Source organism: Sporosarcina sp. NCCP-2222 (assembly GCF_023168145.1).
Lineage (GTDB): Bacteria > Bacillota > Bacilli > Bacillales_A > Planococcaceae > Sporosarcina.
Genome location: NZ_BQYK01000008.1, coordinates 7,302 through 64,972 on the forward strand (window position 1 = coordinate 7,302; position 57,671 = coordinate 64,972).

General features: G+C 44.3%; 59 protein-coding genes, 1 pseudogene and 1 riboswitch (1 of these 61 only partly in view). Of the genes and pseudogenes, 24 read left to right on the forward strand and 36 right to left on the reverse strand.

Annotated features, from left to right (window positions below; genetic code table 11):
• The 9 genes from NCCP2222_RS15840 to mutY form a co-directional block, all read right to left on the reverse strand.
• On the reverse strand, positions 1 to 392 hold a 392-nt coding region (locus NCCP2222_RS15840), incomplete at its 3' end, for an ABC transporter permease (RefSeq protein WP_375709199.1).
• A gap of 18 nt (positions 393 to 410) precedes the next feature.
• The gene (locus NCCP2222_RS15845) at positions 411 to 1,415 is read right to left on the reverse strand and encodes an ABC transporter permease (protein ID WP_248513305.1); all 1,005 of its coding nucleotides are present in this window, start codon (positions 1,413 to 1,415) and stop codon (positions 411 to 413) included.
• A gap of 105 nt (positions 1,416 to 1,520) precedes the next feature.
• Positions 1,521 to 3,125 (reverse strand): ABC transporter substrate-binding protein, encoded by a 1,605-nt coding sequence (locus tag NCCP2222_RS15850; protein WP_248513307.1) that lies wholly within the window; start codon positions 3,123 to 3,125, stop codon positions 1,521 to 1,523.
• The gene (locus tag NCCP2222_RS15855; RefSeq protein WP_248513309.1) at positions 3,122 to 4,135 is read right to left on the reverse strand and encodes an ABC transporter ATP-binding protein; all 1,014 of its coding nucleotides are present in this window, start codon (positions 4,133 to 4,135) and stop codon (positions 3,122 to 3,124) included. The genes NCCP2222_RS15850 and NCCP2222_RS15855 overlap by 4 nt, the downstream gene beginning before the upstream one ends.
• A complete protein-coding gene (locus NCCP2222_RS15860; RefSeq protein WP_248513311.1) occupies positions 4,107 to 5,129 on the reverse strand; it encodes an ABC transporter ATP-binding protein in 1,023 nt (340 codons plus the stop codon). The genes NCCP2222_RS15855 and NCCP2222_RS15860 overlap by 29 nt, the downstream gene beginning before the upstream one ends.
• A 140-nt stretch (positions 5,130 to 5,269) precedes the next feature.
• Positions 5,270 to 7,015 carry an ABC transporter ATP-binding protein gene (locus tag NCCP2222_RS15865; protein WP_248513313.1) on the reverse strand — a complete coding sequence of 582 codons (1,746 nt, stop codon included), beginning with the start codon at positions 7,013 to 7,015 and terminating at the stop codon, positions 5,270 to 5,272.
• Between the two features lie 61 nt (positions 7,016 to 7,076).
• Positions 7,077 to 7,619 (reverse strand): nucleoside tri-diphosphate phosphatase, encoded by a 543-nt coding sequence (gene ntdP, locus NCCP2222_RS15870; protein ID WP_238079388.1) that lies wholly within the window; start codon positions 7,617 to 7,619, stop codon positions 7,077 to 7,079.
• Between the two features lie 180 nt (positions 7,620 to 7,799).
• Positions 7,800 to 8,207, reverse strand: coding sequence for a gamma-type small acid-soluble spore protein (locus NCCP2222_RS15875; protein WP_282570718.1), 408 nt, complete (start codon positions 8,205 to 8,207; stop codon positions 7,800 to 7,802).
• A 65-nt stretch (positions 8,208 to 8,272) separates the two neighbouring features.
• A complete protein-coding gene (gene mutY, locus NCCP2222_RS15880; RefSeq protein ID WP_248513539.1) occupies positions 8,273 to 9,331 on the reverse strand; it encodes an A/G-specific adenine glycosylase in 1,059 nt (352 codons plus the stop codon).
• Positions 9,332 to 9,430: 99 nt separating this feature from the next.
• Here mutY and NCCP2222_RS15885 point away from each other — a divergent pair, with 99 nt between their 5' ends.
• Positions 9,431 to 10,414, forward strand: coding sequence for a metal-dependent hydrolase (locus NCCP2222_RS15885; RefSeq protein WP_248513315.1), 984 nt, complete (start codon positions 9,431 to 9,433; stop codon positions 10,412 to 10,414).
• Positions 10,415 to 10,452: 38 nt separating this feature from the next.
• Here NCCP2222_RS15885 and NCCP2222_RS15890 read toward each other — a convergent pair whose 3' ends face one another.
• Positions 10,453 to 10,785 (reverse strand): YfhH family protein, encoded by a 333-nt coding sequence (locus NCCP2222_RS15890; RefSeq protein ID WP_248513317.1) that lies wholly within the window; start codon positions 10,783 to 10,785, stop codon positions 10,453 to 10,455.
• Complete coding sequence (recX, locus tag NCCP2222_RS15895; protein ID WP_248513319.1) at positions 10,763 to 11,587, reverse strand: recombination regulator RecX; 825 nt, start codon at positions 11,585 to 11,587, stop codon at positions 10,763 to 10,765. The genes NCCP2222_RS15890 and recX overlap by 23 nt, the downstream gene beginning before the upstream one ends.
• A gap of 87 nt (positions 11,588 to 11,674) precedes the next feature.
• On the opposite strand from recX, the gene NCCP2222_RS15900 reads away from it, so the two are divergent.
• Complete coding sequence (locus NCCP2222_RS15900) at positions 11,675 to 12,574, forward strand: TIGR01777 family oxidoreductase (RefSeq protein ID WP_248513320.1); 900 nt, start codon at positions 11,675 to 11,677, stop codon at positions 12,572 to 12,574.
• A 103-nt stretch (positions 12,575 to 12,677) separates the two neighbouring features.
• Positions 12,678 to 13,478 carry a delta-lactam-biosynthetic de-N-acetylase gene (gene pdaA / locus NCCP2222_RS15905; protein ID WP_248513321.1) on the forward strand — a complete coding sequence of 267 codons (801 nt, stop codon included), beginning with the start codon at positions 12,678 to 12,680 and terminating at the stop codon, positions 13,476 to 13,478.
• Between the two features lie 288 nt (positions 13,479 to 13,766).
• On the opposite strand, the gene NCCP2222_RS15910 is transcribed toward pdaA, so the two are convergent.
• On the reverse strand, positions 13,767 to 14,036 hold the full coding sequence (locus NCCP2222_RS15910; protein WP_248513322.1) for a hypothetical protein: 270 nt from the start codon (positions 14,034 to 14,036) through the stop codon (positions 13,767 to 13,769).
• A 34-nt stretch (positions 14,037 to 14,070) separates the two neighbouring features.
• A complete protein-coding gene (locus tag NCCP2222_RS15915) occupies positions 14,071 to 15,252 on the reverse strand; it encodes an MFS transporter (protein WP_248513323.1) in 1,182 nt (393 codons plus the stop codon).
• Positions 15,253 to 15,317: 65 nt separating this feature from the next.
• On the opposite strand from NCCP2222_RS15915, the gene NCCP2222_RS15920 reads away from it, so the two are divergent.
• On the forward strand, positions 15,318 to 15,704 hold the full coding sequence (locus NCCP2222_RS15920; protein WP_248513324.1) for an OsmC family protein: 387 nt from the start codon (positions 15,318 to 15,320) through the stop codon (positions 15,702 to 15,704).
• A 330-nt stretch (positions 15,705 to 16,034) separates the two neighbouring features.
• Here NCCP2222_RS15920 and NCCP2222_RS15925 read toward each other — a convergent pair whose 3' ends face one another.
• Positions 16,035 to 16,217, reverse strand: a complete 183-nt coding sequence (locus NCCP2222_RS15925) for a hypothetical protein (protein WP_248513325.1) — start codon at positions 16,215 to 16,217, stop codon at positions 16,035 to 16,037.
• Between the two features lie 87 nt (positions 16,218 to 16,304).
• Between NCCP2222_RS15925 and NCCP2222_RS15930 the strand changes: the two genes are divergently transcribed.
• The 3 genes from NCCP2222_RS15930 (at position 16,305) to NCCP2222_RS15940 (ending at position 20,191) form a co-directional block, all read left to right on the forward strand.
• The gene (locus NCCP2222_RS15930) at positions 16,305 to 16,481 is read left to right on the forward strand and encodes an SE1561 family protein (protein WP_238079396.1); all 177 of its coding nucleotides are present in this window, start codon (positions 16,305 to 16,307) and stop codon (positions 16,479 to 16,481) included.
• 20 nt (positions 16,482 to 16,501) lie between these two features.
• Positions 16,502 to 18,037: a fumarate hydratase gene (locus tag NCCP2222_RS15935; protein ID WP_282570719.1), complete on the forward strand. Its 1,536-nt coding sequence runs from the start codon at positions 16,502 to 16,504 to the stop codon at positions 18,035 to 18,037.
• A 243-nt stretch (positions 18,038 to 18,280) separates the two neighbouring features.
• Positions 18,281 to 20,191, forward strand: coding sequence for a heavy metal translocating P-type ATPase (locus NCCP2222_RS15940; protein WP_248513327.1), 1,911 nt, complete (start codon positions 18,281 to 18,283; stop codon positions 20,189 to 20,191).
• Positions 20,192 to 20,237: 46 nt separating this feature from the next.
• Here the strand turns inward: NCCP2222_RS15940 and NCCP2222_RS15945 are convergent, their stop codons facing one another.
• Both NCCP2222_RS15945 and NCCP2222_RS15950 read right to left on the reverse strand, forming a co-directional pair.
• Positions 20,238 to 21,227 (reverse strand): YihY/virulence factor BrkB family protein, encoded by a 990-nt coding sequence (locus tag NCCP2222_RS15945; protein WP_375709200.1) that lies wholly within the window; start codon positions 21,225 to 21,227, stop codon positions 20,238 to 20,240.
• Positions 21,228 to 21,253: 26 nt separating this feature from the next.
• Positions 21,254 to 21,625: a YtxH domain-containing protein gene (locus NCCP2222_RS15950; protein WP_248513329.1), complete on the reverse strand. Its 372-nt coding sequence runs from the start codon at positions 21,623 to 21,625 to the stop codon at positions 21,254 to 21,256.
• Between the two features lie 256 nt (positions 21,626 to 21,881).
• Here NCCP2222_RS15950 and NCCP2222_RS15955 point away from each other — a divergent pair, with 256 nt between their 5' ends.
• Both NCCP2222_RS15955 and NCCP2222_RS15960 read left to right on the forward strand, forming a co-directional pair.
• Complete coding sequence (locus NCCP2222_RS15955) at positions 21,882 to 23,267, forward strand: alanine/glycine:cation symporter family protein (RefSeq protein WP_248513331.1); 1,386 nt, start codon at positions 21,882 to 21,884, stop codon at positions 23,265 to 23,267.
• Positions 23,268 to 23,308: 41 nt separating this feature from the next.
• The gene (locus NCCP2222_RS15960) at positions 23,309 to 23,530 is read left to right on the forward strand and encodes a DUF1128 domain-containing protein (RefSeq protein WP_207963085.1); all 222 of its coding nucleotides are present in this window, start codon (positions 23,309 to 23,311) and stop codon (positions 23,528 to 23,530) included.
• Positions 23,531 to 23,629: 99 nt separating this feature from the next.
• On the opposite strand, the gene motB is transcribed toward NCCP2222_RS15960, so the two are convergent.
• Together motB and motA are read right to left on the reverse strand one after the other, a co-directional pair.
• Positions 23,630 to 24,391: a flagellar motor protein MotB gene (motB, locus tag NCCP2222_RS15965; protein WP_248513333.1), complete on the reverse strand. Its 762-nt coding sequence runs from the start codon at positions 24,389 to 24,391 to the stop codon at positions 23,630 to 23,632.
• Positions 24,375 to 25,190, reverse strand: a complete 816-nt coding sequence (gene motA / locus NCCP2222_RS15970; protein WP_248513335.1) for a flagellar motor stator protein MotA — start codon at positions 25,188 to 25,190, stop codon at positions 24,375 to 24,377. Before motA ends, motB begins: the two co-directional genes overlap by 17 nt.
• A 188-nt stretch (positions 25,191 to 25,378) precedes the next feature.
• Here motA and NCCP2222_RS15975 point away from each other — a divergent pair, with 188 nt between their 5' ends.
• The 3 genes from NCCP2222_RS15975 (at position 25,379) to NCCP2222_RS15985 (ending at position 27,492) form a co-directional block, all read left to right on the forward strand.
• Entirely contained in the window at positions 25,379 to 26,611 is a 1,233-nt protein-coding gene (locus NCCP2222_RS15975) for an aminopeptidase (RefSeq protein ID WP_248513337.1), read from the forward strand.
• Positions 26,612 to 26,712: 101 nt separating this feature from the next.
• On the forward strand, positions 26,713 to 26,850 hold the full coding sequence (locus NCCP2222_RS15980) for a hypothetical protein (RefSeq protein WP_238079403.1): 138 nt from the start codon (positions 26,713 to 26,715) through the stop codon (positions 26,848 to 26,850).
• A 66-nt stretch (positions 26,851 to 26,916) separates the two neighbouring features.
• On the forward strand, positions 26,917 to 27,492 hold the full coding sequence (locus tag NCCP2222_RS15985; RefSeq protein ID WP_248513338.1) for a beta-class carbonic anhydrase: 576 nt from the start codon (positions 26,917 to 26,919) through the stop codon (positions 27,490 to 27,492).
• A gap of 96 nt (positions 27,493 to 27,588) precedes the next feature.
• Here NCCP2222_RS15985 and NCCP2222_RS15990 read toward each other — a convergent pair whose 3' ends face one another.
• Entirely contained in the window at positions 27,589 to 28,134 is a 546-nt protein-coding gene (locus NCCP2222_RS15990; RefSeq protein ID WP_248513340.1) for a GNAT family N-acetyltransferase, read from the reverse strand.
• Between the two features lie 7 nt (positions 28,135 to 28,141).
• Positions 28,142 to 29,944 (reverse strand): M3 family oligoendopeptidase, encoded by a 1,803-nt coding sequence (locus NCCP2222_RS15995; RefSeq protein WP_375709201.1) that lies wholly within the window; start codon positions 29,942 to 29,944, stop codon positions 28,142 to 28,144.
• Positions 29,945 to 30,105: 161 nt separating this feature from the next.
• Between NCCP2222_RS15995 and NCCP2222_RS16000 the strand changes: the two genes are divergently transcribed.
• The gene (locus tag NCCP2222_RS16000; RefSeq protein WP_248513344.1) at positions 30,106 to 30,819 is read left to right on the forward strand and encodes a tryptophan-rich sensory protein; all 714 of its coding nucleotides are present in this window, start codon (positions 30,106 to 30,108) and stop codon (positions 30,817 to 30,819) included.
• Positions 30,820 to 30,857: 38 nt separating this feature from the next.
• Here the strand turns inward: NCCP2222_RS16000 and thiT are convergent, their stop codons facing one another.
• The gene (thiT, locus tag NCCP2222_RS16005) at positions 30,858 to 31,415 is read right to left on the reverse strand and encodes an energy-coupled thiamine transporter ThiT (protein WP_248513345.1); all 558 of its coding nucleotides are present in this window, start codon (positions 31,413 to 31,415) and stop codon (positions 30,858 to 30,860) included.
• A gap of 83 nt (positions 31,416 to 31,498) precedes the next feature.
• Positions 31,499 to 31,599: riboswitch (TPP riboswitch) on the reverse strand.
• 102 nt (positions 31,600 to 31,701) lie between these two features.
• Here thiT and NCCP2222_RS16010 point away from each other — a divergent pair.
• Together NCCP2222_RS16010 and map are read left to right on the forward strand one after the other, a co-directional pair.
• Positions 31,702 to 32,043, forward strand: coding sequence for a magnetosome magnetite crystal formation protein family (locus tag NCCP2222_RS16010; RefSeq protein ID WP_248513346.1), 342 nt, complete (start codon positions 31,702 to 31,704; stop codon positions 32,041 to 32,043).
• Between the two features lie 108 nt (positions 32,044 to 32,151).
• Positions 32,152 to 32,898 carry a type I methionyl aminopeptidase gene (gene map, locus NCCP2222_RS16015; RefSeq protein ID WP_248513542.1) on the forward strand — a complete coding sequence of 249 codons (747 nt, stop codon included), beginning with the start codon at positions 32,152 to 32,154 and terminating at the stop codon, positions 32,896 to 32,898.
• A 533-nt stretch (positions 32,899 to 33,431) separates the two neighbouring features.
• On the opposite strand, the gene NCCP2222_RS16020 is transcribed toward map, so the two are convergent.
• From NCCP2222_RS16020 to NCCP2222_RS16030, 3 genes are read right to left on the reverse strand one after another with little or no spacing between them, the layout of a single operon-like run.
• Complete coding sequence (locus NCCP2222_RS16020; protein WP_248513347.1) at positions 33,432 to 34,616, reverse strand: DEAD/DEAH box helicase; 1,185 nt, start codon at positions 34,614 to 34,616, stop codon at positions 33,432 to 33,434.
• A gap of 59 nt (positions 34,617 to 34,675) precedes the next feature.
• Positions 34,676 to 36,163, reverse strand: coding sequence for an amidase family protein (locus NCCP2222_RS16025; RefSeq protein WP_248513348.1), 1,488 nt, complete (start codon positions 36,161 to 36,163; stop codon positions 34,676 to 34,678).
• A gap of 22 nt (positions 36,164 to 36,185) precedes the next feature.
• Positions 36,186 to 36,341: a Fur-regulated basic protein FbpA gene (locus NCCP2222_RS16030; RefSeq protein WP_248513349.1), complete on the reverse strand. Its 156-nt coding sequence runs from the start codon at positions 36,339 to 36,341 to the stop codon at positions 36,186 to 36,188.
• 190 nt (positions 36,342 to 36,531) lie between these two features.
• Here NCCP2222_RS16030 and NCCP2222_RS16035 point away from each other — a divergent pair, with 190 nt between their 5' ends.
• Complete coding sequence (locus NCCP2222_RS16035) at positions 36,532 to 38,265, forward strand: methyl-accepting chemotaxis protein (protein ID WP_248513350.1); 1,734 nt, start codon at positions 36,532 to 36,534, stop codon at positions 38,263 to 38,265.
• 43 nt (positions 38,266 to 38,308) lie between these two features.
• Here the strand turns inward: NCCP2222_RS16035 and NCCP2222_RS16040 are convergent, their stop codons facing one another.
• The 8 genes and pseudogenes from NCCP2222_RS16040 to NCCP2222_RS16075 form a co-directional block, all read right to left on the reverse strand.
• Positions 38,309 to 39,523 carry a carboxylate--amine ligase gene (locus tag NCCP2222_RS16040; RefSeq protein WP_248513351.1) on the reverse strand — a complete coding sequence of 405 codons (1,215 nt, stop codon included), beginning with the start codon at positions 39,521 to 39,523 and terminating at the stop codon, positions 38,309 to 38,311.
• 126 nt (positions 39,524 to 39,649) lie between these two features.
• Positions 39,650 to 40,360, reverse strand: a complete 711-nt coding sequence (locus tag NCCP2222_RS16045; protein ID WP_248513352.1) for an RluA family pseudouridine synthase — start codon at positions 40,358 to 40,360, stop codon at positions 39,650 to 39,652.
• Between the two features lie 153 nt (positions 40,361 to 40,513).
• Positions 40,514 to 40,978: a hypothetical protein gene (locus NCCP2222_RS16050; protein WP_248513353.1), complete on the reverse strand. Its 465-nt coding sequence runs from the start codon at positions 40,976 to 40,978 to the stop codon at positions 40,514 to 40,516.
• Positions 40,979 to 41,007: 29 nt separating this feature from the next.
• Positions 41,008 to 41,481, reverse strand: a pseudogene (locus NCCP2222_RS16055) (low molecular weight protein-tyrosine-phosphatase).
• Between the two features lie 108 nt (positions 41,482 to 41,589).
• The gene (locus NCCP2222_RS16060) at positions 41,590 to 42,951 is read right to left on the reverse strand and encodes an S-layer homology domain-containing protein (protein WP_248513354.1); all 1,362 of its coding nucleotides are present in this window, start codon (positions 42,949 to 42,951) and stop codon (positions 41,590 to 41,592) included.
• Positions 42,952 to 43,842: 891 nt separating this feature from the next.
• Complete coding sequence (locus NCCP2222_RS16065) at positions 43,843 to 44,013, reverse strand: hypothetical protein (RefSeq protein WP_248513355.1); 171 nt, start codon at positions 44,011 to 44,013, stop codon at positions 43,843 to 43,845.
• A 127-nt stretch (positions 44,014 to 44,140) separates the two neighbouring features.
• Complete coding sequence (locus NCCP2222_RS16070; RefSeq protein WP_248513356.1) at positions 44,141 to 44,974, reverse strand: glycerophosphodiester phosphodiesterase; 834 nt, start codon at positions 44,972 to 44,974, stop codon at positions 44,141 to 44,143.
• A gap of 155 nt (positions 44,975 to 45,129) precedes the next feature.
• Entirely contained in the window at positions 45,130 to 46,026 is an 897-nt protein-coding gene (locus NCCP2222_RS16075) for an STAS domain-containing protein (RefSeq protein ID WP_248513357.1), read from the reverse strand.
• Positions 46,027 to 46,180: 154 nt separating this feature from the next.
• Here NCCP2222_RS16075 and NCCP2222_RS16080 point away from each other — a divergent pair, with 154 nt between their 5' ends.
• Complete coding sequence (locus NCCP2222_RS16080; RefSeq protein ID WP_248513359.1) at positions 46,181 to 46,306, forward strand: hypothetical protein; 126 nt, start codon at positions 46,181 to 46,183, stop codon at positions 46,304 to 46,306.
• A 43-nt stretch (positions 46,307 to 46,349) separates the two neighbouring features.
• Here the strand turns inward: NCCP2222_RS16080 and NCCP2222_RS20760 are convergent, their stop codons facing one another.
• On the reverse strand, positions 46,350 to 47,135 hold the full coding sequence (locus NCCP2222_RS20760; RefSeq protein WP_282570720.1) for a 3D domain-containing protein: 786 nt from the start codon (positions 47,133 to 47,135) through the stop codon (positions 46,350 to 46,352).
• Between the two features lie 736 nt (positions 47,136 to 47,871).
• On the opposite strand from NCCP2222_RS20760, the gene speD reads away from it, so the two are divergent.
• From speD to nspC, 6 genes are read left to right on the forward strand one after another with little or no spacing between them, the layout of a single operon-like run.
• A complete protein-coding gene (speD, locus tag NCCP2222_RS16095) occupies positions 47,872 to 48,693 on the forward strand; it encodes an adenosylmethionine decarboxylase (RefSeq protein ID WP_248513361.1) in 822 nt (273 codons plus the stop codon).
• Positions 48,694 to 48,708: 15 nt separating this feature from the next.
• Positions 48,709 to 50,169 carry an aminotransferase class I/II-fold pyridoxal phosphate-dependent enzyme gene (locus NCCP2222_RS16100; RefSeq protein ID WP_248513362.1) on the forward strand — a complete coding sequence of 487 codons (1,461 nt, stop codon included), beginning with the start codon at positions 48,709 to 48,711 and terminating at the stop codon, positions 50,167 to 50,169.
• Complete coding sequence (gene speE / locus NCCP2222_RS16105) at positions 50,166 to 51,017, forward strand: polyamine aminopropyltransferase (protein WP_248513364.1); 852 nt, start codon at positions 50,166 to 50,168, stop codon at positions 51,015 to 51,017. Before NCCP2222_RS16100 ends, speE begins: the two co-directional genes overlap by 4 nt.
• A complete protein-coding gene (gene speB, locus NCCP2222_RS16110) occupies positions 51,007 to 51,867 on the forward strand; it encodes an agmatinase (RefSeq protein WP_248513365.1) in 861 nt (286 codons plus the stop codon). The genes speE and speB overlap by 11 nt, the downstream gene beginning before the upstream one ends.
• 18 nt (positions 51,868 to 51,885) lie before the next feature.
• Positions 51,886 to 53,085 carry a saccharopine dehydrogenase family protein gene (locus tag NCCP2222_RS16115; protein ID WP_248513366.1) on the forward strand — a complete coding sequence of 400 codons (1,200 nt, stop codon included), beginning with the start codon at positions 51,886 to 51,888 and terminating at the stop codon, positions 53,083 to 53,085.
• Between the two features lie 17 nt (positions 53,086 to 53,102).
• Positions 53,103 to 54,245, forward strand: coding sequence for a carboxynorspermidine decarboxylase (gene nspC / locus NCCP2222_RS16120; RefSeq protein ID WP_248513367.1), 1,143 nt, complete (start codon positions 53,103 to 53,105; stop codon positions 54,243 to 54,245).
• 113 nt (positions 54,246 to 54,358) lie between these two features.
• On the opposite strand, the gene NCCP2222_RS20765 is transcribed toward nspC, so the two are convergent.
• The 3 genes from NCCP2222_RS20765 to NCCP2222_RS16130 form a co-directional block, all read right to left on the reverse strand.
• The gene (locus NCCP2222_RS20765) at positions 54,359 to 54,484 is read right to left on the reverse strand and encodes a hypothetical protein (RefSeq protein ID WP_282570721.1); all 126 of its coding nucleotides are present in this window, start codon (positions 54,482 to 54,484) and stop codon (positions 54,359 to 54,361) included.
• Between the two features lie 112 nt (positions 54,485 to 54,596).
• Positions 54,597 to 55,595, reverse strand: a complete 999-nt coding sequence (locus NCCP2222_RS16125) for a YecA family protein (RefSeq protein ID WP_309295974.1) — start codon at positions 55,593 to 55,595, stop codon at positions 54,597 to 54,599.
• 116 nt (positions 55,596 to 55,711) lie between these two features.
• Positions 55,712 to 57,109, reverse strand: a complete 1,398-nt coding sequence (locus tag NCCP2222_RS16130; RefSeq protein ID WP_282570722.1) for a YfcC family protein — start codon at positions 57,107 to 57,109, stop codon at positions 55,712 to 55,714.
• A gap of 119 nt (positions 57,110 to 57,228) precedes the next feature.
• Between NCCP2222_RS16130 and NCCP2222_RS16135 the strand changes: the two genes are divergently transcribed.
• Positions 57,229 to 57,671, forward strand: partial view of a MurR/RpiR family transcriptional regulator gene (locus NCCP2222_RS16135; RefSeq protein ID WP_248513369.1) — the 5' portion only. 349 nt of this gene lie beyond the right edge of the window; only the first 443 of its 792 coding nucleotides appear in the window; its start codon is at positions 57,229 to 57,231; its stop codon lies off the right edge, out of view.

The window sequence follows — 57,671 nt, forward strand, 5'->3', positions numbered from 1 at the left end:
ATCATATCCACCCATCGGCCGTAATAACCGGCTACGATGCCGAGCATACTCCCGACAACGACGGAGAGGACGACGGATAAAAATCCGACAGATAAGGAGATCCTTGCCCCATAGATAATTCTGGATAGGATATCCCTTCCGAAATCATCGGTACCCAGCCAATGAGCGGAAGAAGGTGGCTGCAGACGGTCTGCATGACTCTGGTCATTAATCCCTTCCGGCGCAAGCCATGGAGCTAAAAATGCCACCAGAATAAAGAACAGGACGATTGCCATGCCGACAACCGCAATTTTGCTTTTCCGGAAGTTTTGCCAAGCATCCAGCCATGGCCCGGTCGTCTTATCCATTTTCGCTTCAGCAATTCCATCAACCTTTGGCGTCAATTCAGACATATGTATCGCCCCCTTCTGTTAATCATATTTAATCCTCGCATCAATCAAGCCATATAATAAATCGACAACTAGATTAATCATGACGAATATGAAGGCAACGACTAAAATGCCAGATTGGATAACCGGGTAATCACGGAAATTAATAGCCTCATATATATAGCGTCCGATGCCTGGCCATGCAAAAATCGTTTCAGTCAAGATTGCACCGCCGAGCAGCATGCCCATCTGCAGGCCGATTACTGTCAGGACTGGAATAATTGCATTTTTTAACGCATGCTTATAGACGACCCAAAACATCTTCTGTCCTTTTGCCCGAGCAGTGCGGATGTAATCAGAACGCATAACTTCGAGCATACTCGAACGGGTCATCCGGGCAATGATTGCCATGGGAATCGTTGCAAGGGCAAATCCTGGAAGCACTAAGTGTCGCAACACTTGCCCTAATTGATCAAAGCGTCCTTGGAGAATCGTATCAATCACATACAGATGCGTAATAGCATGTACCGGATCTCTCACTTCCTCGCGCCCTGAAGTCGGCAGCCAGCCGAGTTCAATAGCAATCCCCCATTGCCCTAACAGGCCAAGCCAAAAGATCGGCATGGAAACACCTACAAGCGCCAAAATCATTGCTGTGTAATCAAACCATGAATTTTGGAACCAGGCTGAAATGATACCTGCATTCATGCCAATTACTACGGCAATGATAATTGCAAAGATTGCAAGCTCCAGCGTTGCCGCCAGATGCGGCCAAATTTCGTCTGCCACGGGAAGCCGGGTGCGCATGGATTGACCTAAATCGCCTTTTAAAATACCACCAAGATAATGAAAGAACTGTGAATACCACGGTTTGTCCAGGCCAAGCTTTTCATTCATCGCGGCTACAGCTTCAGGTGTCGCCTGTTGGCCTAATATGACTTGGGCCGGGTTTCCAGGAATCGCCCGGATCATCATGAATACGATGAAAGCCATGCCAAGCAACACGGGTATCAATTGTAATAAACGTCTTCCTACATAGCCGACCATTCCTATTCACCTCTCTACCAATTAGGCGGACTCCTTGCAAGAAGGAAAAGGGAGGAAGCTGACAGCCTCTCCCTTTTTCATCCAGCCTATTACGAGCTATTTTGATTACTTCACTTCCACATTCAACAACATGTCAGAACCAGTAGGATGCGGCTTGAATCCTGTCAGCCCCTTCTTCGCAGCTAACAGCGGAGTGGAATGGGCGATTGGAACCCAAGGAGCTTCGTCATGAATAATTTCTTGTGCTTGGCGGTAATATTCATTCCGCTTCTCTTCATCTACTTCTGTTTGTGCTTTAATGAAAAGGTCATGCATTTCATCATTTTTGAAATACGTGTAGTTATTGCTTCCGATATTATCTTCATCAAGCAAGACGTACAGGAAGTTGTCAGCATCTCCGTTGTCTCCCGTCCATCCTAACATGAACGCATCCGCTTCCCCTTTGCTTGCTTTATCCAAATAGGTAGCCCATTCATAGGAAACGATTTTCGCTTTTACTCCAATGTCAGCCAAGTTGCTTTGGATTACTTCCGCTACTTTTTTGCCGTCTGGCATGTATGGACGAGGTACAGGCATTGCCCATAGTTCCATTTCAAAGCCGTCCGCAAGGCCCGCTTCCGCAAGAAGTTCTTTTGCTTTTTCAGGATTATACTCATACGCTTCGATGTCGTCGTTATAGCCTGAAATGGAAGGCGGCATCGGATTCTTCGCTATGTTTGCACGCCCTTCGAAGAATGAATTGATGATCGTCTCTTTATCAATTGCATAGTTCAATGCCTGGCGCACTTCTTTTTTATCAAATGGAGGACGTGTTACTGTCAATCCCAAGTAGCCTACGTTCATAGATGGACGCTCGATTAACTGCAGATCATCGTTACTTTCAATTTTCTCGCCATCAGCAGGATTGATGCCATCCGCTAAATCGATTTCACCTTTAATCAAGGCATTTAACCGTGCAGAGTTATCTGGTATTGATTTGAACACAACCTTATCAAGCTTCGGCAGTCCTTTTTGCCAATAATCTTCAAACTTCTCAATCGTAATCGTATCGTTTGCTTTCCAATCTACAAACTTGAATGGCCCTGTTCCGACCGGATTCCGTTCGAACTGGTCGTCGCCTTGTTCAAATGCAGTCGGGCTGGCAATCGCAAACATGCTCATCGCGATATTTTTTAAGAATGGCGCTTGCGGTCTTTTCAGCTTGATGACGACAGTTTTTTCATCCTGTGCCGTGACTGAATCGATCACATGCTCTTCGTCTCCTTTGAATCCACCGAACATGGAGCTATAATACGGAAATTTATCCGCATCGCCATTCGCCCAGCGGTCAAAGTTTTTAACGACAGCATCCGCGTTGAAGTCTGTGCCGTCATGGAATTTGACCCCTTCCCGTAAATGGAAAGTGTAAGTCAGACCATCATCAGACGTATCCCATTTCTCTGCTAATCCAGGCTGAATCGTTGTATCCTCTTCTCCGAAATTCAATAACGTTTCGAATAAGTTCACTGTTACTTTAAATGTCTCCCCTTCAGTTACCCTTGAAGGATCCAAAGATGTTGAATCGCCTCCACGACCAAAGACGAGGATGGAACTCCCTTTCCCCGATGAACTATTCCCGCCTTCACTGCCACCGCTGCCACAAGCCGCAAGTATCATCGACAACCCTAACAGCATGACAAATGATAAGGACAGGATTCTCTTTTTCTTCATACAGACCCCTCCAATTGTTTTATATCATTGCCGGCCTGTTCGTTATACAGATGACAGGCGACAGAATGACCAGATTTTTTCTCATTCAAAGCAGGTGTAACTTTTGTGCAAATCTCCATTTTGTGCGGGCATCTCGTATGGAACGGACAGCCCGAAGGCGGATCAGCCGGATTCGGAATATCCCCTTCGATGATGATTTGCTCATTTTTGAAATGAGGATCGGGAATCGGCACAGCTGATAATAAGGCCTGCGTATACGGATGGAGAGGCTCCTCATATAGCTGTTCACTATCGGCGATCTCTACGAGTTTTCCTAAATACATGACGCCTACCCGGTCGCTAATATGCCGGACGACACTCAAGTCATGGGCGATGAATATATAAGTAAGCTTGAATTCTTTTTGTAAGTCTTGCATAAGGTTTAAGACTTGTGCCTGGATGGAAACATCCAGGGCAGAGACAGGCTCATCCGCTATGATCAGTTTCGGGTTAGTCATCAACGCCCTAGCAATCCCGATTCGTTGCCGCTGGCCGCCACTGAATTGATGCGGAAAGCGTTTGGCGTGATAGCTGCTTAACCCGACAACTTCGAGGAATTGCTTCACTTTCTCTCTCCGTTCTTTCTTGGAAGCGATCCCGTGTACGATCAGCGGTTCCTCAAGTATCCTTGCTATACTATGCCGCGGATTCAACGAAGCGTATGGATCTTGGAATACCATCTGAATATCCCGTCTCACTTTGCGCATTTCATCATTCGTCAAAGTGGTGATATCTTTCCCATCAAATTCGACCGTGCCAGCTGTCGGAGATAACAACCGCATCAGCAATTTTCCCGTCGTCGATTTTCCGCAGCCGCTCTCCCCGACAATCCCTAACGTTTCCCCTTCATTCACATGGAAGGAGACATCATCGACCGCTTTCACATGTCCGGCAATCCGGCCTAACGGGCCTTTCTTAACCGGAAAGTATTTTTTTAATCCTTCAACTCTCAGCAACGGCTTCTCTTCCATGTGTCTTCACCCCTTCCCCGTCATATAAGAAGCATCTCGTTTGATGGGCGTCCGAGGTCGCATACAATTCCGGATTTTCCACTTTACATCGGTCAAACGCAAATTCACATCTGGCCGCAAACCGGCAACCCTGTTTAATCGTCCCCGGCCTCGGAACATTTCCGGGAATGGAATAAAGACGATCCCTTTTTTCACGCAAGTCTGGGACAGATTGAATCAGTCCCTTCGTGTATGGATGTTGCGGGTGATCGAATAATGTCTCGGTTGGAGCCTCTTCAATAATTTGGCCCGCATACATGACAATGACCCTCTCGCACACATCTGCCACTACACCTAGATCATGCGTGATCAGCAGGATGGCTGTATGTAAACGTTCATTCAAATCTTTCATCAATTTAAGGATTTGCGCCTGAATGGTCACATCGAGTGCCGTAGTCGGTTCATCCGCAATCAGGATTTTAGGATTGCAAGCTAATGCCATCGCAATCATGACGCGCTGCCGCATCCCTCCTGACAGCTGATGTGGATAGTCTTTCATGAGCTCAGACGCCCTTGGCAATCCGACCATTTTTAGCATATCGACCGCTTTTTGCTGAATTTCCTTTTTGGAAAGCTTTCGCTCATGAATCCGTATCGCTTCGGTCATTTGATTCCCGATGGTGAATAAAGGATTCAGCGATGTCATCGGTTCTTGAAATATCATTGCTATGTCATTGCCCCGAATTTGCCTCATCTCAGCTTCTTTCTTCTCGAGGAGATCGGCGCCGTCATACAGGATTTCACCGCCTACCACCTTCCCCGGCGGATTTGGCACAAGTCCCATGATGGACAAGGACGTTACACTTTTCCCACATCCAGACTCCCCGACAATGCCTAATACTTCCCCTTCCTTCAACTGAAAATCAATATGGTCGACTGCCGGCACTTCACCCGAATCGGTGAAAAAGGTAGTCTGTAAATCCTTCACATCCAGGATTATTTTCTTTTCTACCATCAGATCACCTTTTTCTACTTTTTAGAAATTCTGAAACATTGAATTACTCTTATTATACTTTTTGTAGGTTAAAAGGCAATATGAAATTCCGAAAATAAAAACACCACTGATAATTCTATTTATCAGTAGTGTTTGATAGTTTATAAATTTTGGACTTGGAACAAGTTATAATAAATTCCTTTCTGCTCCATTAATTCTTCGTGCCTACCCGCTTCTTTTAATTCACCATGATCAATGACAATTATTTTGTCCGCATGCGTGACCGTAGATAACCGGTGAGCAACGATGAACGTAGTCCGATCATGTGCTAATCGTTCCAACGATTCTTGGATGAGCGCTTCACTCTCCAAATCCAGAGCGGATGTCGCTTCATCCAAAATAAGCAAAGGCGGATTTTTCAGGAAGACCCGAGCAATGGCGATCCGTTGTTTCTGGCCGCCTGACAGCTTGACGCCCCGTTCACCTACTTTTGTATCATAACCTTCCGGCAAGGACTCGATGAAGTCATGGGCGTTTGCCGCTTTGGCCGCAGCAATGACTTCTTCTTCCGTTGCATCCGGATTCCCCATCATTATGTTGCTCCGTACCGAATCGCTGAAGAGAATATTATCCTGAAGCACGATACCAATCTGGTTCCTCAACGATTTCAGCTGGATATCACGGACGTCATGGCCGTCAATTCGGATGGCGCCCGATGACACATCATAAAACCGCGGTATCAAACTGACAATCGTCGATTTCCCTCCTCCACTCATGCCGACAAGCGCAATCGTTTCGCCCGGCTGAACAGTTAAATTAATCTCTTTCAACACTTCCAGCCCTTCTTCCTCATAAGAAAAGCTGACGTCGTCAAAATCAATGCGGCCCTCAATGACCGGCAAAGGTTTGGCTCCAGGTTTATCTGTAATATCATACGGCTCTTCCATCAGGTCAAACACACGATCCATAGACGCAAAGGACTGTGTCAATGTCGTGGAAGCATTAACAAGACGACGCAGCGGGTTGTACAACCGGTCGATATACGCAATGAAAGCAACCATTGTACCGACAGATAATGATCCATTGATTACTTGATAACCTGCATAACCGATCACCAGCAAAGGCGCAACATCGGTTATCGTATTGACGACTGCGAAAGCTTTGGCATTCCATTTTGTATGATCGATTGCCTTTGCAAGGAAATTGCCATTAGTTCCGTCGAAGTTTTCTTGCTCCTTCTCTTCCAAGGCAAAGCTCTTAATGACACTTATACCGGCTACCCGTTCATGCAAATAACTTTGTACATCTGCGAGAGCTTGTGACCTTTTACGAGTCAGTTCTCGCAGCTTTCCAAAGAAATGCTTCACACTATACGCATAAAACGGGAAGGCAATTAATGTAACAATTGTCAGAGGAACATCCATCGTCAACATAATAATGACCGCAATGATGATGGTTGCCAGGTCGAGCCATACATTCATTAGCCCGATCATGACGAAGTTTTTTGTCTGCTCCACATCATTTATGACCCGGGAAATAACTTCTCCTGCCCTTGTATTCGAATAAAACCGTAAACCCAGTCGCTGCAGATGGGAAAATAAATTCTGTCTGATGTCGTAAAGAATTTTGTTACTGACATACTGTGCGTAATATTGGCGGTAATATTCGACTGGCGGCCGGATGATGAAAAACAGCAGCACCGTGCCCCCAAGCCAATAGAATAAATAGCGTGTCTGTTCTCCCTTTGTCAGATCGTCCGCTCCGATTATGTCATCGAGGACAATCTTTATTAACAATGGAATGAACAACGGAATTGCGAATTTAACGATCCCAATGACGATTGTCAAGAAAATCTGCCAATTGTATGGTTTAACAAACTTCATGTACCGCTTGATACTTTCTCCCATGCCATCACTCCCTTCCAAAAACAACGGAAAGCCCACTGCTGCGTGCAGGAAGGCTTTCCGGTCATGGTTTTTTCACCTGTTTGTAAAATTCATAACGCGATGTCCAAACTTCGATGAAGTCCGGAGCAAACGGGCCTTTACGCTGTTTTATCCATACGAGAAGCTTATCCAGGTTCCGGCGCAAAATTTGATCGATGACATCCGGATAGTTCATCTTCTTTTTATGGTCCGCGTATTCGTCCTCATCCAGTATGACATAACTCATATCCGGAAATACTTTTACATCAAGATCATAATCAATGTACTTCAGCGATTTATTGTCGTATACAAATGGCGAGCTCATATTGACGTAATAGTAGACGCCGTCTTCTCGTAGCATGCAAATGATGTTGAACCAATGCTCAGCATGGAAATAACAAATGGAAGGCTCCCTTGTCAACCAAGTCCGGCCGTCCGCTTCTGTAACGAGTGTCCGTTCATTGGCCCCGATGACAATATTGCGAGTCCCCTTTAACACCATTGTTTCCTGCCATACACGGTGAATGTTTCCATCATGTTTGTAGCTATGTACTTGTATCGTTTCTCCTTCTTTTGGAATCGCCATTTAATAACCACCTTCGGCAACCGTAAATTTGGATGCCTTTTTCTATTTTTTCATTATACCAATTGCCTCTTAAAATTTGAACAAAAGCGATTCCAAGTGGAAAAAGAATGAAAATGTATTCAAACCGAAAGAAACCGGCGGAAGCTTAATTGCTCCCGCCGGCCGGTGATGTCAATCCAATTATTTTGTTTGGTTCCCCTGAGTGCCCGAAGCTTTTTGCTTGTTCATCTCAGCACGTTGATTCTGTTCCTTCACGTGATTTACATCAGTTTCGGAACCGAATTCTGAAGTCATGTTCGTGAACTGACCTTGGTTGTTCATTGCTGAACGACTGTTCTGTTCTTTCACATGGTTCACATCCGTTTCGGAGCCAAACTCAGCAGTCATATTCGAGAATTGACCTGAGTTGTTCATTGCTGAACGTTGGTTTTGTTCTCTCACATGTTGTACATCCGTTTCAGAACCAAATTCACTTCCCAAAGAAGAGAACTGTCCTTGATTCTGAGCGTTCATCGCTGAACGTTGGTTTTGCTGCCTTACATGATTCGCATCTGTTTTGGCGTTTTTGCTGAATGGATTTTTTGTCATGGATTTTCACCTCCGTGAACAATATGATGTGCACATGAGGCGTTTTTATTCGACGGTATTTTTTTCTAATCGACCGGATGAACTACATCCCATAATTTAATGACAGGCATCGGTTTTGGCAACGCTTCAACTTCCTCTGCTGTGAACCATTTTGCCTTTTCTGAGATAACTCCGACATCCGATGTCCTCGCAATATACCCTTTCACTTCCCAAGTTAAATGGGAAAACACATGGTTAAAATCAAATATTGCTGATACCTCATCCAATTGAAGGCCATACTGATTCTTGATCGCTAGGGCAGGATTTTCTTCTTGCATCAGTTCGGCTGTCGGGAACTCCCACATATTCGCTAGTAGGCCTTTCTCCGGACGCTGTTGCATGAACCACTTGCCATTTCCGTCCGTAATTGCAAAAAAAGCCAAAGGAACAGTTTTCATTTTTGTTTTCTTCGTCTTGATCGGCAATTCATCTTGCCGCCCTTCTTCAAAAGCAGCACAGAATTCCCGGACTGGACAAAGCAGGCATTTGGGCCGTGGTATGCAGATGGTAGCTCCAAGTTCCATCAAGGCTTGATTGAAAGCGGAAGGGTCCTCTTTATAGATCAAATCCATAACGGCCTGCTCGAACGTTTTTCTCGTTTTCGGCAAAGCGATATCTTCTTCAATAAGAAGAATCCTTGATAAAACGCGCATCACATTTCCATCAACAGCATGTTCGGGAATACCGAATGCAATGCTTAAGATGGCTCCCGCCGTATAAGGTCCGACTCCACGAAGAGAAGAAATTTCTTTTCTAGTGGTCGGCACGCTGCCGCCATACGATTCCACTACTTCTTTGACACCCTGCTGAAGATTTCGGGCCCTCGAGTAATAACCGAGGCCTTCCCACATTTTTAATAATTCTTCTTCTTTGGCATTCGACAAAGCTTGCATTGTCGGAAACTTCGCCGTGAAACGTTCATAATAAGGAATGACAGTCTCCACACGTGTTTGCTGCAGCATCACTTCTGATACCCAGATTAAGTACGGATCCGTTGTTTTTCGCCATGGAAGGTCACGTTTTTCCCTGTAATACCAGGAAACGAGTGCCTCCTGAAATAATTTTTTCTGTTTTTTCTCCTGCAACAACTTATCCGCCACCTTGCAAATACTTTTTATTCGATAAAAAAAGGGTATATACTAATATTAAGAAGACACTGATGAACTGAAGGAAGGAGTGATCACTTGGATACAGGAACACATATTGTCATGAGTGCGGCAGTTTGCGGAATCGCACTTGCGGATCCTGTCGTTTCTTCGGATCCTGTGACCATGACAGCTGTTTTTGTCGGAATAGCCGGCGGATCCCTCATACCGGATATCGACACCGTTCTAAAATTGAAGAACAATGCCATCTATATCCGGAATCATCGGGGCATCACCCATTCCGTCCCTGCTGTGTTGCTTTGGCCTCTCGTTATTTCAGTGTTGCTTTCGTTTCTGTTGCCTGGTGCAGATTATATCCATGTTTGGGCTTGGACATTTTTAGCCGTATTCCTTCATGTCTTTGTGGACATTTTTAATTCATACGGCACACAAGCCTTGCGCCCCTTCTCCAATCGGTGGGTCGCGATTGGGGTAATTAATACGTTCGATCCGATAATATTTGGATTGCATATTATCGCCATTCTCGCCTGGATACTCGGCAGCAACCCAATATTTACATTTGCACTGCTCTATGCCGTGCTGTTCGGCTACTATCTACTGCGCTTTGCGGTTAAAGCGGCTGTAAAGAAGGCCGTTTGCAACACAGTTCCTGATGCGACAAACATTTTCATTGCACCGACAATGCGGTTTTTCCAATGGCGCGTGGCCGCTTCGAATGAAAAATATCATTACGTTGGACGTGCCTATAAACGGTCCGTAAATATTTACGATCGTTTTGAACGGGAGCCACTGCCTGATTCCCCCTACATCGAGGCAGCTATGAAAGATCGGAATATCAAAGCCTTTGTTTCTTTTTCACCCATTTACCGTTGGGCCATCTCGTATGTCGGCGACATTGTGGAAGTCCGCCTCATCGATTTACGCTATCGGAGTAAAGGGTATTATCCATTTGTGGCAGTTGCCCATCTTAATAAAGACTTGGAAGTCGTCAACTCCTACACGGGGTGGATTTTCTCTGAAGACAAGCTTAGAAAAAAATTGAAGTTCATCCCGAATTCATAAGAGCTGCCTGTCCTATCGCAGGCAGCTCTTATTTTCGGTCATTTCCCTGATTTTAATGGTTTCAGCATGGAAATCGGCAATGCTTCTTCCGCCCGTGTTCCACTCAGTCGGTAACCCCAGGCAAATAGGCCCTTCAAGTAATCCACCTTGAAGAAAACTCCTTCATCCCCATCGATCCGATACACTTCTCCCGGAACAATCGAGTCTGCATCAACCAAATAGGATTGTACAATAACGGCTTTTCTCTGATACACCGCATATTCGTTTACAATGCCAAGCTGCTCCGCTTTACGCGCTTTTTCCATTAGCCGTGCAAATTCAGAGCGAAGCTCGTGTTCTGTCATCTCACTATATTTCTTCTGGCTCTCCATGATCCTCAGTCTCCTTCTTTTCAATGAACCGGTTGATCCGATCCATCGGTATGCCTTTTTGATACATCGCCTGCTTCACCCGGTTGATCAATTGATAACCCGAATGTTTTGAGTGGTACCGACGCCATGCTTTCTCACCGATTGAGTCAGTCATCGCATCCCACTCGTCCTCTTCTATTTCCATCTCCAGGTTATCAATGACTTGATTGACCACCTCATAGGAGAATCCTTTTCGTAATAAGGCGTTCTGGATTTTTTGTTTTAATTGCGCGGGAGGGGTGGAACGATTTCCGTTAACGGCTTTTTCCGCCAACTTTCTTGCTCGCGCAATCTGTTCCTCATCTGAATATTGCTCGATCACTTGTTGTTGTAATTCCTTAGCGATCCCTTTTTTCTGCAAATCTTGTTGAATGGCTTTTGGTCCTTTATTCGAAGTGTTTTTTTGTGTTTGCAATAAAGCCTCCGAAAATGCTTCATCATTTAAGAAACCGAGGCGCTTCAATTTGACGATCGCCTCCAGAATAACCGCCTCTCCAAACTCCAAATCCGCAAGCTTCTTCTTCACTTCAAACTCGCTTCGCATGCGGAACGATAAGAAGTGAAGCGCACGATTAAAAGCCTTTTCAATTTGATCTTCGTACTCGATTTCGCCTTTAGCCCAATCATCCACCTGCATCCCTTTCGTCAAACCAAACTTGACGAGCACGGATTCATGGACGCTGAATGCGTATACTTCATCGAGAAATATATTATATCGTTCGCTATCACGTTTTTGTTGTGTTATTTTCGTAATAACAGACATATAGGCATACCTCCCCGCTATTACTAGTATACAACGATGAGACATGGAGGTCAGCTTTCTGATTTTAGTCGAGAGGAGATGGCTGGAATGAGAGTGGTAATTGCCGGTGGAACAGGATTTGTCGGACGCCATCTTGTGGAGTTGTTGCAGGCGCAACAAGACGAAGTCATCGTGCTTACGAGGCAAGCATCCCATACTTCAAATGGAGTCTCGTATGTTCGATGGCTCAGCGAGGATGCCTGTCCAGAAAAAGAAATAGGGGCAGTCGATGCCTTTATCAATTTGGCTGGCGTCTCAATTAATGATGGAAGATGGAACCAATCCCATCGAGAAGCAATTTTTAACAGCCGCATGGAAGCAACGGATGAATTGTTGAGAATCATCTCGGCGATGGAACAAAAGCCTTCTGTTTTAATTAATGCGAGTGCAATCGGCATTTATCCGACCTCGGAAACCGCTGTTTATACAGAACGTTCAAAAGAAAAAGCAGATGATTTGCTGGGTACAACTGTAACAGCATGGGAAGACAAAGCTTCTGCCGCTTCCCAAATGGGTATTCGCACAGTCTTTACACGGTTCGGAACCGTATTCGGCAAAGAGGAGGGAGCACTTCCGTTAATGGTCATGCCTTATAAGTTTTTCGTTGGAGGCAAAATCGGCAGCGGCAAGCAATGGATCTCCTGGGTCCATGTCGAGGATGTCGCACGCGCCATCTTGTTTGCATTAACACACGATAGCTTGGAAGGGCCTGTAAATGTCACATCGCCTTTCCCGAAAAGGATGAGCGAAGTTGGAAAAGCAATCGGATCCACAATCGGCCGGCCGCATTGGATGCCAGCCCCTGCGCCGCTAATGCAAATCGCATTAGGCAAAAAAAGCAGCCTCGTGCTGGAAGGACAATTTGTCCTGCCTGAAGTTCTCCAAGAAGCCGGCTTCCATTTTAAATTTCCGGTTCTGGAAGAGGCCCTCCATGACTTGCTGGCGTAAAGTATATTTTTTAAAGAACCGCACATCCTAACAACAAAATCCTTGTGGGTGCTTGTCTTGAAGCCTGCCCTCGGATTCTGGAAGAAAAAGGAGTGTGTTACGCATGGAACATCATGGACCCGGGATTTTAATGGCCGCCTTTATCATCGTCGTCGGTGTACTATTTAATCCTTTTGCCGCTAGAGCGGAAGAGTTTCATTGGGGATTCAAAAAAGCATCCGGCGGAGTACCGCCGGATGCAGGAGCCGCATTGGAAACGATACTTGAACGTCATGGCGCCATCTACAAAGGAAAACCGGATGAGAAAATCGCCTACCTGACATTTGATAATGGCTACGAAAATGGCTATACGGAAAGCATTCTCGATACACTCAAAAAAGAGGAAGCCCCGGCAACATTCTTTCTCACTGGTCATTATTTAAAAAGCGCGGCGCCCCTCGTAAAACGAATGGTGAAGGAAGGCCATATCATCGGAAATCACTCTTATAACCACCCGAATATGGCCAGCGTCTCCCAACAAAAGATGGAAGAAGAACTGAAGAAGTTTGACGAACTGCTGAACCAGACAGCCGGCGTCCAGCGAACCAACTACTTCCGTCCGCCTGAAGGAGTTTTCAGCGAAGCCCTACTCGCCCAGGCAAATGAACTCGGATACCGTCACATCTTCTGGTCCGTCGCCTTTATCGACTGGCATGCAAACAAGCCGAAAGGAAAAGCCTACGCGTACAATGAACTCATGAACCAACTACATCCGGGAGCGGTCATCCTCATGCACACCGTCTCTCCAGATAACGCAGAAGCGCTCCCCGACTTTATTCGCGAAGCCAAAAAATTGGGCTACGAATTCAGAACGCTCGATGACTTGGTCCTCGAGTACGAAAATGTTAACTCCATTCTGCACTGAGCATCCACTTTGTGGGTGCTTTTTGTTGGATTGGATTTGTTTCATGGCTTGGATGGCATGACAGTAATATAAGGTGAATGCCAGTATAACGGGTTGAACTCCAATATAGCCGGATGTACGCCAATAACTCATTCTGAACGCCAATATTGCCGGATGAACGCCAATTACTTATTTTGAACGCCAATATAGTCGGATGAACGCCAATAACTCATTCTGAACGCCAATATAGCCGGACGAACGCCAGATAACCAGTATGAACGCCAGAATATAGGATTGAACGCCAGATAATCAGTATGAACGCCAGAATATAGGATTGAACGCCAGATAACCAGTACGAACGCCAGAATATAGGATTGAACGCCAGATAACCAGTACGAACGCCAGAATATAGGATTGAACGCCAGATAACCAGTATGAACGCCAGAATATAGAATTGAACGCCAGATAACCAGTATGAACGCCAGAATATAGGATTGAACGCCAATAAGTCATTCTGAATGCCAATATAGCCGGATGAAACGCCAATATATCAATCTGAACGCCATACAACGCTCCCATCGGTCACTCTGCCTTAATTACCAAAAAGCCTCACTCACCCAATTGCACGCGTCCTTCCTCTCCCTCCAACAAGTGCCACGATAAATAACAAACCAAAGAAGATGGAGAGAATCATCAAAAAGCTCATGTTGGCGAAATGCTCTAAAAACAGGCCGCCGATAAAGGGGCCGGTTAAGCTGCCGATACTGAAGAAAATTCCGCATAGTAAATTCCCGGTCGGCAAGAGATCCTTTGGCGTTAAATCCGACATGTAGGATATGCCGAGCGAGAAGACAGAGCCTAAGAAAATCCCTGTTATAAAAATGGCGATGAGAATAAACAAGACCGTGTCACCAGCTAATCCTGCAAGCAAGAAGCCGACTGCGCCTCCAGCGTAGGTGATTGGAACAATGGTCCGCCTACCGATTTTATCGGACAACATGCCGAGCGGCAGCTGAGATAAAATACCGCCTAACGAGAAAGTCGCCAATATCAGGGAAACCGAACTTAATTCCAAGCCGTTTCGCAAGGCGTACACGGGATACATGGCATTCAGTGATGACTCCAGAAAGCCATAACCAAATGGTCCTAAAAACGCGATGCCGGCGACCGCAATCGTCATTTTCGCCCGTCCTGCAAAATGGCGCCCGCCTGCCTCGTTACTTGATATAACATCCGGAAAATCGTTTTTCAAAGTAAATACGAGGGACCAGGCAGCCATGCAAAGCAGGCCAGATATGATGAAAGGCAGTCCTTCGAATATATGGACAAGCGGTGCAAATAATGGGCCCGCTCCAAATCCCACACTGAAAGACAAACCATAAACCGCAATGTTTCTGCCGAGACGATGGCCCGGTGAAGTGCTCGTAATCCACGTTTGTGTTGAGAAATGAAGGGCATGGTCTCCGATGCCGATGAGTAAACGCAAAATAAACCAGAAAACTACATGCTTCCAAAGCGGAAACAGAAGGAGCGATCCAAAAACGATGATTCCTCCAAAAATAATGACGGGTTTATACCCAAACCGCCGAAGCGGCGCTTCCATGAAAGGGGAAACTAGGAGGGTCCCGATGTAGAGACCTGTAGCATTCAGCCCATTCAATGTACTGGATATACCATCCCGTTCAAAGATCGCTGAAATGAGCGGCAATAACATACCTTGTGAAAAACCTGAGATCGACACGATGATGACTAAAATCCAAAAACGATGCCGTTCTGCCTGAAGTGTTCGATCCATAAGCATTCTGCTCCTTAAATATCTGAATTTCTTATACAATGGTAGCATAAGGAGGAATCAAAACGATGAAATTTGAAATGACTGAAAACGGCTTTGAAACTGAAACATCCTATGGAAAGCTAGCCATCTCCTCAAATGATGAATTTGGATTCAGACCTTTCCAACTGCTCGTCTCATCTGTCGCAGTATGCAGCGGAGGTGTCATGCGTAAAATTCTGGACAAAATGCGTATGCCGGCCGAACATATTACGGTGGAGGCTAAGGAAATCGTTCGCAACCCAGATGTAGCCGACCGGATTGAAAGAATCCATCTCCATTTCACAATTAAAGGTTCTTCCATTGAAGATTCGAAAATGGATCGTGTTCTGGAACTGACAACGAAAAACTGTTCCATGGTTCAATCCGTGCATGATTCCATTGAGATTGTTGAAACTTATGAAATCGTAAAATAACAAAAAGGCCCAGTCATATCTGCTAGCAGATGATGGCTGGGCCTTTACGTCTGAGTAATATCTTCACTTTCCATTTGCATAAAGATGTCGTAGTCGGCCGGTGCAATTGCTGCCGTCCGTTCACGGATCCCCTCCTTTGTCATCAGGATGTGATTCGTCTCTACTCCTACGGCCTCCTTTACGATTGATTAACCATAGTATATCACAAAGATTTTATATTTCAAACAATTTGATTATTTTTAATTCAAAATTCCTATATCATTCTGGCGGTTCTCAAGGAGGTGCGTTGTGTTACTCTTTATGAGCATTGCATTGCCCAGCTTCCATTTCTCACACAAAAAATGCATTACCAATGTCTAAATTCGCAATGTCTAGTTCTAATTGATTAAAATTACTCTCATTCCACTCAATCACAGCCAAATACTCTCTCACCTGCTCATAACTCTCGGCACACGTTACCCACTTCAACCAAGCATAACCTACCATCAAGGAACGCATAATACCATAAACCATAAAACGCCCCACCGCTCCCATTGAGAGGACATTGAACAATTCGGCGTTTTCATATAGGATAGAAATGAATGAAAAGAGGTGTCTCGCTTGAATCATCCACAAAACAATGGACAAGTGGATCAGTTAAAAAGTCGTCTCCATCAATTCCTTGAAAAATTGGAATCGATTGAGCCTGAAACGGCGGATCTGCAAGAAATTGATCAACTGATACAATTAGTTGACGAACTCGAAAAACAGATGGAACAGCTTAAAACAGACAACTGAATAAGCAGGGGGAAATTTGAATGTACATAGAAAATCTCGAAAAGAGCATGTATGAACTTGTCTGCGAAACATCGACAAACTTGCCGAAGGATGTCCGCAGAGCGGTGAAAGCGGCTAGAGAACTCGAGGATGCCGGTACGCGTGCGGCAATGAGTCTTGATACGATTGCGAAAAATATTAATATGGCGGACGAGAAGCTTTCTCCGATCTGTCAAGATACAGGCTTGCCTACTTTTAAAATTAAGACGCCAGTCGGTGTAAATCAACTGGAAATTAAAGCGGCCATCCGCCGTGCAATTGAACAGGCTACTAAGGACGGCAAGCTGCGACCGAATGCGGTTGATTCCTTAACAGGTGAAAACAGCGGCGACAATTTGGGTCTTGGCCTCCCTGTTGTGAAATTTGAGCAATGGGAAGAGAATCACATTGAAGTGAAACTCATCCTGAAAGGCGGCGGCTGTGAGAATAAAAATATTCAATACAGCCTCCCAGCTGAATTGGAAGGGCTTGGCCGCGCTGGACGCGACTTGGATGGCATTCGCAAGTGCATTTTGCATTCTGTCTATCAAGCACAAGGGCAAGGCTGTTCTGCAGGATTTATCGGCGTTGGCATTGGCGGCGACCGGTCATCGGGCTACGATTTGGCCAAAGAACAGCTCTTCCGTGAAGTGGACGATGTTAATCCAATTCCGGAGCTAGCAGAGTTAGAACGCTACATCTTAAAAACAGCCAATACGCTCGGCATCGGCACGATGGGCTTTGGTGGCGAAGCGACGCTGCTCGGCTGTAAAATCGGTGTCATGCATCGCATTCCAGCGAGCTTTTATGTTTCGGTTGCATACAACTGCTGGGCATATCGTCGGATGGCAGTAGACATCGACGCGAATACCGGCGAAATTCAGCACTGGCATTATAATGACGGCGACAAGTTAACTTTTGAGGAGCCGGCACAAGATGATTCCATCCAGTCTTCCAGAGTCGTGGAACTGACAGCACCAATCACCGAAGAACAAATCCGTGATTTGAAAGTCGGAGACGTCGTGAAGATTAGCGGCCGCATGTACACGGGCCGGGATGCCATCCATAAATATTTATCCGACAACGATTCTCCAGTCGACTTGAACGGACAGATCATTTATCATTGTGGACCGGTTGTTTTGAAGAACGAAGATGGTTCGTATGAAATTAAAGCCGCAGGCCCAACTACTTCCATTCGTGAAGAACCTTATCAAGGCGATATCATGAAGAAGTTTGGCATCCGCGCTGTCATCGGAAAAGGCGGAATGGGGCCGAAAACATTGGCAGCTTTAGAAGAGCACGGTGGCGTCTATTTGAACGCTATTGGCGGTGCCGCACAATATTATGCGGACTGTATTAAAGCTGTTGAAGGTGTCGATCTTCTTCAATTCGGCATTCCAGAGGCCATGTGGCATTTGCGTGTTGAAGATTTTACAGCGGTTGTGACGATGGATTCTCATGGCAACAGCCTGCACGCGGATGTAGATAAATCCTCATTAGATAAACTCGCACAATACAAAGAAAAAGTATTTGCATAATATGACAAGACAGCAGTATCTCTCGCTAGATACTGCTGTCTTTTTTTACTTTCTTTTTATGCATATTGGTAACACTTCATAGTTTGCTATGTTATACTACTATCAACAGATGATAATGATTATAATATCATAATTATTATCATCAACTGTCAATTAACCTTGTCACTTATTATTTTTTAGTTTTAAAATAAATTCCTTATCCTATTTTACATGATAACAATTCTCAATTAGGAGGTGCTTAGTTTGACTACTCAGCCTATCGAAAAAGAATCCACTTCTTTTCAGTGGACTGCCCATCTGGAATTATTCGCTGCCCTATTATCCGGTCTATTAATCGCAATCGCCTGGTCTATAGGAAAATCTGGCATGGAAAATGCTTCTATTATTCTATATATCATTGCATTCTTAATCGGCGGCTTTGCCAAAGCGAAAGAAGGCATTGAAGAGACAATAAAAGACAGGCAGCTCAATGTGGAGATGCTAATGGTTTTTGCAGCAATCGGTTCAGCCGTAATTGGCTACTGGGCAGAAGGTGCAATTCTGATCTTCATTTTCGCTGTAAGCGGTGCTTTGGAGACTTACACCTTAAATAAAAGTCATAAAGAAATTTCTGCCCTTATGGGTATGCAGCCCGAAGTTGCCTGGCTGATAGAGGAAGACGGAGCTGTATCTCAAGTATCCACCGACTCCCTTTCCGTTGGCTCCGTGCTGCTTGTTAAACCAGGTGAGCGCATACCGGTTGATGGCATCATTGTGTCAGGCATGACATCGGTAGATCTGTCAGCCATCAATGGAGAATCTGTCCCTGTCTCCAGGGGTGAAGGCGATGAGCTGTTTGCCGGAACGGTCAACATGAGCGGAGCCATTCAAATAAAAATGACGAAGCCAAGTTCGGAGACATTATTCCAGAAGATCATTCAGCTCGTTCAAAATGCACAAAGTGAAAAATCCCCTTCCCAGCAATTCATAGAACGTTTTGAAGGGACTTATGTAAAAGTTGTCATTGCTACAGTGCTCATTATGATGGTTCTTCCCCATTTTCTATTCGGATGGGATTGGACAACGACATTTTACAGGGCGATTGTGCTGCTCGTTGTAGCTTCTCCATGTGCACTTGTTGCTTCCATTATGCCCGCGACGCTCGCTGCTGTTTCTAATGGGGCAAAACGCGGAGTCTTATTCAAAGGTGGGCTACACCTTGAGCATGTGGGCTCATTGAAAGCAATTGCTTTTGATAAAACAGGCACCTTAACAACAGGCAAGCCGATTGTAACTGATTTTATTGTTCGAAATGGCAAAGATTCAGAGGAAGTGCTTGCCTTACTGGCGTCAATTGAATCACAATCCAATCATCCTTTAGCAATGGCCATTACCAAATATGCAGTGGAACAAGGAGTTCAAATCCCCAGCGCTCCTCAAATAGAAGACGTACCTGGCTATGGCATTCGAGCGTTCGTTGGAGATAACGAGTATTTAGTTGGAAATCCTCGATTTGTCGGAGAAGACGCAGTGCATGGATTCAAGGAAGACGTGGCAATGAAGCTAGCCGGTGAAGGAAAAACAGTTATTTACATGAAAAACCATGAAGGAATTGTAGCTTGTGCAGCTCTTCGTGACACATTGCGTCCAGAAGCTGCCGATGCCATACGGGATTTAAAACAGCTGGGCATTAGTCCAATTATGTTAACAGGGGATAACCAATTGACTGCTTCCGCTATCGCGAAGGAAGCGGGAGTTGAAAAGTATGTCTCTGAATGTCTGCCTGAAAGAAAGGTAGAAGAAATAAAACAATTGCTGAGAGAATACGGTACAGTTGGAATGGTCGGTGATGGCATCAATGATGCACCAGCGCTCGCTACTGCTACTTCTGGCATCGCAATGGGTGACGGAACAGATGTCGCGCTCGAAACTGCCGATGTCGTTCTTATGCAAAACGATTTGAATCGTTTAGCTTATGCCGTCAAACTATCCAGGAAAATGCAGCGGATTGTGAAGCAAAATGTGTTTTTCTCCATCTCGGTCATTGTAGTGCTCATTTTGTCCAACTTCATGCAGGTCGTCGATTTGCCACTTGGCGTCATCGGCCATGAAGGCAGCACGATCCTTGTTATTTTGAATGGCCTTCGGATGCTAAATCCGATGAACAAGTCATAAACAATCCACATCGAGTTTCTTGATCAGACAGAAAAAAAGCAATGCCTTAGTGGATGGCATTGCTTTTTTTCTTTGCGTCGATTGCTTGTTTGCGTTCAGTCAATACAGCGTTCAACTGGCCTCCAAGCATTAATATGATTGCGGAGAAATAGAGCCAAAGCATGAGAACAATGATTGCCCCGATGCTGCCGTACGTTTTAGAGTAGTTTGCATAATTCCCTACATAAAACGAAAAGGCTAGTGACGTGACAATCCATCCGACAGTAGCAAACAAAGCTCCAGGGAAAACGCTTTTCAAATGAATTTTCATATTAGGGACTGCCCAGTATGTGGCAGAAAAAACGACGAAAATTAAGATTGGTGGTAGAATCCATCGTAAACTGCCCCACAGTTTCATAAATCCTTCTTCCAGTCCAAAATAAGAAAACAACAGCGTTCCAATTTGCTGGCCGAAAACCGGCAGAACCAGTGCAACGACCAAAACGCCGATCAATGCGATGGTGAAGAGCACTGACATTCCTCTTGCCACGAGAAAAGATCTGGTTTCCTCGACAAAATAAGAGCGATTTAATGCTTTCGTCAACGCATTCATCCCTTTGGAAGCGGACCAGATGGTTGCTAGTAACCCGATTGATAATAAACCGCCATTCCGGTTTTTCAATATCTCATCAATTGTGCTTTTGATTAGCTGATAAACACTGTCAGGTGCATATTCCCTAACAAATAGGAACACTTGTGATTCATCCAGATTCAAGTAAGGCAACAATGTAATTAGAAAGATTAATAGAGGAAACATAGACAACAGAAAAAAGAAAGCAAGTTGAGAACCGAGACCGGTTACATCTACTTTCTTTATTCTGACTGTCAGTTCCTTAAAAAATCCGTTCGCCGTGGTCACATCAAACTTTTGTAAATCTCCATCTTTCACATCGTCCAAGAAATTCATGACTTTCGTGTCCTTCATGAATCCTTCTTTCTTCTCTTCTTCGGGATAAATAGGCTTGCTTGCTTTGAAAGTCTGATTTTCGTTCTTCACATTAGACTCACTCCTTTCAAAGCCTTTTACTTTTTTGTTATATCTTCTTTTGCACTTTGGACAATATCCTTCACTTCATCTTTTGATTCTACAACGGCATCCTTCGTGTTCATGACTACTTCTTTTACTTGTGGTGTTAATACTTTCAGCTCTTCCACTTGCTGTTTAATATAAGAGGCATCTCCGGCAAGCTGTTCGTAGACAGACTGGTATTTCTCTTTCTTTTCTTGTATTTTACTCATCAAGACATCACGGTTTTTGGAATAATAACCGATTTCCGCAGCCATATCTTTCGTCGTTTTTGCCATATGCTGTCTCGTCGCCCGATCGAACAGGCTGATTGCTGCTCCGGCTAGAGCCCCAAATAAGATGAACTTTCCAAATTTGCTATTGCTCACACTAATACCTCCAATTCCGACTAGTTTTGCATATATTATTATACCCTCTCTAGCCGAAAACAAACAAATTTCGTAAGGGGCAAAAAAAGTACTTGACTAACGCGTTAAAGTTTCGGAATATTAACAATAGAACTAGTTATTATTAGTTTGGTAATACAAAGTTATTATGCTTTGAGAGGGAGTCGATAAAGGGGGAAATGTGAGGTTGGGGTAGATTTCACATGCAGGATAAACTAGAAAAAACGGGGGTATTGAGATGGAGGCATTCGCAAGTGCATTAGACAAGATCAGTGGCTTTGTTTGGGGTCCGCCACTATTGATCCTTCTTGTCGGTACAGGTATTTTCCTGACAGCAAGGCTCGCATTTATACAAGTACGTTTATTGCCATATTCCTTAAGACAAGTTTTTTCAAGGAAACATGATAAGAAAGCTGATGGGGATATCTCGCAATTCCAGGCACTCATGACAGCGATGGCTGCTACCGTTGGGGTCGGTAACATCGTCGGGGTCGCCGGTGCGGTCGCAACAGGCGGACCAGGTGCTATTTTCTGGATGTGGCTTGCCGGATTCTTCGGTATGGCTACTAAATATGGGGAAGCCATTCTGGCGGTCAAATACCGTGTGAAAGACTCGCAAGGCCAAATGGCTGGCGGACCGATGTATTATTTGGAGCATGGCTTAAAACAGAAGTGGCTTGGTGTACTATTTGCCATCTTTGGTGCATTTGCTGCATTTGGTATCGGGAATGGAACCCAGTCAAAAGCGGTTGCTGACGTTATGGCCAGCACTTTCAACGTTCCTCACTGGGCAACAGGGATCGGGCTTGTTCTTTTCGGAGCCCTCGTTATTTTAGGTGGAATTAAATCAATCGGTAAGGTTACTGCATTCTTCGTTCCGATCATGGCATTGTTTTATTTCATTGCAGGATTAATTGTTGTTGTTCTCAATTTCGATTTGGTGCCAGGTGCATTTGCATTGATTTTCAAAGATGCATTTACAGGACAAGCTATCGCAGGGGGCGCAATCGGTACGGTTATCCGTTTCGGGGTAGCGCGTGGTCTCTTCTCCAATGAAGCAGGTCTCGGTTCAGCTCCAATTGCCGCTGCTGCAGCGCGTACGGATATGCCAGGGCGTCAAGCTCTTATTTCAATGACGCAAGTTCTTTTTGATACTCTGATCATCTGTTCAATTACTGGTGTAACAATCGTCATGTCAAACAAATGGCAAGAAGGCATTGCAACCGGTTCATTGACTGCCGAAGCATTTGGCTCCTTCCTGGGAAGTGCAGGACCGATTGTCGTTGCGATCGGATTGATCTTCTTTGCCACTTCCACCATTCTTGGTTGGTCATACTATGGTGAAAAGTGCTTCCAGTACCTTTTCCCGAACCACAAGGCAGTTTTCACTTACCGAGTAATTTTTGTACTATTTATTTTCGTTGGTTCCGTTATTAGTCTTGAAGCAGTTTGGGCACTTGCAGACGTCTTGAACGGTCTGATGGCTATTCCGAACTTAATTGGTCTTCTTGGTCTATCTGGGGTTATCGTAATGGAAACAAAACGATTCCAAGCGAAAATCAAAGAAGAAAAAGAAGCGGAGCGGTTGGGCAAATCATCAGCTGTTGACACAACGACAAAATAATGAAATGATAAATCCTAAGCTGAAGAAAGGTGGGCAACCACATGGATTTATCAAACCCGACACAAGAAAATATTTCTTATATGGTGGAGCAAATTAAAGAAAAACTCCGTATGGTCAATGTTGATGCGATGAAGGCTGAAAACTTCAACACATCACGTTACGAAGATCTTCACTATATGTACGAAATGGTCATGAAACGGGATACATTCTCACCAAATGAAATGCAGGCAATTGCTGCAGAACTCGGATCACTTCGTGAATAGCAAGACGGACCGCCTCTATGCTGATGCATAGTAGGCGGTCCGTTTTATTATTTATCCTAAAAAAACTTACGCACCCCGGCAAGGGCAGCGTAAGCTTTTTTATTCAACCGGCGTACCGTCTTTCAAAACCAGTGGCTGGATTAACACTTCGACTCGTCTATTTTTACTTCTGCCTTCAGGCGTGTCGTTCGAAGCGATCGGTTGAAATTCTCCGTATCCTTTTGTACTAAACAGCCGAGGATCAAGGTTGCTGTCGCGTACTAGTATTTTCAAAAAGTTGTAGGCCCGCATTGAACTTAAATCCCAGTTGGAATCAAACTCAGACGTATGAATCGGAATATTATCCGAATGGCCAGTAATAACGATTTGTCTCGGTTTTTCAAACACTAGCAAGTCGCCGATGTCCTTTGCGAGACTTTCATATTGCGGGCTGATCGTCGCCTTCCCCGTTTCAAACAAGATGCTGTCACGGATAATGATGAGCAGTCCTTCATCCGTCAGCTTTGTCTGAAATTGATTCTCCAACTCATGTACAGCAATATATTCATCAAGTTTCTCTTGGATTTCACTTAAAGAACGTTGGTCCTCCAAATAGGAGGAGTTATCATTTTCCTGTCCTGCCTGGTCTTTTGGGACTGGTACAGTTGTTGGGGACGAGTTATCCATAACCCCACGCCCGCCATCAAAAATTTCATTGAAAACAGAGGAAATTTGGCTGAATTTCGCCTCGTCCACTGAACTCGATGCGAAAAGGACAATGAACAATGCTAAAAGCAGTGTCAGTAAATCAGAATACGGCAATAGCCATGATTCATTAATATGTCCGTCTTCACTTTTCCGCTTCTTACGTCTCTTCGACAACCTGGCCAGCCTCCTTGCCCTCTGAATTTTTCGCAGCCAGTTTGCGACGCTCTTCCATGGATAGATATGAGGCTAATTTTTGTTCGATGACTCTTGGGGCTTCCCCTTCCAAAACCGATAAGATCCCTTCAATCATCATCATTTTCTGTCTAGCTTCTTCTTTTGATTTCCTGCTTAATTTATTTGCAAACGGATGCCACAATACATACCCTGTAAAAATACCAAGAAGCGTGGCGATAAACGCTGCGGAGATCGCATGGCCAAGTGCATCGATGTCATTCATATTTTTCAAAGCAGCAATCAAACCGACAACCGCACCAAGCACACCGAGTGTCGGTGCATACGTACCCGCCTGGCTGAATATCTGGGAGCCCGCCGAGTGTCTTTCCTGCATCGCATCTACTTCTTCCGTCAATACATCGCGTATATAGTCAGCATTTTGGCCGTCAATTGCAAGGCCTAGCCCATTTTTCAAAAAAGGATCTGAAATTTCATCTGCCTTTGCTTCGAGGGAAAGAAGCCCTTCCCGTCTTGCAATGTCTGCCCAACCTGAAAACATTCGGATCAGGTCTGCGTCAGAAGTCAACTTCTGTTCTTTGAACAAGACACCAAACAATTTAGGAATCCGTTTTACTTCACTTAAAGGGAAAGCAATGACAACTGAAGCGGCAGTTCCTGCAATGATAATCAGGATAGCGGCCACATTCAGTAGGCTGTCAGGAGTCACGCCTTTTAAAGTCATCCCAACTAACAATGCCACTATACCTAAGATCAATCCAAAGACCGTTGTTAAATCCATAATTGTACCTCCCATATCTACCTATCTACTTCTTCTTATTTCGACATATTGAGCAAGTTCTTTAGATATGTTCAGTAACATTCTTGAAATATTTATTCCATGTACAATCCTTTTTCACATTTAAAATTTGCTCTAGGGCATATTGAATTGGTAGAATAATTACAAAGACTGAAAGGAGTTTTTATATTATGTCTACTTTTAATGAAAAACTGGCAAACTACGCTGACTTAGCGGTTCATGTAGGTGTCAATATCCAGCCCGATCAAACGTTATACATAAGCGCCTCGATCGAAACAGCAGAGTTCGTAAGATTAGTAGTGGAAAAGGCATATGATGCCGGTGCTCGCCATGTGATCGTTGACTGGGCCGATGATAAGATAGCTCGGTTGCGGTACGAAAAAGCACCTGCTGATTCCTTCTCCGATTTTCCGGAATGGAAAGTATTAGAACGTGAAACGCTCGCGAAAAACGGTGCCGCTTTCATGAGCATTGTCTCCCAAAGTCCTGACCTTTTAAAAGGCATTGATCCATCCCGTATTGCGGATGCACAAAAGGCGGCTGGCCAAGCACTTAACAAATACCGTCAAATGATGCAGGCCGACAAATTCAGCTGGACTGTCATCGCGGCTCCTTCAAAGGATTGGGCGGCCAAAGTCTTCCCTGAACTTCCTGAAGACCAGCAGGTCGATGCGCTATGGGATGCCATCTTCAAAGCAGTCCGCGCGGATGTAGAAAATCCAGTAGAGGCTTGGGAGAAACACGATCAAACGCTCCATACGAAAGCAGATTATTTAAATGAAAAGAAATATAAGACGCTACATTACACAGCACCTAACACTGATTTAAAGATTGATCTTCCAGAAGGACATATTTGGTGCGGTGCAGGCAGTGTCAACGAACGAGGAAATACTTTCATGGCCAACATGCCGACGGAAGAAGTCTTCACGGTTCCGCATAAGGATGGAATCAATGGTTATGTATCCAATACAAAACCATTAAGCTATGGCGGTAATATTATTGACGGATTCAAAGTGACTTTTAAGGATGGTAAAATTGTAGATGTGTCGGCAGAGCAAGGTGAAGATGTCTTAAAGCGCCTGGTCGATACAGATGAAGGTGCTAAGAGCCTTGGAGAGGTTGCACTTGTTGCCCATAATTCGCCCATTTCGAATTCCGGATTACTCTTCTACAATACGCTGTTCGATGAAAACGCTTCTAACCACTTGGCTATCGGAAGTGCTTATGCATTCTGTATTGAAGGCGGAAAGACGATGTCTACAGAAGAATTGCAGCAGCATGGACTGAACCAAAGCATTACACATGTCGACTTCATGATCGGCTCAGCGGAAATGGACATTGACGGCATTTTAGAAGACGGCACGACTGAACCAATCTTCCATAAAGGGAACTGGGCCTTCTAAAATACGCCACAATTACTTGGAAACAACACTTAATAAAAATGATCTTTTGTAGTATAATAGGGGTTGCATGGAACTATCATTGATAGAGAGGGGTCTTGAAGATGGGCTTAATGTTTACAACAGTCATCGGTTATATGGTCGTCCTCGGAATCGCTGCATACTTTACAATGCACTACCTTGGAAGGGCTCTTAATTCTTCAGATGCTGAGAAGATCGACCCGAAACCAGACGTGAAATAAGAGTTGCCAATAGGCGACTCTTTTATTTTATAAAAAACTTTTTTTCCGAAGAACGGAGGCTATTTTATGACCATTTTATCCGAAATTCTAGATTTTAACAGAGAGTTTGTTAACGAGAAACAATACGAGCAATACGAGACTACAAAGTTTCCTGACAAACGAATTGTAATCTTAACATGCATGGATACCCGATTGACAGAACTTCTGCCGAAAGCGATGAACTTGAAAAATGGTGATGCAAAAATCATCAAAAGTGCCGGTGCGGTCGTCACCCACCCATTTGGGGGCATCATGAGAAGTATTCTGGTTGCCGTCTACGAATTAGGTGCGGATGAAGTATATATCATTGGTCACCATGATTGCGGCATGAGCTCCATCGATACAGACTCCATTGTCTCTAAAATGGTTAATCGGGGTGTGGATGAAAGCCTGTTCTCCACGTTGAAATATTCCGGAATCAATATGAAGGAATGGCTCCGTGGCTTCAGCGATGTGACTGAAAGTGTAAAACGAAGTGTAGACGTTGTTCGTAATCATCCACTGATGGATAAGAGTGTGCCTGTTCACGGTCTTGTTGCTCATCCTGACACGGGTCTTCTTGATATGATCGTTGACGGATACGAAGCTGCCGCCAAACAATGACACAATATTTCCCGGGAAATGAAAAAGTCGATTCCTTTATTACAGGAATCGACTTTTCATTTTCGAAAGGATTTTCCGCAATGCGGCCTTGCCCTTTCAATATTCATCTTCCAGCATAGCGTACATGTAATGGTCTTCCCAAACACCATTAATGTACAGCAGCTTGCGCATTAAACCTTCTCTTGTATATCCCGCATTTTCCAATACTCTGACCGATCCGGAGTTACGGGGAGAAACGAAAGCTTCCACACGATGAAGGGAAACCGTTTCAAAAGCGAACTTTGTCACGATCTTGACCGCTTCAGTGGCCAATCCCCTTCCCGTCTCCCTTTCATCAATCGAGTACCCTACAAAACCGCTTGAAAAAGGCAATCTTTTTATACTATAAAGGGATATATGACCGATAAGCCGGCTCGTATCCGAGTCGAATATACCGAAATTGTATTCCCGACGATCCCTCATCTGATAGAGAGATTCCCGAATCTTGTCACGCTGAACAGATACCGTGTAGTAACTCTTATCATGACGCGGTTCGAACACTGTCCAGTATTCTTTGTTTGCAATGAGCAACTCGGTAAAAATACTCGCATCCTCTTCCGTTAATATCCGTAAATAACATGTTTGCCCTTCAAGCAGTATCAATGACTATTCACCTTTCCTTGGCAGTTAGATTTAAAAACTCCTCCACATCATTCACGCACAGCGTTACGCCCTTCGCCCAGAATTCCTGCTTTGTAATATCCTCGCCAAGGTGTTTCATTGCAAGATCCTCAACCGACATGACCGCTGTGTCACGCAACAATGCAATATACTTCTGTTCGAATCCTTCCCCTTCTGCCAACGCTTTAGCATAGATGCTCAACGAGAACAGATAGCCAAATGTGTAAGGGAAGTTGTAGAACGGCGTTCCTGTAATATAGAAATGGAGCTTAGATGCCCAGAAGTGAGGATGCGTCGAGCTTAGTGCACCGCCATATGCTTCCTCCTGCGCCTCTGACATTAATTGGTTTAATCGGGAAGCAGGTACGACGCCAGCCTTCCGCTCCTCATAAAATCGAGTTTCGAATAGGAAACGAGCATGGATATTCATGAAAAATGCGACACTGCGCTGGATTTTATCCTCGAGCAATGCGATCTTTTCTTCTGTACTTTCTGCAGCCTTCACTGATGCATCGGCCACAATCATCTCAGCGAATGTAGACGCAGTTTCGGCAACGCCCATCGCATATTGGCGATTCAGAGGATGGACCGGACGAAGTGCGTACGAATGGAACGCATGCCCCAGTTCATGTGCAAGTGTCGCTACATTCGACATGGAGCCGCTGTACGTCATGAAAATCCGGGATTGCTCAGAAATCGGCATACCTGTACAGAAACCGCCAGGACGTTTATTCGGACGATCTTCTGCTTCAATCCAACTATCTTCGAATGCTTTGCGTGCAAAAGCTTCCAGCTCCGGACCAAATGCGCCAAAATGCTTTAGTATAAATTCCGCACCTTCCTGGTACTCCATTTTCTTTGTAGAAGAAGTGACCGGTGCATCTAAGTCAAACCAGTCCATTTTGTCCGTTCCAAGCAACTCAGCTTTTCGGTTTAAATAATCCACGAACGGTCCTTTATTCGCACTGATGGCACCCCACATAGCATCGAGTGTATCCTGACTCATGCGGTTACGCATCAAAGGTTCCATCAAGACAGAATCCCATCCCCGCTTTTTATACGTGGCAAGACGGAAGCCTGCTAAATGATTCAACGTCGTTGCAAAGAAGTCCTCTTTTTCTGTCCAAATATCCTCTAATGCTTCAAATGAAGTCTTCCGGACAGCACGCTCCTCATGAGAGCTTAAATTGTTAGCTTGTCCAACTGAAAGGATCTTCTCTTCACCATCCACCGTCAGCTTCACCTTAATATCACCAATTAATTGGTTGTAAAACTGGCCCCATCCATGGTATCCGTCCACGCTCAAAGCTGTAATAAGACTTTCCTCTTCTTGAGACAGCTTCATCTTCACTTCTTCTCTCCATTCACTGAGGATGAATGTGAAGTCTTTCAATTGGTCTGTCTGCAGCAATTGCTCCCATACGTCATTTTCCGTCTGAGCTAGCTTTTGTTGCAGCCCAAGATCTGCTGTTGCAAAACGTGCACTTAAAGACATGGTTTCTGCCTGCAGGACAAGCGCTTTCTTATCTGTCGTGTCAGCTGCGAGGAAGCATCCGATAACAGCTCCCGCTTGTCTCAAATGCAACGTGGTGTCTTTAACCTCTTCAAGCAGTTGAAGTACCCGATCAGCATCATCTTTTGAAGTCGGTGTCTCGAAAGCCTCAATGCTTTTTTCCAATACACTTATTTTATTCGATGCTTCGTCTAAATGCGAGCGAAGTTCTTCCGACTCGCTGCCCCCTTTGAAAAACACATCCAAATCCCATACTTGAGAATATGCTAATTTAGTCAACGTCATTTCCCCCAAATCATTTAGTTATTTTTTCAACAATTCCGGTTATATTATACCATGAATATTCGGGAATCGAAATAAATGATTTGTTAAGGAATTTTCATACTTTCACGAGCACTTCTGCTCATTCCTCTGTATACTTAAGGATAGGAGGATTACGTATGGCAAAATCAATTACAATGGCGCTTTCCCTGCTTGCACTCATCCTGTTAACTATTATCGGGAATTTCGTCTCCATCAATGGCAGTACGACAACTGAAATTACCAATCGGATCCCCGTTCTTTTTATTCCGGCTAACTATGTCTTCATCATATGGGGCGTCATTTACGGGCTTCTCTTTTACTGGATCTTCAAAGGGACTTCCGATAAACGTTTGAAAGTAAGAAGAACTGTGCTTTTCACATCCGCATGTGCTTCTCAAATTGCTTGGATCCTATTTTGGCATTTTGAACTTTTTAGCTGGGCGCTCCTAGCCAAAAGCATGCTGGTGGTCCTGTTATTGCTCCTTTACTTCACTTATCCGAAACGGGAGAATACAATAACCGGCCGCATTCCGATTGCCGCTTTCCTTGCCTGGGCTTCATTCGGGTGGATTACCAACCTTAGTTATTTGCTAATGCTTCATGAATGGAGTGGTTGGGGATTGAGTGACCCCCTTTGGACGGTCATTTACATGACGGTGGCAACAGCTGGCGCTTTACATTTTATGTACCACCACAGAGATTATGTATGTAATCTTATCTTCATTTGGAGTTTCATCGGAATTGCTCTGAAAAATGGAACGGAGGAATTGTTCGTTTCAGCAGCTGCTATTTTCCTGACGGCCGTGCTGGCAGCAAGTTTCCTGTTTGTCAGAGAGATGAAAAGGGAATAAAAATGCCACTCTTCCTTTACAGAAGAGAGGCATTTTTTCTATGTTCGCTGTATGAGGCGCGGTGCAGTTGTGAACAATAATACAGCAACAATCGCACAGATGATAATAGATGGAATCATATAGGATCCATTATAAACAAGTGAATATAACCAGACGGGCTGATCACCGGCGTACTCAGCAAAGAATATCATTCCACCAATAAAATGGATAACATAGCGCAATAAGCCACCAATCACAGTTCCAACAATGATGGCCGAAGCCATGGAGCGCTTATTGTCCGAAGCTTTCGCTTTCAGCAACCAGCTTAATGTGACAGCCGCCAGCCCAACTAGCGTATAGGCGACAAAATAATCCAAAGCGGCTTGATAAGCATTCAATACATAGCCGCCAATGATGAGCTGCAACAGGCCAGACAGGAATCCAGTCAACAAGCCGCCAGCTAATCCCCAGCGAAATGCCATCAATATAATTGGCAGCATCGATAAAGTAATTGATCCACCTTGGGGCAATTTAAAAAGTGTAATATTGTCTAAAACAAATGACAAAGCCCCTAAAATTGCTACTTCCAACAACAACTGTAGACGTTTACGATCCAATCTACTTCTCCTCCTCCTAGTTTTGGAGGGATACGGGCAGACAAAAAAAAGACATCCCGGATAGAACCGAGACATCTGATTATGTCAGTTTCCATCCACATCCCTACGCAAGTATGAACTTACAGGTTCGAAGGGTCAGGACAAAATGTCCACTCTCAGCCAAACGGCCCCCCTTGTGGTCTTGTAATTCAATTGTCGATTTCATTGTATATGATAAATGACTTATAAACAAGATGATTAGAAGAAGCGTTTATTCTCTAAGTCTTCTGTTAACGGAGGTATTTCAATGGATAATAATAAAATTCTTTCCGCTCTTTGTTACTTCAGTATTTTTTTCGCACCACTTCTACTGCCTGTCGTCGTCTACTTTATTTCAAACGAACGGGAAGTGAAAACACACGCCAAACGTTCATTGATCTCCCATTTGGCACCTGTTGTCGTCCTCATTGCGGGGTTCGTCATCTTATCTCTTTCACTCGTCTCCTTTGAGAACCGAATGAACAGCTTAATTACCGGCCAATTCGATTTCTGGAGCCTGGTTCCACTCCTCTTCATGGCTGTTTATGGCGTTCTGTCGCTCGTTATCATCGTTTGGAATGTATACCAAGGGGTAAAGGTGCTGAGATAAGACAGCCCTCTTTGCATACAATAAAAAAAGCATCATCGCTTTGCGAACTCCAATCGTATGATATAGTAGTGGATGGAAAAGTAAGGCGGAAGAAAGGACTTGGAAACGATGATAGTAAAAACAAATGAAGAAATAGAAGCGTTAAAAAAAATAGGGCGCATTGTCGCTGAAATACGTGAAGCCATGAAAGAAGCAGCTGTCCCTGGCATTACAACAAAAGAACTGGACGAACTCGGCGGACGCCTGTTCCAAGAAAGAGGGGCCGTCTCAGCTCCAATCGACCAATACGATTTCCCTGGATACACATGCATCAGCGTCAACCATGAAGTGGCGCACGGCATTCCTGGCTCGAAAGTGATCCAAGACGGCGACCTCGTCAACATCGACGTATCCGGATCATACGGCGGCTACTTTGCTGACACCGGCATTTCCTTCGTAGTCGGCACCCCGGATGAAAGAAAACAAAAACTATGTGACGTCGCTAAAACTTCATTCGATCGTGCTATGACAAAAGTCAAAGCCGGCTCCCGTCTAAATCAAATCGGAAAAGCAGTTGAACGTGAAGCAAAAGAACACGGCCTCACCGTCATCAAAAACCTAACTGGCCACGGTATTGGCACATCCTTGCACGAAGAGCCCCAGCATATTCTGAACTACTATGATGCATGGGACAAAACCTTGATGAAAGAAGGAATGGTCCTTGCCGTAGAACCCTTCATCTCGGAAAAAGCAGAGCATATCGTCGAATTAAGCGACGGCTGGACATTCGCCACACCAGACAAATCACTCGTCGCCCAAATCGAACATACCATCATCGTCACTAAAGATGAACCCATCATTTTGACTCAGTTGTAATGGGAAAAGACCGACCTTGTTCGGTCTTTTTCTTTTTTATTGAAATCTACTGCTAATAGAGAAAGTGCTGGATAACATACGGGTGGTTCGCGAGGATATACGAGCGGTTCGGAACCATATTCGAGCGGTCTTTTGAATAATCGAGAGGTATGGGAATTATACGAGCGGTTGTCCAACTTAATCGAGAGGTATGGAGTATATATGAGCGGTTACCTCACATAATCGAGCGGATCGGAATTTCTCGAGATATCAGCTAGGGCCGCAGTCACTGAGTTTTTGCGATTGCAAAGAAACATACGAGCAGTTCGCGAGGATATACGAGTGGTTCGGAACCAGATACGAGCGGTCTTTTGAATAATCGAGCGGTCTGGGAATTATACGAGCGGTTGTCCAACTTAATCGAGAGGTATGGAGAATATACGAGCGGTTCCCTCACGTAATCGAGCACTTAACCAAATATACAAGCATTCCCCAAGCTAAAACGATCCACCCCATCAAAAAAAGGAGACCCTCTCAGGTCTCCTGTTTCTTGCTTATTTTCGTTTTTTCTTGCCTTGCGCTTTACCGGGGTTTGTTTTTTGGCTGGATGGCTGGGCTTTTGTTTTGGCGTTGCCTTCCATCAGCTTGCCTTGATACCAGATTTTCTGGACGGGCTTGAATTCTTTTGTGAGTTTTCGGTAGTCCTTCTCTTCTGGATAGGACAGCAATGTCAGTACTTCGCCGTCTTGTCCGGCTCGTCCTGTACGGCCCGACCGGTGTAAGTATTGTTCAATCGTATGCGGCACGTCGACGTGGATGACGTGTGTTAATCCGTCGATGTCCAAACCTCTGGCTGCCAGGTCTGTAGCGATGAGGATGTGGATATCTCCTTTTCGGAAGGCTTCCAATGTTTCTTGCCGTTCGAATTTGCGCATATCCGAGTACAATACGGCAATCGGGGCTTCATTGTACTGCAGTTTGATTTCTTTCATGCGGAGCTGGTCGACATTGTTCATGAAGGCCAGGGCATGGATTCCTTCCACATGGGAGAGGCCGCGCAATAAATCCGTTTTGTCACGGGCGTCTGTTTTGATGAAGGAGTGGACGACATTTCCTGTGAGTGGCATATCTTTGATTGACACTTGCAAACGAATTGGATCGTCCATCAGTTTTTTCGCGACAATCTCGATTTCGTCTGTAATGGTTGCCGAGACGACAACGACTTGGCGTTTCGGGCTGGATGCTTCGATCAAGTTTTTCACGATTACGCGATAATCTCTAGAGAGCAATTGGTCTCCTTCATCCAACACGATGTATTCGATGTCACTCATCTTCAATCGTTTCGCTTTAACAAGTTCGACAAGACGGCCAGGTGTTCCAACTACAATCGTCGGCTTCTTTTTCAGACGTTCGATTTGGCGCTGCATGTTGGCGCCGCCAATCAATTGAGTTACTGTCATATCGGTGCCTTCCACCCATTCGCGGATGACATTGACAATTTGGATAGCCAATTCCTGTGAAGGCGCCATTATGAGGGCTTGCGTCCTTTGTTTCGAGCCATCCACTTGCTGCAGAATCGGCAACACATAAGCAAGTGTTTTTCCGGTTCCTGTTGGCGACTCGGCAACAATGTCCTTTCCATCCAACATTTCAGGTATCATCTGATTTTGAATAGGCGTTGCCTCGGCAAACTTCCATTTTCTTTTAATTTCATCGTCCATTCTATCTAAAAAGGACATGTGCATCCCCGCTTTCCAATATTCCTCTTAGTTAATAATGGACTTGATTTGATTACATTTCAACTACTTTCCTTACTGGAGCCCGCTTTTATCTCACATGGCTTTTTTCTACCCTGGAACTTTTGTTCATACGCATAGGCGTAACCGATAAGTTCATACTCCGAAAAGGCCGGCCCGCAAAACGTCAGGCAGAACGGTTCCCCTTTTTCTGTGAAGGAAGACGGCACCGTAATGGCAGGATACCCAGCTGCCGCACTGAAGCTGCACCCATGATCCTGCGGGAGGACTAGCACATCGACTTCATTTTCTGCTAATGCTTTGTCGAGCGCTGTTTCCTTCGCTAAATGCCGATTGCGCAGCAACGCTTCCAAGTATGCTGGCTCAGTTAGCGTTCCACTCGTCCTCTCCACTTTCTCTAGCATCACTTGTCCGAAACGTAGAGTCTCATCCGGGTGGTTTGTATTGTAATCTATAATATCTTTCAATGAACGGATTTTATTCGTGTCTGGTGTTTGAGCCAAATATTGGTTCAACGCGACCTTAAATTCATAAAGGAGCACATCGTAGCCGAGGTCATCCTCCATTGCTCCAAGATCAATATCATCGTTGATAATGGCGCCGACCAGTTTCAATTGTTCCAATGCCTGATTGAATAAATCGGTTTGCTCGGATGAAATTTCACGTTCAAAGATTTTCCGCGGGATGCCAATGCGGACGCCATTCAACGCATCTTTGCGCATAGCCGACAGCCAATCCGTCTCTTCGTAACGCACAGCCTTCCTCGTAATGGGATCCGCTTTGTCATAGCCAACCAGGACGCCGAATGTGATGGCGGCATCCTCAACTGTCATTGCCATCGGTCCCGCTGTATCTTGTGTAAATGATAGCGGAATTATGCCCGAGCGGCTGATCATCCCGACGGTTGGCTTGAGTCCCACTAAAGCATTTTGTGCTGATGGATTAATGATCGAACCAGATGTCTCGGTACCAATAGCAACTGCCGCCAAATTCGCAGCGATTGCCGCCGCTGATCCCGAGCTGGAACCACCCACATCAAACGGACCATACGGATTCAGCACCTGCCCGCCTCGAGAACTCCATCCATTCGTCATGCGGTCCGACATGAAATTCGCCCATTCCGTCATATTCGTTTTACCGAGAATGACAGCACCCGCTTCGCGCAGCTTGCATACTAAAAACGCATCCTCCGCTGCATGAAAATCCTGCATGGCTAAGGATCCGCAGCTTGTGTGCATTCCATCTGCCGTATTCATATTGTCTTTCAATAAAACAGGAATTCCATGCAGAAGAGAACGCGGCCCTTTCTCTTTCCTTTCTTCATCTAGCGCACATGCTGACTGCAATGCTTGGGGATTAATCTCCAGTACTGCCTTCAATTCATTATTTTTTTGGCATATCACGTCTAAATAAAGCAAGGTCAATTCCTCGGATGTCAACTGACCCTCATTCATCTTCGTTTGCATATCGCGAATTGTTGCTTCTTCGAGCCATTTCTGGCTAAGCTGCTGCAATGCTTCATTTAACATTCCATCACCCCGAACCCCTCGTTTAGTCGTTTACTTTCTTCATATATTGTTTCATTAATTCATATAAGGTCAATTCATACAGTTGTTTGCCATTCACTTTGAATATGCCATTATCGACCAATGTATCTATGATTTTATCACGTTTTCTGTCAAATTGAATATCTTCGATCTTTCTCATCTTACTTTTTCCTCCTAACAAATCTGCCTTTATGTAATTCCTCATTTACTATTCCTGTAAACCTTTTCAACGGTTTGTAGAAAAGATTGAATACAATTTATTTTCATTCAAAACTCTTCATTTTTAGGTAATTTGTGCGATATATAAAGTATAGACCTAAATATGTATTATTTAGGAAGGAGGCAATAGCATGAGGCATTCAGTACGCAATAAATTAGTTGCTTTAGGTGCGCTCGTCATTTTAATTCCATTGCTTAGTGTAGGGATTGTGAATTACTTTATTGCCAAACAAGAGCTGGATCAGGTTGGACAGCTCGGTTTGGAAAATGGAACGTACGCCATCATCGATATGATCGGCATATTGGACAATGATGTGAAGAATGGCCGTCTTACATTGAACGAAGCACAGGAAATAGCCCGTGAGATGATGATTGGCAAAAAGAGTCCGAATGGAAAGCGTTCTATTACCAATCAAGCTAAATACGGCGAGAACTTTTATTTCTATGCGATCACAGAAGATGGCCATCTGGAAGCACACCCAAGCATGGAAGGAGACAATATTTATGACTTCCAGTCCGACGACGGCCGTTATTTTATAAGAGAAGTGATCGAGAAAGCGCAGGAGGGAGGAGGATTTGTAAAATACGATTGGCCGACTCCGACAAACCCTGATACCGCCGCTCCCAAAATCACATACAGCCTGGTCGATCCACATTGGGGCTGGATCATTGCAGCGGGAACCTATGAAATGGATTTTAATGCTGGCGCACAAAAGGTCCTTTATTTTACATTAGGCACTATCTTGATTGCCTTGATCGTCGGCGTCGGATTATTCTGGTTCTTCTCCGGCAGGATGACAAGTTATATTAGAAAAATAATGTACATGACTTCTAATATCGCAGAAGGGAAATTATCCAGCCCTCTCATCCCGGTGCGAACGTCCGATGAGCTCGGCGTTCTGGCCTCTAATGTGAACGACATGAAAGAAAGCTTGAATGAAATGGTCGGTCACACACGCGATTCCTCGACCAAAATGCGAAGTTCTTCCGAAATGTTAAGTGCAATAACTGAGGAAACAACCGCTGCAGCAGATGAAATTCACCATGCCATCAATGAAATTTCCAAGGGGGCTATCGTTCAGGCAGAGGAGGCGGATACCGCCATTGGAAAAGTAGAGCATCTATCGGATTTAATCAGCCAAACCACAACTCGCTATGCGCAGATCCTTACTGAAATGAATGGCATGACCAAACTCCAAAAGTCAGGTACAAAACAGGTTGGACAGCTAGGTATGAACTCGGAATCATTCCGCCATGAGATTGATGGATTGCAGAATAATTTCATTCAGCTGGCACATCGCATGAATGAAATCCAAGCAATCGTCCAAACAATCTCTGCTATCTCTGAACAAACCAATCTACTCGCATTAAATGCCAGCATCGAAGCAGCTAGGGCTGGCGAGCATGGCAAAGGCTTTGCGGTCGTTGCGAATGAAGTGAAGAAATTGTCAGAGGAAACGAATGATGCGACCAACCGGGTACGGGATTTGCTGTCCCATATTAAACAGGATACGGGATCGGCTGAACAGCAAATGGAACAGACGCTGAAGTTGGCAATCGGACAGGGACATCTCATTAATGAGACACAGTCTGCATTCGATATGTTGTCCACCTCCATCCATGAAATTTCCTCCTTGCTTTCCGCTATGGAGCACGACATGAACATGATGGATGGCAACCGGCAAGTAGTCGTGCAGGCTATTTCCCAAATTGCATCAGTAGCCGCCCAGTCCGCTGCTGCAACAGAGGAGATCAATGCTTCTGTCGATGAACAAAAAAACGCCATTGAAAGCATTATGCATTCTTCCTTGGAATTGCATAGCGAGGCGGAACGGATGCATGAGCTCGTCCAACGTTTCACCTAAAGTAAAAATCCTCCTGCCCGCAAGCGAGTAGGAGGATTTTTGCTTACCAAGTATTGTTTTTGTATTTCTTATAGTAGTTCACCTGACGCATGAACAAATATAATTTCCGTTTGAAACTCTTGTCATGCTTATAGAATAGAGGGTTCGCATACTTGCCCTGCCGGAGCAGCTCTTTAATTTCCTCACGGACGTCCGGGTTATCCACGAATTTGCGCAAGACAATTTTCGGAACGACCGTAAATAAAAACTTCTCTTTTAACAGAGTGAGCGGCTTTGACTTTCCGTAAATTAAGTCATCGACAAAATTCCGTGCCAAGTTATGCCCGCAGGAAGTGATGTAATAACTGGAACGTCCTTGGCGGATGTTCACCTCGAACACTTTGAACTTCCCGTCGCGATGATCATATTTCAAATCAAAGTTCGCGTAACCCACATAATTCAGAGACTCGAGGAAATCTTTCAGCTTCAGCATCATTTCCTCATTGTACCGGGTAATTACCGATGTATAGTTACCGATCGCCGTCAACGTATGTTCTTGCAGAACGACTTGGCCAAACGTGATCAATTCCGTATTGCCTTTGCTGTTTATGTAGAAAACCGAGTCCCACATATACGTATCATCGCCAGGAATAAAATCTTGGATGATGAGGTCTTCTGTGTACCCGCTCGCTTTTATCGTCTGGATGACTTTTTGAATTTCTTTATAAGAATCCACTTTGTATACTTTTTGCATTCCCGGGAATGGATTTTTATAATAGAGAACGCCATTGCTCGGTTTAATGATGACAGGGAACATTACTTCCTCTTCAAACGGCTTGTCCTCTAAGCAGGAGTGGAAATAAGTCGCAGGTGCGTCAATGCCATGCTCTGCACAAAGTTCATAAAAATTCTTTTTGACGAGCAGTTGATTCATCAAATCTTCCTGAATGTAATTAAACAGATAATCTTCCCGGAGTGCCTCTTGATTTTCAATAATCATCCGGACATACAAATCGTTCGTGCCGATCAGGAGCATTTTCTTTTCAGGCTCACGGTATTTTGCCGCCACTTCCTTCAGAAAGCGGACGAACACTTCTTTTTCGCCAAGTTGCGCATTGTATTCGATCACTCGGGGAATTGTGCTCAAATTTGTAAATGATAATGGTTCCTTACCGACTAGGATCGGGTGGATGCCATACTCTTCGTGAAAAGAAATCGCCATATTATACGCATTTATGTCTGTTCCGATAATGATCGGAATAAAAGGATGGTTTGTCATTGATGCCCTCCAGCTAACTATTGTCTTTTTAAGTGTAGGGTTCCTGTTTTCGGCTGTCAATGTTTAACGGGAGCAATGGGAAGATGGTGCTACTGGACTTCCAAAGCCCTCATATAGCCATGCACCTTATCTCGCATACATGCTTGCTTCCTTCTGAAGCGCATTCCAAGGATGGACATTCCAAGGATGGACATTCGGAGGCATCGATTCAAATGAGAGCCATTCCTTTGTAGTCGGATGCGGGAATTCCAGTCGATGCGCCCACAAGGCAAGCTGCTCACCAGGCCGGTTAAGCTTCTCTCCATATTTCTGGTCTCCATATAAGGGTGTTCCGCTTTTCGCTAATTGCACCCGGATTTGATGCGACCTCCCCGTTTGAAGTGTCACCGCAATTAAACTATGATTCCTCGCATGGTCCAGAACTTCATAGGAGAGGATTGCCCGTTTGGCTCCTTCCCGCTTGGAATTTGTCACATGAACCTTATTCTTCTTCGTATCTTTCCATAGGAAATGTTCCAGCGTCGCTTCACGCTTGCGCGGTTGTCCATGAACAACTGCCAAGTACTCTCTTCCCATGTCCCCTTTTCGTAAAACATCAGCCAGACGAGAGGCCGCTTTCGACGTCTTGGCGAATACCATCACACCGCCAACCGGCCGATCCAGACGATGCACGAGCCCAAGAAACACATTGCCCGGTTTTTGGTAGCGCCTTTTGATGTCATCTTTAAGCAGGGATAACAAATCGGGGTCTCCACTTGCATCCTCTTGCACAGGCACATTCACCGGCTTCTCTACGACAAGCAAATGATTGTCTTCATATAAAATGTGTATGTGCATTCCGCTCTGCCCCTCTTCTACCTAATGTTGGGCAAATCGCTTGTAAATCAGTTGTTATCATTGTAAATCTCCTCCATTCGTGTTCAGTATACTATAGCTCTATTACTTTTGGGCATAATAAAAGAGATTGCGATAAACGGCAATCTCTCCCTACTAATCTTGAGCTAATCCCTTATAATAAACGGTTTCTAATTGCAACCCTTCGCCCGTCCTGTTAAATACAAAAATATGGCGGGACACCCCATTCTCATAGAACTCAGAAGGCTTATGAACTTTCATATCCAATAGCACATCATACACTTCGTCACCCTTTGAACTAAACTCCGGGTCACTTGTTGCTTCCATGCTCACAAGCTTTATGTCCTGAATCGTATGGATCCCTTCCTTCTCGGCTTGTTTTTCTTCGTTAAGCAGGAATGACAGCAAATCCTCTTTCACTTCAGCATCATAATGGAAGAGCTCCACATACTCGTTCCAGTTTTCCGCTCTTATATACTCGATATACCGATGGACGATTGTTTCTGCTTCGCTAGTAGGAGATACAAAGACTTTCGACGTGAAAGCCAACATGATAATGACGACGAAAAACCCCATAAACACAAGCGCCACTCTTTTCACTTGCTTCCCCCCTGATCCAGGTTGCTACCTTAGATTTCATGTTCCGACTTGATTTTATTTAATAAAATCCGGCACCCCTCTGTCACCAACTCATACGTTTCCTGAAAATCTCCTGTATAATATGGATCCGGTACATCTATGGTACGTTCAGTTAAGTCAAGGAGGCGGAAAATTTTCGGATGATCCGGCTGCCCAAGAAGATCCCGCACATTCCGGATGTTGCTAGTGTCCATTCCGATGATGTAATCAAATTGGTCAAAATCAGTCCGGTTTACTTGCCGTCCCGTCATCCCTTCAGTAGAAATGCCATACTCCTTCAGCTTAGCAACCGTTCCTTTGTGAGGCGGTTCTCCAATATGTCAGCTGCTTGTCGCTGCCGAATCAACGGATATACTGCCTGCCAATCCCTCTTCCTTCACCATATGTCGAAACACAGCTTCCGCCATCGGGGAACGGCATATATTGCCGAGACAGACGAATAAAACATGAACTTTCTCATTCATAGCCACACCACTCCTTTCAACTCTTCCTTTCATCTTGGCATATTCGTTATAAAACTTCAAAAACGCAACAAAAAAACCTCCGCTTTCGCGAAGGCTCCACAGTTAGTATCAGTTCCCTTTACCGTATTGAGCGCGCTTTGCTTCGCCAATCGATTTTCCGTAATCTGACATTTGCTTTCCATATTCTTTGTTCTGCTGCTGCTTTTCTTGCGCTAAATCCTTTTTAGTATTGATCAATTCTTGTGCTTTTGCTTCATCGCCATTGCGTTTTGCTTCTCCAATGGATTGTCCGATTTCAGACATTTGCTTGCCGTATTCTTTGTTTTGCTGTTGCTTTTCTTGGATTATATCTTTTTTGGCATCAATCAATTCCTGCGCTTTGCCATAATCGCCATTACTTTTCGCTTCCCCGATGGATTGACCAAGATCGGACATCTGTTTGCCGGAGTCTTTGCTTGTCCCATCCACTTTACCATTTGTTTCGTTTTTTGATTTCTCCAACTCTGAAATTTGCTTGCCAAATTCTTTGTTTTGATCCTTTTTATCTTGAACGACCGCTTTCTTTTCAAGGATCAATTGTTGTACTTTATCGTAGTCGCCAGCACGCTTTGCTTCACCAATTGCTTTACCGATATCTCCCATTTTGACGCCAAGCTCTTTTGCCACTTCTTTTTTCTTCTCGATCAATTGCTGCTTTTGCACTTTTAATTCCTGTTTGTCAGGGATGGCAATTGGGTCCACTTTAAGTAATGCTTCTTCTTTTGCCAAACGAAGACTTTCCGTTGCATCTGCCGTTTCTGCTTCCACTTTATCCGCAACCACTTCTGGATTGACAGATACGGTGCCGCTATCGGCAATACGCTTAAAGAAAGCAACGGCATGGGCACGGGTTAATTGATCAGTAGCACCGAACTTCTCTACAGCCGTCTTACCATTCGGATTGCTTCCATTGGTAATGCCTTTATCAAATAAGTAGGTAACCGCGTCCTCCAAGTCACTGGAGTTATTTTGCAAGTAGGCAAAAACTTGAGCAATTAATCCACGGTTTACAGGATGCTTTCTGAAATTGACATCATCGTATCCAAGCAGTGGGATTTTGTAGTGAGCTAAACCTTCGTATTTTTGGTTCGCCCATTTTGAATCCGCTGTGCTGGCTTCAACCTCTTTCCCCAGCTCTTCATAAAAACGGGTGAGCATTGTCGTGAATTGCTCTTCTGTCAGCACATCATTCGGTTTGAACGTCCCGTCTGGAAACCCTTTGATCAAACCTGTGGAAGCAGCCCATTCAATGGAATCGGTCGCCCAGTATCCTTTTGCAACATCCTTGAAAGCTGTTTGTTTTTGCGTAATAGCTGCAGCCTCTTTTTCAGCAGCCTGTACAGGTGAATAGGCACTGATCGCAGTCAGCGAGATTGCACAGACAGCTACTGTCTTCAATGCTTTTGACCATGTCGATTTGTTTGTATCCATACTTTTCTCCTCCTTTTGAATCAGAGAGTCTGGATGATAGTAAGCAGGATGTATAATGACTAAAGACCCTCTCATTATTTCTATAATATACCTATCTATCCATACATGACAATGACCAAATCGCAAATTTCGACATTTTTCTCGTTCTTGGCAAAAAAAACAACCAATAACAGTCTCGGCTAATGGCGAAAAAACCGCTAACATAACGCAGATACCGATCATTCTAGCGAATGAATTTACCATAAAAAAAGAGTAAGTAAAAACGCACAGTTTTTCGACTGTGCGTCCAGGCTGTAGACAAAAGGGATGGAAATCAATGATTTTCATGCCTTTTGCTTTAACACATGTATTTTAACTGTTAGTCGACTGAAATAACGTTGATTTCCGTTCCTGGCGGACGCTTTCCGGGGGCTTGCCCTCAGCCTCCTCGTCGCTTCGCTCCTGCGGGGTCTTCACGCTGCGCTGATTCCCCAGGAGTCGCCGCCCTGCACTCCAATCAACTGGAGATCCTTTAGACAGGTATATCATTACAGCCTTCATAGTCGGCGCGTTCTCCATGTCCAACTGGACAACTGTTTCAAATTTATAAAACCAAAAGCCAAGTTCGGAAGTACCCACTTTCAGGATCTGTTGTGGACTCTTTGATTTCCTTAAAGCAAAGCGTTTGGAGCATAAGTTCCCGCTGAAAGCGTCCATTCGTAGCGCAAATCAACTTTCCTACTAGTTCTTTCATTGTAAACGAAAGAAGACTGTACTCAACCTCCGAAGTTCCTGGAGGTTGTCTACAGTCTGAACTCACAGTTTTTCGACTGTGCGTCCTTTCACTTGCTCAATTTCTTCATCTCCAATCGCTCCATCTGTTGTTCATGCAAACGTATTCTTCTTACCCCTTCACAAATATCCTTGCGGGGAATTTCGGTCGCCTTCCATTGTGTATTTAGAACTTACTTCTGGTTTTGCATCTATGTTTTCCCGATGAATGTTACTATTTCTTTTACGTCTCCAATCAAACAGCAGACCAAAAATGATGAGCGCAAGAATAGGCATCAGGAATATCAACATTCTATAATACACCTCCTGCTTTATTTTTCCTTATAGTTATTAGTATGTTCTTAATGGATCCAATTTCATTTCCACTCAATTAGTAATTCTAGCTCGTGTGTAGCTATTACCGGTTTCCCCTGTCACTTCATTCCTTAGCTAAATACATCTCCTCCGGTTTTTCAGAGAAATCGGAGATGATTCCGTCGACCCCATATTTTTGTGCCTTCCAAATTAAGCGGCGGTCCTTTTTCGACCAGACGAGCACTTTTCCACCATGCTCATGCACGAGATCGACCATCCGTTTGTTCGTAAAGGATACATTGAAATTAATATAGTTGGCAAAAGCAGTATATTCTTCAATTCTCTGCTGCGACATGAATGAATCGGTAGGACGAATAAGTATTGCGATTTCTACATCAGGAAGAAGGCTATGTATTTTTTTCAATGAGTCCACATCAAAGGATTGAATAATAATTCCGCTTAAATCGTCATACCGCTCAAGTACATGTGCTACTTTTTCTTCAATTCCCGGATAGGTCTCCGGGTTCTTAATTTCAATAACCAGTCCAACTTCACTGTAAAACTCATCGACTAGTTCTTGCAATGTCATAATTGGCTCTCCAACAAAGTCTTCTCCAAATAACTTCCCCGCATTTAGTGTTCTCAGCTCAGCCAATGTCTTATCACGTACATACCCCTTGCCGTCCGTTGTGCGGTCGACTTTGTCGTCATGCATGACAATCAATTCATCATCCTTTGAAAGGTGAACATCACACTCCAAATAATCGGCCTGCAGATCCACCCCTTTTTGAAAGGCAGCTCTCGTGTTTTCAGGCGCATATGCAGAAGCACCTCTGTGCGCCACGCTAATCATCTCTTTTGGCGCAATCCTAATTTTCGTCTGGTTATTATATCCGACAAGGACGAATAGACAAGCAATGGCTAGTACCGCAACATACAGGGCTCTCTCTTTTCCCATTCCCCTCAACCTCATTTTCTTTTCGAAATATCCGAATTATCTTTTTATTAGTATATCATAATTCCTTAGTATTGGATACCCCTTAGATGAAAAGAACTATAAAAAGAACAAGTGAAATAGATTTTCACCTGTCCCTTTCTAGTTTATGAAGCTGATCACTTATCAAATGCCAATGTTTTTGAATTTGTTTCGGCCAGCAGGTTTCCTGACTGGCTTTGCAATACTTTTTTTAATCCTAACTGCAAGGTCCCAAACGTTTGGACATCCGAAAAATCGAGACCTAACTGGATGGCGGTCTGTACGATTTCCGGCCGCATTCCTGAAATGGTCGATTGGATACCGAGCAATCTCAACACTTGCGTAATCTGGTGTATCTGCTGGGCCACGAGCGTGTCAATTGTTGTCACGCCAGACAAATCGATGAACAGATGGGCCACTCCTGTTTCTGCGCATCGCTCAGGCACAATATCAAATAAAGCTTGTGCACGCGTCGCATCAATTTCTCCAATCAATGGAAGAACTCCGATTGTTGGAGTGATCGGGATGACAGGAGCACTCAGTTCTACGATCAATAATTCCTGTGCAGACAGACGGCTATTGACAAGGCGATAATAAATTTCAGCAAAACGAGTGATTAATTCATCAAAAGCCTCATTGATTAAGGAGCACCATTTGAGTGCGTGCCGAGGCTTCACTTCATCTATATGTAAATCAATGAATTGCTCAACAAATCGCCAATAGATAAACTTTACTTTCCTCAATGCATCCATTACTTCGTAAATGGGGGTATTTGTGCTAGCACGGCTTTCCGCAACTTCTCTCGCCCATTCTTCCTTTTTCTGTTCGAATTGCTCCGAGTTAGCCAGCAGCTTACATGCCACCGTCAAATTAGTTAAGTGGTTTTGTTTCCGCAATAACGTTTCGGCTGCTTCTCCTGCCTGTGCGGAATAAATTGAGCCTGCTTGTGTTTCTCTTAATGCCAGCCATTGATCCGAAATGGCATTGCTTTGGTCCACTAAATAGTCGTGCAACTTTTTATCCAATTTGTCCATCCGTACGACACCCTCTATTTCAATGTAGTTTGTGCTTGGAATTACTTTTCAGTATACCACTTACCTTTAGTATGGGCATGCTTCACCTCTCGCCGGTTTACTTTTCGCTTCCATGGGGAAAAGTAATAAAAATAGTACCAAAGGAGCGGTTACAATGAAAATCGGAAAACTAATAAAGACCGCCATCAAATGGGCACCCGTTGTTTACCCGGTCGTCAGGAAAATCATGAAAGAGAAAAAACAGGCGGATCGCCAAAGAAAAGGCTATGCGCCTAGATAAAAAATGCGGCTGATGAGAACTTTTTTCATCAGCCGCTTCTTATTTAATTCAACACTTTAACTTTCACCTTTTTGACTCCCCACTCCATCGCATTTTCATAAGATGGAATAAAAACATCAATTTTATGGCCTTTGATTGCTCCTCCTGTATCCCCGGCAATTGCTTCTCCATACCCTTCTACCCAAACTTTTGTCCCCAGTGGAATAATACTTGGATCCACCGCGATAACTTTTTGGTCAGGATTGGATCGCAAGTCGATACCGTAGGCGGTCGTTCCGGAACAGCCCGTGCAATACGCTGTATATGCCGTTGCGGTCACAATCAATTCCGTTCCTCCACCTGCTGGCTCACTTCCCGCTGAAGTGACGGCTGCCGATTTTGGTTTGGCTGCCTCTCCACTATTCGATGGAGAAAATGAAGCGGCTACCGACTTAGGTTTGTTCGTTACAGTTTTCTCAGATGTATCGGTAGTAATATCGCCGCTATCAATAACCAGTTCCTCTCCCGGATGGATCACTTCGCTTGTCAAATTGTTCGTACTGATCAATACATCTAATGGTATATTGTGATTCAAAGCAATGCGAAATAAATTGTCTCCTTGGACGACCGTGTAGGTTACCGGGCCTGTGTCTACCACATAAGACGGGAAAAACAATGCAAAGTCAGGCAGTAGACCGTCATAAATTGGTATTGGAAAGCTACTAGTACTTGAATCTTCCGCACCTAACGGCACAAAATCAACCTGTACCTCTGATGCTTCTACCGTGGCAGCTGCTGAAATAATTGCCACGCATGCAATCGCATTCATAATTAACCTTTTCAGATTCATAAAAATCCTCCTTTTTTACACTCCCTGATTCATCTCTCAATGAATCGAACTCCCCTAGGGCAACGTTTACTGGTTACCACCATATCGAGTCGGGATGAGCAGCCGTATAACAAACCGGCTTTTGTTTCCACCTAGTATTGCCCTTGAAATTTGTAAAATAAACATATAGTCGTAAAATATTGAAATCATACTCTAATTGTTTATCGTATTACGTACTATGGAAAATTCAAGGAAACTATAAGGAAGAATTCATTTTCGACTCTTTTATCGAATGCATAGTTAGGTATTTCCAGAGGTCGCCCTTTTTTATACATGCAAAAAGCACTTCAGCCTAGGTAGCTGAAATGCTTAGTAGTTTCATACAAAAATTTATCATGCCAGTGCTGCATACATTGAGTGGAGAATCGGCCTTGCTTTCTTTGATTCTTGTTCTGTTTATATATCGCCAGAAGCTTGAGAATGATCCTTTGCAAAGTCTTTCCTTCTATAGAACTCCCTTTCGGTTATCATTGCAGCTAATATGTTTATTCACAAAAAAATAAAGGTATCCTATCTATAAGCAAGGACCGTTTCCAAATGGGTAATTATTAACAACTGACAATTTTTGAAACGGTATTGACTAGGTAAAAATATCCTTTATAATTAAATAAATTTCATAATTTATCGTTCGGGACCCTCTGGAACACGAGGGTCCTCAATTATGAAATGTAGCAGTGATCTATAATAGAGAGGCGTGATGTTAGGGTTGGAAAATAAGCTGACGTTATACGGCTTTAACAACCTCACCAAAACACTTAGCTTTAACATCTATGATGTGAGCTATGCAAAAAGTGAGCGAGAGCAGAAAGATTATATCGCCTATATTGATGAACAGTATAATTCTGAACGGCTGACCAATATTTTGCGCAATGTCACAGACATTATCGGCGCCCATGTGTTGAATATCAGTAAACAGGATTATGATCCACAAGGAGCCAGCGTAACGATCCTCATTTCAGAGGAGTCCATGCCGGTCGGGTTAATTGATAAATCATGCAATCAAGGACACGCCGATATTATTGCCACACGTGATTCGGTCGTTGGCCATCTTGATAAAAGCCACTTGACGGTGCATACGTATCCGGAATATCATCCGGATAATTCAATCGCGACATTCCGTGTCGACATTGAAGTGTCCACCTGTGGCGAGATATCTCCGCTGACAGCACTTGACTACTTAATCGGCAGTTTTGATTCAGATATCATCACTACTGATTACAGAGTTCGCGGGTTTACGCGGAATGAACATGGCAAGAAATTTTTCATCGATCACAAAATGACCTCGATACAAGATTATATTGATAAAGAAACGTTGCAAAAATATGATGCGATTGATGTGAATGTGTATCAATCCAACATTTTTCATACAAAGCTGCTAATTAAGGAAATTGAACTGCAAAATTACTTGTTCAATCGGGACGTATATGAAATTCCTCCAAAGGAACGTCTACAGATTACGAACAATCTGCGCAGGGAAATGATTGAAATCTTCAGTGGAACCAATATATATGATGAGTGAAGGGGTGGGACAAAAATGACACAGCTTTCTCAACATAATGCACCCATTGCCGAAGCATTAACAAAATATAAAGCGATGCGCGTCGTCCCTTTTGACGTCCCTGGCCACAAACGAGGACGCGGAAATGAAGAATTGGCGGCTTTCCTTGGTGAGCAATGCTTGAGCGTGGATGTCAATTCCATGAAACCGCTCGACAATCTCATTCATCCCGTATCTGTCATTCGGGAAGCGGAACAGCTGGCAGCCGAAGCTTTCGGTTCAAAACATGCATTCTTCATGGTGAATGGAACGACTTCTGCAGTGCAGGCAATGGTCATGACAGCCTGTAAAGCAGGGGAAAAGATCATTTTGCCGCGCAATGTACATCGCAGTGCAATTAATGCGCTCATTTTAAGCGGGGCCATACCTGTCTATGTGAATCCAGGCGTTCAACAAGAACTTGGAATTCCATTAGGTATGGCTCTCGATGACGTTCGGCGGACTATGGAAGAAAACCCGGACGCCAAAGCCATTTTAATTAATAATCCTACCTATTACGGGATTTGTTCCAATTTACAAGCCATAACGGATTTAGCACATGAGTATGGCATGCTCGTCCTTGTCGACGAAGCACATGGCACACATTTTTATTTTAATGAAGAACTTCCTGCATCAGCCATGTCAGTTGGAGCCGACATGGCTGCTGTCAGCATGCACAAATCAGGCGGTTCCCTTACGCAAAGCTCCTTCCTTTTGATCAATAATGACGTAAGCGAGGGCTATACACGCCAAATTATTAATTTGACTCAAACGACGAGCGGATCCTATTTGCTCCTTTCCTCCTTGGATATCTCAAGGAAGAATTTAGCGCTGCACGGCAAGGAAATCTTCGATAAAGTGATTGGCATGGCCCAATACACCCGTGAGGAAATCAATCAAATTGGTGGTTACTATGCCTATTCGAAAGAATTACTTAACGGAGATACAATTTTTGATTTCGACATCACGAAGCTCTCCGTACATACGCGCGAAATCGGTCTGGAGGGTATTGAAATCTACGATATCCTGAGGGACGAGTATGACATCCAAATCGAATTCGGAGATATCGGGAACCTCCTAGCTTATATTTCTGTAGGAGACCGGCATCGTGACATTGAACGGCTCGTGGCGGCACTTGGGGAGATCAAACGCCGATACGGCAAAGAGAGCGGTCAAATGTTTCAGCATGAATATATCAATCCGATCGTCGAGCTGACTCCACAGCAGGCATTTTACTCGGAGAAGAGGAATATGCCATTGGCCGAAAGTGCAGGACATATTTCAAGTGAATTTGTCATGAGCTATCCCCCGGGCATACCGATCCTCGCTCCAGGTGAACGAATCACGGAGGAAGTGCTCGGCTATATAGAGTACTGCCGTGAAAAGGGCTGCTTCTTATCAGGAACCGAGGATAGCCAAGTCAAGCGAATCAACGTTGTAAAGGAGTCGGAGCGATGAATTTATGGTATACAGAAAATCACTCACCAAATGTTCTCTTTTCCATTCGGGTCGATGAACACCTTTATTCCGGAAAGAGCGAATTCCAGAAAATTGATATTTTGCAGACTCCCGAGTTCGGTCGGATTTTAACACTCGATGGACTCGTCATGGTGACAGAGAAGGATGAATTTATTTATCACGACATGATCACTCATGTGGCGATGGCAACAAATCCTAAGATTAAAAAAGTGCTCGTCATCGGCGCTGGGGACGGCGGTACAGTCCGAGAACTGACAAAATATGCATCACTGGAACAGATTGATATGGTGGAGATCGATGAGATGGTCGTTGATGTGTGCAAAGAGTATTTGCCGCAGACCGCATCTAAATTGGACGATCCCCGGGTCAACCTTTATTTTGAAGATGGCTTAAAATTCGTACGCAATAAAGAAGATGAGTATGATTTGATTATTGTAGATTCAACCGATCCATTTGGGCCCGGAGAAGGTTTGTTCACCAAGGAGTTCTATGGCAATTGCTATAAAGCGCTGAAAGAGGATGGCATTTTAGTTAATCAGCATGAAAGTCCGTTCTATGAGGAAGACCGGCTCGGCATGCAGCGCGCGCATCAGCGGATCGTTGGATTCTTCCCTGTATGTAAAGTGTATCAAGTGCATATTCCAACCTACCCTTCCGGCCATTGGCTTTTCGGTTTCGCTTCAAAAAAGTATGACCCTGTCAAGGACTTGGATGCGGATGCATGGAACGCGCTCGGCTTGCAGACGAAGTATTACAACACGGACATCCATGTGGGCTCATTCGCGCTGCCAAACTATGTGAAGGAGCAATTAAAAGATGTTGAATAAAAATATAGAAACATTCATCGGCTGTGACAATGACTATCAGGAAGCGGAACTCGTCCTATTCGGTGCACCATTCGATTCGACGACATCGTTCCGTCCGGGTACCCGGTTTGCCAGCAAAGCAATGCGGGGTGAATCATTCGGCATTGAGACGTACAGCCCGTACCAGGACAAGGACCTTGAGGATATTTCCGTCTTTGACGGCGGGGATCTGGAATTGATTTTTGGCAATACAGAAAAAGTGCTCGGGCAAATTGAAGAATATACGAGCAAAATCGTAACGGACGGGAAAATTCCTGTTATGATCGGCGGAGAGCATTTAGTCACACTTGGGGCAGTTCGCGCAGTCGCGAAGCAGTACCCTGATTTGCACGTCGTCCAGTTCGATGCGCACGCGGATTTGCGTGAAGACTATTTAGGCGAGCCTCTCTCCCATGCAACCGTGATCCATCGTGTATGGGACATCCTTGGCGATAATCGGATCTTCCAATTCGGCATCCGCTCCGGGGACCGCAGTGAATTCGCTTGGGGCAAGGATCGGGTCTTCACGAATAAATTCAATCTAGACGGATTGGAAGAAGTTGTTGAGCAGTTGAAAGGGAAACCAGTCTACTTGACGATAGACCTGGACGTGCTCGATCCTTCTGTATTCCCGGGAACCGGCACGCCTGAAGCAGGCGGTATCAGTTTTATGGATCTATTGCATGGAATTTTGACAGCAAGCGGCCTGAATATTGTCGCTTGTGACGTTAATGAATTATCACCAATCTACGATCAGAGTGGTGTTTCAACTGCTGTCGCATGTAAAGTGCTGCGAGAGCTTCTATTGGCAATCAACACAAATCAATCTTAATTGAAGGGGTGTTTTTACATGGGTAAAGCGTTAATTATTGGTGCAGGTGGCGTAGCGAGCGTTGTGGCTCATAAATGTTGTCAAGTTCCAGATGTATTCGAGGAAATTTGCATTGCAAGCCGAACAAAGTCGAAATGTGATGCATTGAAAGAAAAATTGGACGGCGGCCGGACTAAAATCCAAACGGCACAAGTCGATGCGGATAACGTTCCTGAATTGGTTGCTTTGATCAATGACTTCAAACCAGAAATCGTCATTAACGTAGCATTGCCATACCAAGACTTGACGATCATGGATGCATGTCTTGAAACTGGCGTTCACTATCTTGATACAGCAAACTATGAACCGCTTGATACGGCAAAATTTGAATACAAATGGCAATGGGCGTACAAAGAAAAGTTTGAACAAGCCGGCTTAACTGCTATTCTTGGCTGTGGCTTTGACCCAGGCGTAACTGGCGTCTTCTCAGCATACGCACAAAAACATTACTTCGATGAAATCCATACGATCGATATCGTGGACGCTAATGCAGGCGATCATGGTTATCCATTCGCAACGAATTTCAATCCAGAAATCAACATCCGTGAAATTACAGCGAACGGCCGCTATTATGAAGACGGTGAATTTAAGGAGACACCGCCTCTTTCCGAGAAGCGCGTATATGATCTTCCAGAAATCGGTCCAAAGGATGTTTACCTTCTATATCATGAAGAACTGGAGTCTCTTGCGAAAAACATTAAAGGCATTAAGAAAATCCGTTTCTGGATGACGTTCTCCGAGAAATATTTAACACATCTGAAAGTGCTTGAAAATGTCGGCATGACATCGATCGAGCCAATTCAATTCGAAGGACAGGAAATTGTGCCACTTCAATTCCTGAAAGCAGTACTACCGGATCCAGCTTCCCTTGGACCTCGGACAAAAGGGAAAACAAACATCGGATGTATTTTCCAAGGAACAAAAGACGGAGAAGAAAAGACATACTATGTCTACAACGTTTCCGATCACCAAGAATGTTACCGCGAAGTCGGTTCACAGGCGATTTCCTATACGACAGGCGTGCCTGCAATGATTGGTGCCATGTTGTTAATGAAGAATGAATGGAAAAAACCTGGCGTATATAACGTAGAAGAATTCAACCCAGATCCATTCATGGAAGCTTTGAACGAATACGGCCTTCCATGGCAGGAAGATTTCAAACCGGTACTAATCGACTGATTGGAGGATATGACGCAATGAAATTGAATTTCAACCCTGCTGACGTTCCCTCCCCTTCTTATGTAGTGGATGAGGCTTTGTTAATTAGAAATCTGGAAGTGATGAAGCGAGTCATCGACGAGACAGGCTGTAAAATACTGCTTGCGCAAAAAGGCTTCTCGATGTTCTCAGTCTATCCGCTTATCGGCCAGTATCTGGACGGTGTAACGTCTAGTGGCGTTCTTGAAGCAAGACTCGGCTATGAGGAAATGGGGAAAGAGGTTCACACATATGCTCCAGCTTTCTCGGACGCGGATTTCGATCAAATCTTACAATACTCTGATCACATCGTCTTTAATTCTTTCCGCCAATGGGAGAAATTCAAAGACCGAGTGAAAGAGAATCCGAAGAAAATCGAATGCGGCATCCGCATCAATCCGGAGTACTCTGAAATTGAAGTGGATATGTACAACCCCTGCTTTGCCTACTCCCGTTTCGGTGTAACAAAGCAGCACTTCAAGGAAGACCAGCTCGAAGGGATTGACGGACTGCATTTCCATACAATGTGTGAACAAAACTCCGATACACTGGAACGCACTGTCAAAGTCGTCGAGGAAAAATTCGGCGAATATTTGAAAGGGCTCAAGTGGCTAAACTTTGGAGGCGGCCATCATATTACGAGACCGGATTATGACGTTGATCGTTTGATTCGCACAATTAATTACGTCAAAGAAAAATACGGTGTGCAAGTGTACTTGGAACCGGGTGAGGCGGTTGCCTTGAATACCGGCTTCCTCGTCTCAACTGTCTTGGATACACTCGATAATGGTATGCCAATCGCTATTTTGGACACATCTGCTTCTACGCACATGCCTGATGTTCTGGAAATGCCATACCGCCCTGAAATAGCCGGTGCCGGCAAACCGAATGAAAAAGCGCACACATACCGTCTTGGCGGACCAACTTGCCTTGCAGGCGATGTGATTGGAGATTATTCCTTTGATGAACCATTGAAGCCAGGAGATAAACTTGTCTTTGGCGATATGGCCCACTATACGATGGTAAAGAACAATACGTTCAACGGCATTAACCTGCCGTCTATCGTCTTAAACACAGTTGATGAAGGAATCAAAGTCATCAAGCAGTTCGGCTATGAGGATTTTAAAAACCGGCTTTCCTGATGTATATGAATCCAGAATGACGCTACTATGTTTCGAGCGGAAGTCACCAATCGGTTTACTCTCCTTCTAAACAGGCAAAGCATACTAAAAGTGCATGACACCCATTACAGGGCTCATGCACTTTTTTGTTTCTCCTTTTTCTTTAAAACCGCTCCTTCAGGTTCACCGAGGCTGCCGGTCATTTTTTCACCGTTCGCTTTAATTTTATCGAAGCCGAGTGATAAAAGAGGTGTTTCCAATGTATGTTCCTACTCTTTGTTTTAAAATCAATCGCTTTCCAGATGTGTGAATACAAATGGACCGAAATATTTTCTAAACAAAAAAAGTGTCCGAAGACACTTTTTTCATCACTTATTCTTTGCCGGCATAGGCCATCATTTCTTTATAATACTTATTCATGGAAGACGGAGAAACACCAAACCATTCCGCCATTTCCTTCACCGTCATCTCAAGCAGGTCGAAATAGCCGAAATCATTGCCAAAACGTACGGCACCGGCTGCTATCGCGACATCCTTCCGGGCATTCGGCTGTTGCTCGACCAAATAATCCTCTACCAAATCAAGCAGTTTTTCGGATTGGCGCTCATGCTCATCGAGGAAGTCCATGAAATGTGTAATGACACCCACTTCAAAATTACTAAATTCCTCCCCTTCGTATCCATTCGCAGCAAGCTTTTCCCAACATTCGACAGCATGGTCTTTAAAGAACTGTTCCTTTGTTTTAGAAGGTTCCTCTTTAAATTGAGATGCAATTTGCTCAAACACTTGCCCGTGATCCGCCGGGAAGAAAATTAAACTGGAGATTGCCAAGTATTGATTCTCTATACCCGATCCGTCCGGTAGGATAAAGCAGTATAAGTGGACACCCACAGGTACGGGTTTATCGCTTTCCCGGCGCAGTCTGATCTGCTCCCCATCTAAAATCATATCCACTGTCAAATAATTCTCATCTACATCTACGACCTGGCCAATAAACACTCTTGGCTGCTGCCATTGTGATAGCACGCGCTGGACTGATGGACGCAGCTGTTTCTTCTGCTGCTTATGTAAATAGGATTGCCAAATATCCGTTCGATGATGGAAGAAAAATTCATCCAGTACAATAGCCTCGATCATCTCTTCCTGCAATTGGCCGTTTAGTCTAGCCTTCCATGAATTGACCAGTTCCAAATAGGCCGGTACATCTTTGCGGTGCGGGTATTCATCATAAAAGTTTTGCAAAATCCGCTCTAATTCCTCAGCTTGTACCTCTTCCACCGAGATTGTTTCCTTCGATTCACAACATTTCTTATATTTTTTTCCACTGCCGCATGGGCAAGGTTCATTTCGTCCTACCACTTTCTCACACATCCTTTGAAAAATACGAACTCTTTCAGTTTACCATTATAAAAAAAACTAGGCACTGAAACAATATGGAATTGTTTCAGTGCCTTTTCATTTTTATGTCATCATATGTCAAAGTTCCGTTAAAACGGACCCCAATTCATCATGACTCCAATTGCGAGGAAGATGATGCCGAGTACTGTCCAGATTAGAAGAAGCGGCAAAACAAAGCGGACCCATTTCGTCCAAGCAATTCCGGCAATCGCTAAATTCGCCATCAAAATGCCTGATGTCGGCGTAATGACATTCGTGAATCCATCTCCCATCTTATATGCCTGCACCGCCACCTGCCGTGGTATTTCCATCAGATCGGCCAGCGGAGTCATGATTGGCATGACGATGACGGCTTGGCCGCTTCCGGAAGATACAAGAATATTAAACAATTCATTGGCTATGAACATGACAATGGCTCCACTCACACTTGTAAAGGGGGTCATCACACTGGCCATGCCTTGAACAATCGTATCTAGAATTTTTCCATTCTCCAAAATAACGACAATAGAACGCGCCATTCCAATAATCATCGCGCCATAAACGAGTCCTTTTGCCCCTTCAAAGAATTCTTTTACAAGACGGTTTGGCGTCAGTTTTGCAATGACTGCAGTTCCGACCGCTATGATGATGAAAATAGCCGCCATCTGATTCAAGCTCCATCCGTATTTGAAAACGCCGAATACGTAGAAGGCAATTCCTAACACAAGCCAAAGCAGTACCAATTTATGTACACCGGTAATCTGTACTTCCTTATTCAGATCTTCCCTTTCTTCCGTTTTCGGGAACGGGTTGCTGCCAAGCACACTCTTCATCGGGTCCTTTTTAATTTTCTTTACATACCACGCCACATAAAGAATGGTCGAAAGCAATATGGCAATGTAGATGATAATACGATAGCCGATTCCAGAGAATAGCGGCAGCTGTGCAATTTGCTGGGCGGTTCCTGTCGTCAGCGGATCTAAAAAAGCTGTATTGAAACCCGCATATGCACCTAAATAGATAATTGAAACACCGACTACCGCATCCAGTTTCATTGATCGAGCCAGAATAATTCCGATTGGAATAAAAGCGATAACCGCATTAACTATAATTCCAAGCGTTCCGAAAATAGAAAACAGCACCATGACGATAGTAATTAACACGATTTCCTTGTTCTTCGTCTTTTCAATCGTCTTTAGGATAAGTGCATCAATTGCCCCAGTCGATTCGATAACCGCAAATGATCCCCCTATCATGAGGACTAAGAAAATTAATGGTGCGGAGGCGATCATCCCATCTTGAATGGCCAGAAACACATCCATCGGACTTGCAGATGAGGATTCAATTTGTTCATAGCTATCCGGCACAACAATTGTGACGCCATCTACTTCTTCCCTTTGGAACTCACCCGCCGGGATGACATACGTCAATATCGCCATCAATACTAAGATCATGAACAAGATGACATACGCATCAGGTATTCCTAACTTCCATTTTTTCTTCTCCACTCTACCACTCCATTCTAAATTGTTCTACTATTCCGTTGACTAATCTAAGAATAAATCATATAATTTATTTTGACAACAATAAATTATATGATTTATTCTAAAGAAGGATTGGTATAGTCATGACGTACTACGCAAAAACAAAAAAAGAATATGAACAGCTCACTCCAGGACTTAAGAAAGTTGCCGAGGTATTGCTTCACAATCCAATCCTCTTTGCAACCCATCCGGCCAAGAAGATTGCCCAAGTACTGGATGTAAGTGAAACAATGGTCGTCCGCTTTTCTAAAGCCATTGGTTACGATGGATTTGGTTCTCTTCAGGCAGATGTTCAGCGCAGCCTATTGACGATCGGCCCACCAGAAGAAAAAAACGCAGATAAGCATCCTTTTAGTGTCGTAATGGAAAGCGACAGTAAAAATATTATTCAAATTGCGGATAGTCTGGAATGGGATGTCGCGGAGAAAATTGTGGAATGTCTGGTCGGAGCAGAGACAATTAAAGTAATTGGTTACTATCAATCCTTTGCCTATGCACACTGGTTTACGGTTCTGCTGAACACGTT

Coding starts and splice junctions, on each gene's coding strand:
- NCCP2222_RS15955 (WP_248513331.1), top strand. CDS start 21,882: ATGGAGGCATTCGCAAGTGCATTAGACAAGATCAGTGGCTTTGTTTGG.
- NCCP2222_RS15875 (WP_282570718.1), bottom strand. CDS start 8,207: ATGACAAAAAATCCATTCAGCAAAAACGCCAAAACAGATGCGAATCAT.
- NCCP2222_RS16070 (WP_248513356.1), bottom strand. CDS start 44,974: ATGGGAAAAGAGAGAGCCCTGTATGTTGCGGTACTAGCCATTGCTTGT.
- NCCP2222_RS16020 (WP_248513347.1), bottom strand. CDS start 34,616: ATGTCCTTTTTAGATAGAATGGACGATGAAATTAAAAGAAAATGGAAG.
- NCCP2222_RS16075 (WP_248513357.1), bottom strand. CDS start 46,026: ATGGACAAATTGGATAAAAAGTTGCACGACTATTTAGTGGACCAAAGC.
- NCCP2222_RS16080 (WP_248513359.1), top strand. CDS start 46,181: ATGAAAATCGGAAAACTAATAAAGACCGCCATCAAATGGGCACCCGTT.
- NCCP2222_RS16115 (WP_248513366.1), top strand. CDS start 51,886: ATGGGTAAAGCGTTAATTATTGGTGCAGGTGGCGTAGCGAGCGTTGTG.
- NCCP2222_RS16060 (WP_248513354.1), bottom strand. CDS start 42,951: ATGGATACAAACAAATCGACATGGTCAAAAGCATTGAAGACAGTAGCT.
- NCCP2222_RS15900 (WP_248513320.1), top strand. CDS start 11,675: ATGAGAGTGGTAATTGCCGGTGGAACAGGATTTGTCGGACGCCATCTT.
- NCCP2222_RS15920 (WP_248513324.1), top strand. CDS start 15,318: ATGAAATTTGAAATGACTGAAAACGGCTTTGAAACTGAAACATCCTAT.
- speD (WP_248513361.1), top strand. CDS start 47,872: ATGTTAGGGTTGGAAAATAAGCTGACGTTATACGGCTTTAACAACCTC.
- NCCP2222_RS16035 (WP_248513350.1), top strand. CDS start 36,532: ATGAGGCATTCAGTACGCAATAAATTAGTTGCTTTAGGTGCGCTCGTC.
- NCCP2222_RS16000 (WP_248513344.1), top strand. CDS start 30,106: ATGGCAAAATCAATTACAATGGCGCTTTCCCTGCTTGCACTCATCCTG.
- NCCP2222_RS16125 (WP_309295974.1), bottom strand. CDS start 55,595: ATGTGTGAGAAAGTGGTAGGACGAAATGAACCTTGCCCATGCGGCAGT.
- recX (WP_248513319.1), bottom strand. CDS start 11,587: ATGTCTGTTATTACGAAAATAACACAACAAAAACGTGATAGCGAACGA.
- NCCP2222_RS16010 (WP_248513346.1), top strand. CDS start 31,702: ATGGATAATAATAAAATTCTTTCCGCTCTTTGTTACTTCAGTATTTTT.
- NCCP2222_RS15915 (WP_248513323.1), bottom strand. CDS start 15,252: ATGGATCGAACACTTCAGGCAGAACGGCATCGTTTTTGGATTTTAGTC.
- NCCP2222_RS15865 (WP_248513313.1), bottom strand. CDS start 7,015: ATGGGAGAAAGTATCAAGCGGTACATGAAGTTTGTTAAACCATACAAT.
- NCCP2222_RS15860 (WP_248513311.1), bottom strand. CDS start 5,129: ATGGTAGAAAAGAAAATAATCCTGGATGTGAAGGATTTACAGACTACC.
- NCCP2222_RS15845 (WP_248513305.1), bottom strand. CDS start 1,415: ATGGTCGGCTATGTAGGAAGACGTTTATTACAATTGATACCCGTGTTG.
- NCCP2222_RS16030 (WP_248513349.1), bottom strand. CDS start 36,341: ATGAGAAAGATCGAAGATATTCAATTTGACAGAAAACGTGATAAAATC.
- nspC (WP_248513367.1), top strand. CDS start 53,103: ATGAAATTGAATTTCAACCCTGCTGACGTTCCCTCCCCTTCTTATGTA.
- NCCP2222_RS15910 (WP_248513322.1), bottom strand. CDS start 14,036: ATGGGAGCGTTGTATGGCGTTCAGATTGATATATTGGCGTTTCATCCG.
- pdaA (WP_248513321.1), top strand. CDS start 12,678: ATGGAACATCATGGACCCGGGATTTTAATGGCCGCCTTTATCATCGTC.
- NCCP2222_RS16065 (WP_248513355.1), bottom strand. CDS start 44,013: ATGTTGATATTCCTGATGCCTATTCTTGCGCTCATCATTTTTGGTCTG.
- motA (WP_248513335.1), bottom strand. CDS start 25,190: ATGGATTTAACAACGGTCTTTGGATTGATCTTAGGTATAGTGGCATTG.
- NCCP2222_RS15925 (WP_248513325.1), bottom strand. CDS start 16,217: ATGGTTTATGGTATTATGCGTTCCTTGATGGTAGGTTATGCTTGGTTG.
- NCCP2222_RS15980 (WP_238079403.1), top strand. CDS start 26,713: ATGGGCTTAATGTTTACAACAGTCATCGGTTATATGGTCGTCCTCGGA.
- NCCP2222_RS15850 (WP_248513307.1), bottom strand. CDS start 3,125: ATGAAGAAAAAGAGAATCCTGTCCTTATCATTTGTCATGCTGTTAGGG.
- map (WP_248513542.1), top strand. CDS start 32,152: ATGATAGTAAAAACAAATGAAGAAATAGAAGCGTTAAAAAAAATAGGG.
- NCCP2222_RS16100 (WP_248513362.1), top strand. CDS start 48,709: ATGACACAGCTTTCTCAACATAATGCACCCATTGCCGAAGCATTAACA.
- NCCP2222_RS15890 (WP_248513317.1), bottom strand. CDS start 10,785: ATGGAGAGCCAGAAGAAATATAGTGAGATGACAGAACACGAGCTTCGC.
- NCCP2222_RS16040 (WP_248513351.1), bottom strand. CDS start 39,523: ATGACAAACCATCCTTTTATTCCGATCATTATCGGAACAGACATAAAT.
- NCCP2222_RS16025 (WP_248513348.1), bottom strand. CDS start 36,163: ATGTTAAATGAAGCATTGCAGCAGCTTAGCCAGAAATGGCTCGAAGAA.
- ntdP (WP_238079388.1), bottom strand. CDS start 7,619: ATGGCGATTCCAAAAGAAGGAGAAACGATACAAGTACATAGCTACAAA.
- speB (WP_248513365.1), top strand. CDS start 51,007: ATGTTGAATAAAAATATAGAAACATTCATCGGCTGTGACAATGACTAT.
- NCCP2222_RS20760 (WP_282570720.1), bottom strand. CDS start 47,135: ATGAATCTGAAAAGGTTAATTATGAATGCGATTGCATGCGTGGCAATT.
- NCCP2222_RS15975 (WP_248513337.1), top strand. CDS start 25,379: ATGTCTACTTTTAATGAAAAACTGGCAAACTACGCTGACTTAGCGGTT.
- speE (WP_248513364.1), top strand. CDS start 50,166: ATGAATTTATGGTATACAGAAAATCACTCACCAAATGTTCTCTTTTCC.
- NCCP2222_RS15935 (WP_282570719.1), top strand. CDS start 16,502: ATGTACATAGAAAATCTCGAAAAGAGCATGTATGAACTTGTCTGCGAA.
- NCCP2222_RS15855 (WP_248513309.1), bottom strand. CDS start 4,135: ATGGAAGAGAAGCCGTTGCTGAGAGTTGAAGGATTAAAAAAATACTTT.
- NCCP2222_RS15985 (WP_248513338.1), top strand. CDS start 26,917: ATGACCATTTTATCCGAAATTCTAGATTTTAACAGAGAGTTTGTTAAC.
- NCCP2222_RS16045 (WP_248513352.1), bottom strand. CDS start 40,360: ATGCACATACACATTTTATATGAAGACAATCATTTGCTTGTCGTAGAG.
- NCCP2222_RS15960 (WP_207963085.1), top strand. CDS start 23,309: ATGGATTTATCAAACCCGACACAAGAAAATATTTCTTATATGGTGGAG.